This window comes from Streptomyces sp. NPDC048671, assembly GCF_055587045.1.
The window spans coordinates 57672-115342 of sequence record NZ_JBVJHB010000019.1 but is presented as its reverse complement, the minus strand read 5'-3'; the positions used below and the strand labels follow the sequence as shown (position 1 = coordinate 115342).

Genomic DNA, 57671 nt, shown 5'->3' with positions numbered 1-57671 from the left:
TTGGGCTCCAGGCAGAGCCAGCGGGCCAGCAGGACCTTCTGCTGGTTGCCGCCGGAGAGCTCGCCGACCTTCTGCTCGGGGCTCGCCGCCTTGATCCGCAGCCGCTTCATGAAGATGTCGACGACGCGGTCCTGCTTGGCACGGGAGACGACACCGGCGCGGGAGAGGCGTGGCATCGCGGCCAGCACGATGTTCTCGCGCACCGAGAGGCCGGGGACGATGCCCTCGGCCTTGCGGTCCTCGGGCAGCAGGCTGATGCCGGCCCGGATGGCGCCGGCGGAGGTGAGCCCGCGCAGGGTGCGTCCGCCGATCCCGATCTCACCGGAGTCCAGGTTCAGCGCACCGGCCAGGGCCTTCGCGGTCTCGCTGCGGCCGGAGCCGAGGAGTCCACCGAGGCCGAGCACCTCACCGGCGTACAAGGACAGCGATATGTCGTGGAGCTGGTGGTTGCGGGAGAGGCCGGTCGCGGTGAGCACCGGGGTGCGCGAGGCGTCGTGGCCCTCGGAGCCGAAGCCGGTGAGTCCGGTGCGGCGGACCTCGGCCATGTCGCGGCCGAGCATCATCGAGACGAGCTGCATGCGGTCGAGGTCGGCGAGGTCGCCGGTGTGGATGTGGCGGCCGTCGCGCAGCACTGTGACGCGGTCGCAGATCCGGTAGAGCTCATCCATGCGGTGGCTGACGTAGAGCACCGCGATCCCGCGTGCGCGCAGGTCCTCGATGACCCGGAAGAGGGTCTCGACCTCGCGCGGCTCCAGCGATGAGGTGGGTTCGTCCATGATGACGACCTGGGCGTTGACCGAGACGGCGCGGGCGAGGGCGACCATCTGCTGGGTGCCGATGCCCAGGGTGTGCAGGGGCCGCTTCGGGTCGACGCGTACGCCGAAGCCGTCGAGCAGTTCGGTGGTCTCGCGGTGCATACGGCCGAAGTCGATCAGGCCGAAACGGTTCTTCGGCTCACGCCCGAGGAAGATGTTGCGCGCCACGCTCATCAGCGGGACGAGGTTCACCTCCTGGTAGATCGTGGAGATACCGGCCTGCTGCGCCTCGAACGGCCGGGCGAAGGCGATCGGTTCTCCGGTCAGCCGCAGCTCGCCCTCGTCGGGCTGGTACACCCCGGTCAGCACCTTGATCAGGGTGGACTTGCCGGCTCCGTTCTCCCCCACCAGTGCGTGGGTCTCCCCGGCGCGCAGGGAGAAGGAGACGTCGTCGAGGGCGACGACGCCCGGGAACCGCTTGCTCACCGAGCGCGCTTCGAGGACGGCCCCGGCCTGCGCTGGGGTCTTCTTCCCGTCGGCGGTCTCCTTCTCGGAGGTGGCCGGCGCGGTGGATTCCCCGGCGCCGGCGGCCGGTGCGGTTGCCTCCTTCGCGTCGGCGGCCGGCTCCGGCGGCTGCGGTACTGCTTCGGGTGGTGCCATGGCTGTTCTTGGCCTTCCGCTCTTCCAAGGGTGTGGGCCCGGTGGCCGCCGTGACGGGTGGAAGCGTCACGGCGGCGGTGCGCCGCCGGGGACCGGTGCGGGCCGGGCGGGGCGCGTACGGATCGGTACGCGCCCGGATCCCCGGCCCGGCGGCTCCCGCACGGGCGTTACGGGCAGGTGGGGCCGGTCGCGGTCAGAACGCGCCGCCGAGCGAGGCCTTGGCGTTGGACTCGTCGTAGGCGCGGTCGGAGATGATGACGTTCTCCGGGATCTCCTCGCCGCCGTAGAACTTCTGGGCGGTCGCGAAGGCCAGCGGGCCGAAGCGCGGGTTCGACTCGATGACGGCGTTGTAGTCGCCGTTGACCAGGGCCTGGACGGCGTTGCGGGTGCCGTCGACGGAGACGATCTTGACGTCCTTGCCGGGCTTCTTGCCGGCGGCCTTCAGCGCGGTGACGGCGCCGAGACCCATCTCGTCGTTCTCCGCGTAGACGGCGGTGATGTCGGGCTTGGACTGGATGAGCTGCTCCATGACCTGCTGGCCCTTGTCGCGGGCGAACTCGCCGGTCTGCTGGGCGACGATCTTCAGGCCGGGCGCCTTGGCCTTGAGCTGGTCGACGAAGCCCTTGGTGCGGTCGGTGGTGACGTTGTTGCCCGAGGAGCCGAGGAGGATGGCGACCTTGCCCTTGCCGCCGGTCGACTTGATCATCGCGTCCGCCGCGCGCTTGCCCTGCTCGACGAAGTCGGAGCCGAGGAAGGCGACGTAGTCCTTGCACGCGGTGGAGTTGAGCTTGCGGTCGACGGTGAGGACCGGGACCTTCTTGGCGGCGGCCGCCTTCAGTGCCGGCTCCAGGCCGTCGGAGTTCAGCGGGGCGACGATGAGGAACTGGGCGCCCTGGGACAGCATGTCCTGGATGTCGCTGATCTGCTTGGACAGCTGCGACTGGGCGTTGGTGGTGAGCAGCTTCTTGACGCCGACCTTCTTGGCCTCGTCCTTGATGGACTGGGTCTCGGCGATCCGGAACGGGTTGGCCTCCTTCTCCGACTGGGAGAAGCCGACCACCGCGTCCTTCAGGTCCAGCTTCGGCGACCCATAGGTCTGCAGCGAGCAGCCGGAACCGGACGAGGTCTCGGGGGACTTGGCCGCCTGGGCGCCCTGACTGCTGTCAGCGCTCGCGTTGTCCGAGCCCTCCGACTTGGAGCAGCCGGAGGCGGCCAGCGTGGCGGTGGCGGCGAGGAGGCAGGCCACGGCGAGGGTACGGGTTCGGCGCTGGATCATCATGCGCGGGAGCTCCTTGGCGGGTTGACGGCACACCGGCGGGCGTGCGGTCGGTCATGGCTGGACGATGCATCGGCCGCTCGGCGGCTGATGCCACTGCATTCCTCACGAACCCCGCCAATGCTTCACGGGGGTGGGCCCCAGCTGCACGAACTGTGGTCGTGAGAGTCTGCGCGGCCTCTCGGCGGCTCGGTTTACAACGTTATATAGGCGACGTGGCACGGGCGGCAAGAGCGTTGTCGATGCGTTTCCAAAACGTGTCGGAGTCGGCCGTGACCGAACGGCGGCCCCGGCCCGCCGGATACCGCCGCACCCCTGGACAGCCGCCTGACGCCGTGCTGTCATACCGCCGGCAGTAATTTTTCCAACGTTGCAAGAACCTTGCCGCGCAGCCCCTCCGGCCGCGACGGCGCTCCTTGCCGTGCGCACCCCCGGCGTGCCCCGGACCGGTGCGTCACGGCAGCCCATGTCATGCGCCTTCCCCGAGCCGGATCCCCGCACGGCCGGCAGAGAGCAGGAGACCCCTCCATGCCCCTGAACCGCAGACAACTCATGGCAGGCGCGCTGGCCACGGCTGCCGCCACCACGGCGGCGACCGGCCGCTGGGCCACCACCGCGACCGCGGCCGAGCACCGGGCGAAACCGGCTCATGGCGGTCACTACTCCCCCAACGCCGCGCCCCTGCACCCGACGGCGTTCCTGAAACTGCCGCCGGGCGGGGTCACCGCACACGGCTGGCTGGCCGGACAGCTGAAACTCCAGCTGGACGGCCTCTGCGGGCGGTACGAGGAGTTCTCGCACTTCCTCGACTTCGGCGCCACCGGCTGGGTCCGCCCCGAACTGGGCGGCTGGGAGGAGGTCCCGTACTGGCTGCGCGGATACACCGACCTGGCGATCGTCACCGGTGACGCCAAGGCGCTGGCGACCGTCCGCCGCTGGTTCGACGCGATTCTCGCCACCCAGCAGTCCGACGGCTTCTTCGGCCCGAAGTCGCTGCGGACGTCGCTGAACGGCGGCCCGGACTTCTGGCCCTTCCTGCCACTGGTCCAGGCGCTGCGCTCCTGGCAGGAATACTCCGGCGACACGCGCGTCATCCCGTTCCTCAGCAAGTTCTTCCGCTACATGAACGCCCAGGGGCCGGGCGCCTTCAACACCAGCTGGATCGCGCTGCGCTGGGGCGACGGCCTGGACAGCGCGTTCTGGCTCTTCAACCGCACCGGTGACACCTTCCTGCTGGACCTCGCCGACAAGATCCACGCGAACGGCGCCGACTGGGGCGACAACCTGGTCGACCCGCACAACGTCAACATCGCGCAGGGCTTCCGCGAGCCCGCCCAGTACGCGCTGCGCAGCGGTTCGGCCCAGGACACCCGCAACACCTACGGGACGTACGGCAAGGCCATGGACCAGTACGGCCAGTTCCCGGGCGGCGGCTTCGCCGGGGACGAGAACGCGCGCCCCGGGCACGGCGACCCCCGGCAGGGCTTCGAGACCTGCGGGATCGTCGAGTTCATGGCCAGTCACCAGCTGCTCACCCGGATCACCGGCGATCCGCTGTGGGCCGACCGCTGTGAGGAGCTGGCGTTCAACTCGCTGCCGGCCTCGCTCGACCCCTCGGGCAGAGCGGTCCACTACATCACCAGCGCCAACAGCGTCGATCTGGACAACGTTGCCAAGAAGGACCGGCAGTTCCAGAACGGCTTCGCCATGCAGGCGTTCCTGCCCGGCGTCGACCAGTACCGCTGCTGCCCGCACAACTACGGCATGGGCTGGCCCTACTTCACCGAGGAGCTCTGGCTCGCCACCCCCGACGGGGGGCTCGTCGCCGCGATGTACGCCGCCTGCGAGGTCACCGCGAAGGTCGCCGACGGCACCGAGGTCACCTTCACCGAGGAGACCGGCTATCCGTTCACGGACACGGTCACGCTGCGCCTGAAGGCGCCCGAACGGCTGCGGTTCCCGCTGGTGCTGCGGGTGCCCGCCTGGTGCGACGCCCCGGAGATCGAGGTGAACGGGCACCGCGTGGACGCCCCCGCCGGTCCTGCCTTCACCCGCGTCGAGCGCACCTGGTCCGACGGCGACAAGGTGACCCTGCGCTTCCCGCAGACGACCACCGTCCGCACCTGGGGACAGAACCACGGCTCCGTCAGCGTGGACCGCGGCCCGCTCACGTACTCCCTGCGGATCGGTGAGGAGTACCGGCGCATCGGCGGCACCGACCGGTTCCCGGAGTACGAGGTGCATGCCACCGGTCCGTGGAACTACGGGCTCGTCCTGGACGGGAGGAAGCCGGCCGCCTCGCTGCGCCCCCACACGGTCCGCCGCCTCAAGGACGCCAACCCGTTCACCCTCGACGGCACCCCGCTGACCATGACCGCGCGGGCCCGCCGGATCCCGGAGTGGACCGCGGACGGCGAGCACGTCGTCGCCCCGCTCCAGGACAGTCCGGCCCGGAGCACGGAGCCGGTGGAGGAGGTCACGCTCGTCCCCATGGGGGCGGCACGGCTGCGCATCACCTCGTTCCCGACGGCCGGTCCCGGTGGCTCGCGCTGGCTGACCGACGGCTGGTACCACGTCCGCAACCGGCATTCCGGCAAGGTGCTGGGCGTGGACAACATGTCCACCGCCGACAGCGCCCACATCGTCCAGTTCGACGACAACGGCACCGACGACCACCTCTGGCAGCTCGTCTGACCGGCGGCGTTCCACGCACTCCTGTACCGCTCCCCGCGCACTACACCCGGCGGCCCGGACGCGACGCGAAGGCGTCACGTCCGGGCCGTCGGTCCGTCACGGCCGGTGCGCTACCGCGCCGCACCGGCCGGTGCGGCGTACGTGTGCAGCAGGGCGGGGCGCCCCTCGGCCGTCGTCCAGTCGCCGGAGCGGCTGGAGACGAGGCGCCATCCGGGTGGTCGTCGCGGCGGCGACGGATCTCGGGCTCTTCCGTCCCTCGATCCTCACACGACGCCCGGACCGGACGGGCTGCCGGGGCATGGCGCTGCCTGCCGCCACAGCTGTGGCGGCAAGCAGCGGGTCACCGTGCCGGAGGGTCTACGGCTGTTCGGCGCCGTGCAGCTTGCTCACCTCGTCCGCGGTGAGGGCCTTGTCGTACACCCTGACCTGGTCGACGGAGCCGTTCCAGAAGTCGCCCTTCTCGCCCGCGTACTGCGCACGGCCCACGGAGAGCGGGCCGGTGCTGACGTCCGCGGAGCCGGCCGGAGCGGTGGCGGCGAGGCTGCCGTCGACGTACAGCTTCAGCTCGTCGCCGTCGCGCACGCCCACCAGGTGGTACCACGTGCCGGTCTCGGGCGTCATCTCCGCCCGCGCCCGCTTCCCGCCCGGCGTGCTGAACGCGAACGCGCCCTGTCCGTACTGGAGATAGAACGGGTTCTCCGTGCGGCGGCCGTCCTGGCTGACCACCGTCGCGTAGTTGCCGGGCAGCGCGTCGAGCGAGGCCCAGGCCGAGACGGTGTAGTCGCCGGTGGTGTCGACGACCGGACCCGCCGTCTGGGCGTACTGTCCCTCGCCGTTGAACTTCAGCGCGGAGCCGTGGACGCCGGGCGTCCAGGTGGTGCCGGCGGAGAGGGTGAGCGGGAGGCGGTTGGGTCCCTGGTCGCTCGCCTTGGTGCCCTTGCCCTCGTCGAGGTTCCAGGCGGCGCCGCCCTTCACCTCGTCGCGGTGGCCGGCGGCCGCGCCGGCCGCGATGACCTGCTCGTTGATCTTCCGGACCTTCTTGGCATCGACCTTGATCTCGCGCCGGTCGTAGGTGTAAAGGCCGTTCAGCTCGTTCTCCAGGTCGCTGACCTGGGTGTACACCGAGCCGGACAGTTCGGCGCCGGCGGCCGCCAGGTAGTACGTACGCGTGTTGTCGACGTACTTGGCCGTGAGGGCGTCCTTGTCGGCGACCCCGCTGTAGATCGCCGCGGGGGCACCCGGCCACATGTGGCCGGCGGTACGGAGCGTGAAGCCGCCGTGCTCACCGTCCATCGCCGCCCGGTCGTCCGGGAACGGTGCGTCGTTGTTGACGTAGTCGTGGTGGTCGATGATGTCGCCCTTGCCCGAGTCACCCTTGGAAGAGCAGCAGTTGACACCGCTGTGCGCGTTGACGACGCGGGAGGGGTCGGCGGCCTTGACCGCGTCGGTGATCTTGCCGGTCTCGGTGCGGTCCCACTCGCCCCAGCCCTCGTTGAAGACGATCCAGCCGCCGATCGAGGGCGAGTTGTGGAGCTGCTCCATCATCTGCTCGCCCTGCGAGAGGAAGGCCTGCTGCCCCTTCTCGCCGGTGATGTCGGCGGAGACGAAGTCCTGCCAGACCAGCAGGCCGAGCTGGTCCGCGTGGTAGTACCAGCGCGCCGACTCCACCTTGATGTGCTTGCGCACCGCGTTGAAGCCGAGCTTCTTCTGCGCCTTCAGGTCGAAGGTCAGCGCGGCGTCGCTCGGCTGGGTGTAGAGACCGTCGGGCCAGAAGCCCTGGTCCAGCATGGCGAGGGAGAAGAACGGCTTCCCGTTGAGCACCAGCTTCTGGTAGCCGCCGACCTTCTGGATGCCGAGGGAGCGCATGCCGAAGTAGCTGTCGACGGTGTCCTTGGAACGGCCGTCGGTGAGGGTGACCTCAAGGTCGTACAGGTAGGGGTCGTCCGGGGTCCAGAGGTGCTGCTTCTTGACGGGCAGGCTCAGCGCGTGGTTCGCCGGGCCGGTGACCGTGCCGACGACCTTGCCCTTCTTGTCCCGGGCGACGGCCTTGATCCGCGCACCGGCCGAGGCGTCGGCGGAGTTGACCGTCAGGGCCAGGCGGCCCTTGTCGATGTCGGGGGTGGTCGTCAGGGTGTCCACCGAGGCGGGGGCGACCGGCTCCATCCAGACGGTCTGCCAGATACCGGAGGACGGTGTGTAGACGATGCCGCCGGGGTTGCGGGACTGCTTGCCCTTCGGCTGGTCGTCACCGGTGGTGTCGGTGACCGCGACGACGATCTCCTGCGGGCCGCTGCCCTTGACCGCGTCGGTGATGTCGGCGCTGAAGGAGGTGTAGCCGCCGGTGTGCTCGGCGACCTGCTTGCCGTTGACCCAGACGCGGGCCTGGTAGTCGACGGCGCCGAAGTTGAGCTTCAGCCGGTTGCCGTCCTTGCCCTGCTTGCCCTTGCTCCCGCCCTGGTCCACGGACCACTTCTTCGGCACGGTGACGAGCTTGCGGTAGAACATGTGGTCTTCGTGGCGTTCGAGACCGGAGAGCTGCGACTCGACGGGGAACGGCACGGTGATCCGCTCACCGAGCTTCTTCCCGAACACGGGCTGCTCGCCCGCCGCGGCTCCGGCGAACTCCCACGGGCCGTTGAGGTTCTGCCACTGGTCGCGGACCTGCTGCGGCCGGGGGTACTCGGGCAGCGGGTGGTTGCGGTCGAGCTTGTCGCCCCAGGTCGTGGTCAGCCGGTGCGTGGACAGGTTCCTGGCCGTCCGGCTGATCTCGGGGACGGCCTTGCCGCCTGCTGTCAGGCCGCCCTTGCCGTCGTACGCGACGCGGACCTGCTGGCCCTTCTGGACGGGCGCGGCCAGGGTGACGGTCAGCGTCTTGGAGTTGCCGGACGCGCGGGCGACGGACTTCACCGGGATCGGCGAGGTGTCCGCCTCGATCCTGAGGTGGTCCTTCACCTTGGAGAGCGTGCCGACCTTGTCGTCGAACACCGCCTGGAGCCGCTTTCCGTCGCCCGCGACGCTCAGCGCGACCGGGTAGACCTCGAAGCCGGCCGGCGGGGTGAAGGCCGACTCGGGCACTATCTGCTTCGGGAGCTTCGCGCTGGACCAGCGCAGGAACATGTTGGCGCCGCCGGTGTCCTGGAACATCTCCAGCTTGAACTCGTGCGGCTCGCCGGCCTTCAGCGCGACCGGCTCGCTGGTCTGCTCGTTGTCCCAGTCGGGCTCCCAGTGGTCGATGACCACCTTGCCGTCGATGAAGAGCCGGAAGCCGTTGTCGCCGCTCGCGGAGAAGGTGTAGTCGCCGGTCTCGGGCGCCTGGATGCTGCCGGTCCAGCGTGCGGTGGTGTTCTCCGTCCGGCCGGTCGTGGACTCGAACGTGCCCGTGAGGCCCGGGAAGTTGATCTCCGGGTCGAGGGCGACTCCGCCGAGCTTGTCGAAGTCCCTCGCGCCGGGCGCGGACATGCTGAAGTACTCGCCCTTCAGCCCGTGCACGGCGGTGGCCGGATTGTCGGCCCCCGTCACGGAGGCGGCAGCGGCGGCAGGAGCCGGGGCGGCAGCGGCGGCGGGGACCAGGGTGGCCCCGACGGGTATCAGCAGCGCGGCGGCGCAGGCCACCGTTCTGAACAGAGCGCGGGATCGGGGCGTTTGTCGTCTCAAGGCGTCGTCCTGTCGAGAGAGCTGAAGTGCCTCAAACCTGTGAGGCACAGCACATAATCGAACATTGAGCCACAGCACCAAACGCAAAACAACAGTCGTGCACAGAGAATTTTCAACGATAGAAAAATTGGGCGGCCCAGGGCCGCCCAACATGGCGGCGGGCCCCCGCGATCGGTCGCGGGGGCCCGCCGTCCGGTGACCGCGCGCTACCGCGGCAGCCCCGAGGGGCTCGTGGCCCAGGAAGTGTTCGCCTTCGCGGAGAGGCGGAAGGCCAGCGTGCCGCCCCTCGCGAGCAGGCTCGCGTCCGTCCACGAGCGGTCGCTCCGCCTGCCGTTGACCGTCACCGCGTCGATGTACGCGTGCGTGGCCTCGGCGGCCGGGGCGGTGATCGTGATGTCCCTGCCGTGCGGGCGGTCGATGACGGCCCTCGGGAACAGCGGGGCACCCAGCAGCATGGCGCCGCCGCCCGGGGACTGCGGGTACAGTCCCAGCGCGGAGAAGACGTACCAGGCGGACATGGTGCCCAGGTCGTCGTTACCGGGCAGACCGCTCGGGCCCGTGCCGTAGACCGTGTTCAGGATCTCGCGGACGGTCGCCTGGGTCTTCCACGGCTGCCCGAGCGCGTTGTAGAGCCAAGGGGCGTGGATTCCAGGCTCGTTGGTCGGGTCGTAGCGCACGGAGTCGCCGCCCTTCACCGACCAGGAGCCGTCCGCCTTGTGGAAGAAGCCGTCGAGGCGCTGCGCCGCGACGTCCCGGCCGCCCATCGCATCGGCCAGCCCCTGGACGTCCTGCGGAACCATCCAGGTGTACGTGGCGCTGGTGCCCTGCGCGAAGCCGAGTTCGCTGCCCGGAGCGAACGGGGAGACCCAGGAGCCGTCGAGGTCGCGCGCCTGGATGTAGCCGTTGGTCCCGGCCCCGTCGGTGGCCGCCGCGTTGAACACGTTGCGCCACCAGCCGCCGCGCTCCTTGAACGCCTCGGCCTCCTTGTCGCGGCCGAGCAGTGCGGCCCAGCGGCCGAGCGCGTCGTCGGCGACCGCGTCCTCCAGGGTCTCGGCGGCGCCGCCCCAGCAGTGGCAGACGTCCTGCGGGGCGTAGTGGGACTCCAGGTACTGGGCCAGATTGGGCCGCTGGCCGGTGCACTGGCCCGGACAGCCGGCGTCCGAGAGACCGTCGTCGACGGGGACGGTCGCCTGGCGTGCCAGCGACTCGTAGGCGCCCTCGTAGTCGAAGTTCCGTACCCCCATGGCGTAGAACGTGGCGAGGGTGGCCGCGGTGGGGTCACCGGTCATGACGTGGGTGGCGCCGTTGATGTGCACCCAGCGGTCCCACACGCCGCCGTTCTGCCGGGCGAAGTTGTAGAGCGACTGGGCGAAGTCCCCGGCGATCTCCGGTTTGAGCAGGGCCAGCAGCTGTATCTGCGCCCGGTACTGGTCCCAGCCGGAGAAGTTGCTGTACTGCGCGCCCTGTCCACGCTCCACCCGGTGCGGTGCGCCGTCCATGCCCGGGTAGCGGCCGTCGGTGTCGCTGATCACGTTGGGCTGCATCAGGGAGTGGTACAGCGCGGTGTAGAAGGTGGTGCGCTGCGCCTCGGTGCCGCCGCCCGTGCGTACGGAGTTCAGCTCCCGGTCCCAGGTCCGGCTCGCGGCGGCCGCCACGTCGTCCACCCCGGCGTGCGGGGCGATCTCGGTGCGCAGGTTGGCCTCGGCGCCGGCCTGGCTGACGTAGGAGATGCCGATCCGCATGTGGACATCGTTGTCGGAGGCGGTGTCGAAGCCGACCCAGCCACCCGATCCGCGGCCGGCCCGGTCCGCTCCGGTGGCGTAGCCCTCGCCGCCGCTGCCGGTGGTCGAGCCCGGAGCGAGTGTGCCGTCCTTCCAGGTGCCGGTGGTGGAGAAGGCGCGGTCGAAGGAGGCGGTGAAGTAGAGCCGGTAGTAGCTCTTGCGGTTGTTGGTACCGCCGTTGGCCCGCCGTCCGCAGAACGCGCCGGTGAGGACCGAGCCGGTGACCTTGCGGTGCGCGGGGTCGATCTCGACCTGGGCGTCCTCGCTGCCGTTGAGCGAGTTCGAGACCCGGAAGAGGAGATTGGCGGGTTTCCCGGCCGGGAAGGCGAAGTCGGCCACACCCGCGCGACGGCTCACGGCGAGGTCGGCCTTGGCTCCGGAGTCCAGGCCGACGGTGTAGCGGCCCGGGACGGCGCGCTCGTCGTCGTGCGAGAAGTCCGCGGCGTAGACGGCGTCCTTGGTGTCGGCCGACGGAGACGAGGTGACGTCCCCGACGAACGGCATGATCGGGATGTCACCGGCCGCGCCCGGGTCGCACCCGGCGCCGTTGACGTGGGTGAGGCTCAGCCCGCGCAGCCGGGTGGTGTCGTACTGGTACCCGTTCGCGGCGCCGGTGCCCGTCTGGTCGCCCTTGGTGCTCGTGGGCGACCAGGCGATCATGCCGTTAGGGAGGGTGGCGCCGGGAAAGGTGTTGCCGCCGTTGGCGCTGCCGATCAGCGGGTCCACATAGGCGGTGGGGCGGGCGGTGGGGGTCGCGGCCTCGGCGGCCGGGGGCAGGACTGCGGCGGCGAGCGCGCCGGTGACGAGCACGGCGGCTGTTCGCGCGGCGAGGCGCCGGGCCGCGGGCAACGGTCTGGTGGGCATGTCGCGGTACCTTCCAGGGAGTTCGGACAACGTTGTCTTCGTCCGGGGTCCGGCCGTGGACAACGTTGATCGATTCGCGGCCGAGCGTAGATCCCCCCGGCGCCGGGGGGAATGCCTCGGCCGTCATCCCTGGTGAATGTGCGGTGAACGGACGCCGCGGCCACCCCTCCCCGTACGTGCCCGACGCGCGCCGGGAACACGGAGAGGGCGGATGGCCGCGGGTGCGGTCAGATCGCGTAGCCGTACTGCTCGGGGGCGCCCACCGTGCCGCTCAGCTCGCGCGCCGCGTACCGCGCCCACGACGGGCTGCGCAGCAGTTCGCGGCCGAGGAGGACGGCGTCCGCGCGGCCCTCGGTGAGGATCTTCTCGGCCTGCTGGGGATCGGTGATCAGGCCCACGGCCGCGACGGGCAGACCGGTCTCCCGCTTCACGCGCTCGGCGAAGGGGACCTGGTAGCCGGGCCCGGTCGCGATGCGGGCGCGGGGGGCGTTCCCGCCGGTGGAGACGTCCAGCAGGTCCACTCCGTGGTCCCGGAGTTCGCCGGCCAGCCGCACGGTCTCGTCGGCGGTCCAGCCCTCGCGCTCGTCCTCGGCGTTCTCGGTGAGCCAGTCCGTCGCGGAGACGCGGAAGAGGACGGGCAGATCCTCGGGCCACACCTCCCGTACGGCGTCGACGACCTGGAGTGCGAACCGGACGCGGTTCTCGTAGCTGCCGCCGTACGCGTCGGTGCGCTTGTTGCTGTGCGGGGAGAGGAACTGCCCGATGAGGTAGCCGTGCGCACCGTGCACCTCCGCCACCTCGAAGCCCGCGTCGAGCGCGCGGCGCGCGGCCTCGCGGAAGTCGGCGACGACGCCCTGGATCTCGTCGGCGGTCAGCTCGTGCGGCACGGGGTGGCCGGTGTCGAACGGCAGCGGGCTGGGCGCGACGGGGGTCCAGCCGTACGCGTCGGGGCCGACCGGGCCGCCGCCGGTCCAGGGGGCGGCGGTCGATCCTTTGCGCCCGGCGTGCGCCAGCTGGATTCCGACGGCCGAGCCCTGCGCCTTGACGAAGTCGGTGATCCGGCGGAACGCCGCGACCTGCGTGTCGTTCCAGATGCCGAGGTCGGCCGGGCTGATCCGGCCCTCGGGGCTGACGGCCGTCGCCTCGGTGAGGATGAGCCCGGTGCCACCGGTGGCGCGGGCCGCGAGATGGGCGAAGTGCCAGTCGGTGGGCACGCCCGCTTCGGGCCCCACCGGCTGGGCGCTGTACTGGCACATCGGTGCCATCCACACCCGGTTGGGCACGACAAGCGACCTCAGGGTGATGGGCTCGAAAAGGGCACTCACGACGGACTCCGTTTCGCCGGGTACGGAAGGATCGCTAGTACGATACCTCCCGTACTACGACGCCCGTCAAATTACGATGCCTCCCGTACAAGAGCCACGGACCCCGCCCCGTCCCCGTCCCCTCAGGTCAGCGGGTGGGACGTCCGGCCGGACTCCTCGTCGATCTCGTCGTGGGCCTTGGTCAGCAGCTTCATCGCCAGTTCGTTCAGCGCGCGGGCACCCGCGATCTCCTCGCCCACCCGGGGCTGTCCGGAGTCCGAGGGGTGCCGGCTGGCATAGCCGTGCGCGCGTACCTCGCTCCCGTCGGAGAGCCGCACCAGAGCGGCGGCGCGGGTGCGGTGGGTGTCCTCCTCGAATTCCAGCTCGATGTGCCATCCGACAACGGTCTGCGTCATGCTGCTCACCTCCGGAGCCTCTGCCTCCAGGGTGCGCCCCTTCGGCCGGCGATGCGCGGCGGATCAGTGCGCCTGACGCCCGCGGCGGCGCAGTGTGATGCGGGCGTCCGCGTCGTACAGCTGGTTCCAGCTGCGTCCGGCGCCCGACTTCCAGGTGACGTGGACGGTGGCCCCGTCCGTCCTGACCCCGTCCACCGTCATCGCACGGTCGCCGTCGCGTACGTCTCCGCGGCGCAGCTCGTCCGCCCTGACCGTGACGGGGTCCGCCGAGCGCGCGCTCTCGACCTCGTCCGCCGCGAGGCCGAGTGCGGCGGCCAGTTCGCGGGCCCGGTCGGGGGTGCAGATCAGCGAGAGCTCTCCCGACGGTGTGCCGAGCCTGATCTCGACCCCCGCGCCGACCGGGGTCACCTCCAGGTGTCCGGCCGGCGCACCGCTGTCCTCGTTCGCGCTGTTCATTCGCTCTGGCCCTCCAGAATTTGAGCACACGCACACCGGCGGCGGCGATGTGGTGCACCGTACTGGTGATGTCGACGTTGCCCGAGGTGTGACGGGCCCACCGCCGGAGAGCTGTCGAAAGTTTCGTGGACCTCCCCGCACGTCCAGCGGGGAGGTCCACGAACAGGGGGTACGGGCCCGCGGGCGAGGCCGGTCAGTACGCGGCGGGCTCGACCGAGGTGCCGCAGACGAGCCGCCGCCGATGGTCGACGGTCCGCTCGGGCCCGGTGAGCCGCAGCCGCACCGTCCGGCGCACGCCGGTGGCCGCACTGGACGTGGCGAGCCGCAGTTCGAGCTCGCCGGGCTCGACGACGCGGCGGCCGCCGATGCCGGTGAAAGACGCCAGGTCCGCGTGGAAGCGGAACCGGACCCTGGCTGCCGCCCCGGCGGCGAGCGGCACCCGTGCGTAGCCGATCAGCCGGGCCTGGGGGCGCGTCGTCTGGGCGACCGGGTCGTGGACGTACAGCTGCACCACCTCGGCGCCCTCGCGGTCACCGGTGTTGCGGACCGTGAGTTCGATGTCGGCCGAGCCGTCGGTGGGGATCTCGGCCGGGGCCGGACCGCCCGGCTCCCAGTCGAAGGAGGTGTAGGACATGCCGTGCCCGAAGGGGTAGAGCGGCGTCGGGTCCAGATTGCTGACCCCGCTCGCCAGCCCCAGCGGCGGCTGCAGATACGTCCACGGCTGACCGCCCGGACCCTTCGGTACGCCGACCGGCAGCCGGCCGGAGGGATTGACCCGGCCGGAGAGCACCCCGGCCAGCGCCGGACCGCCCTCCTCGCCGGGGAAGAAGGCCTGCACGACGGCGGCCGCCCGGTCCGCCCATCGCCCCAGCGCGTACGGGCGGCCGGTCAGCAGCACCAGGATCACCGGGGTGCCGCCGGCCAGCAGGGCGTCCAGCAGCTCGCCCTGGACACCGGGCAGCGAGAGGTCGGCCGCGTCGCAGCCCTCACCGGAGGTGCCGCGGCCGAAGAGACCGGCCCGGTCACCGAGGACGGCGACACACACATCGGCGTTCCCGGCCAGCCGGACGGCATCCGCAAACCCGGACGTGTCCGTACCGTCCACCTCGCAGCCCGCGGCGAATTCGACGCCCGCGCCCGGGAATTCACCGCGCAGCGACTCCAGCACGGTCGGCACGTCGATCCCCATCGCGGTCTCGGGGTGCGAGACGCCGACATGGCTGGGGAAGGAGTAGCAGCCGAGCATGGCCAGCGCGTCGTCGGCGCGCGGTCCGACCACCGCGATCCGGCCGGTGCCGCGCAGCGGCAGCGCGCCACCGGGGTTGGCGAGCAGCACACAGGCCTGCTCGGCCAGTTCCCGGGCCACTGCCCGGTTCTCCGGCGGGTCGAGGTCGACGGTGTCCCGGGCCCGCTCGGGGTCCGCGCCGCGCAGGGCGGTGGGAAGCGGCGACCAGTCGGGGTCGAGCAGGCCGAGTTCGCACTTCTGCAGCAGTACGCGGTGCAGGGCCCGGTCGACGAGTTCCTCGGCCACGGTTCCGTCCCGTACGGCGGCGACGAGGGCGTCGCCGTAGCTGCGGACGGTGGGCAGTTCCACGTCGACCCCGGCGCCCAGGGCGAGCCGGGCGGCGTCCGCGCGGTCGGCGGCGACCTTGTGGAGGGTCTCCAGGAAGCCGATGCCGAAGTAGTCGGCGACTACGGTCCCGGTGAACCCCCAGGTGTCCCGGAGCAGTTCGGTGAGCAGGACGGGGTCGGCCGCCGAGGGCACTCCGTCGACCTCCGCGTAGGAGGACATCACCGAGCGGGCACCGCCCTCGCGCAGCGCCATCTCGAAGGGCGGGAGGGTCACATCGGCCATTTCGCGGGCCCCGGCCCTGACCGGCGCGAGATTGCGGGCTCCGGCGGATGCCGCGTACCCGGCGAAGTGCTTGAGGGTGGCGACGATGCCGGCGGACTCCAGTCCGCGGACGTACGCCGCGCCGATGGTCCCGACGAGGTAGGGGTCCTCGCCGATGGTCTCCTCGACGCGGCCCCAGCGCAGGTCGCGCGCCACGTCCAGGACGGGCGCCAGCCCCTGGTGGACACCGACGGAGCGCATGTCGCGGCCGATCCGGTGGGCCATCTCGGTGACCAGTTCCGGGTTCCAGGCCGCGCCCCACGACAGCGGCACGGGGTAGGCGGTGGCGCCCCAGGCGGTGAAGCCGGCCAGGCACTCCTCGTGCGCGAGGGCCGGGATGCCGAACCGTCCGGCCCCGGCGATCCGGCGCTGGGCGCGGGCCAGGGCGAGCGCCCCGACCCCGGCGTCCACGGGGGCGGTGCCGAAGGGCCGGGTGAGCTGGCCGAGGCCGCGGGTGGTGAGCTCGTCCCAGTCGACCGGGTCGACCATGTCGTTCTGGTGCGGTGCGACCCCGTCGCCGTCGGCGTCGGCGCCCACCCAGATTCCGTACAGCTGGGCGGCCTTCTCCTCCAGGGTCATCCGGGGGACCAGGTCGGCCACCCGTGCCTGCGGGGTGAGCGAGGGGTCGCGCCAGGGACCGTCGGCGGCCGGGGCCGCCTCGGTGCGGCGGGCGTGCGGGACAGCGGGGATTGCCATGGGGGCAGGGGTTCCTCTCTTGAGTGCGGTGGTGCGGGGCGGCGTGGGTGCGTTACTTGCCGCCCACCCCCATCAGTCCGTTGACCAGCGCCCTGCGCGCCACGAGGTACACGGCGAAGATGGGCACGACGGAGAGCACGATCGCCGCCAGTACGGCGGGGATGTTCACTCCGAACTGGGACATGAAGTTGAAGAGACCGAGCGTCAGGACGCGCTGCTCCTCCGACTGGGTGAGGATCAGCGGGAAGAGGAATCCGTTCCAGGCCTGCAGCGCCGAGAAGATCGCCACGGTGCTGATGCCGGCCTTGGACATCGGGATGGCGAGCTGCCACAGCATGCGCAGGGGTGTGGCGCCGTCGAGCGCCATCGCCTCGTACATCTCCTCGGAGACGTCCCGCATGGTGCCGCTCAGGACCAGCACGGCCACCGGCATCGCGAAGGCCGCGGTCGGCAGGATGATCGCGGGCAGGGTGTCGTAGAGGCCCATCTTGCCGATCAGCAGGTACAGCGGCACGATCACGGCCTGCGCCGGGATGGCCACGCCGAGCAGGAAGGTCCGGAAGGCGAGCGAGGAGAGCCGGCTGCGGGTGCGCACCGCGACATAGGCGACGGGCACCGAGAGGACCAGCACGATCGCCACGGTGGAGGCGGCGACGATCGCGGTGTTGCCCAGCAGTGTGAAGAAGCCGCTGTGCAGCACGGTGTTGTAGTTGTCCAGCGTCGGGTCGGCCGGGAACGCCAGCGGATCGCCGCTCAGCGCCTCGTCCTGGTGCATCAGCGACGAGGAGACCAGCGTGTACAGCGGTACGACGACGATGACGAGCCAGACCAGCGAGCCGAGGCCGGCCAGCGGGTTACCCCACTTCCTGCGCCGGCGGGCGGCCCTGCCCCCGGCCCGGAACGCGGGCGCCGTGGGCGGCGCCGCCCGACGAGTGTCGACTGACATGGCGTCACATACCTTCCCGCGTCGACCGCATGGTGCCGAAGCCGCTGAAGCGCACCAGAATCAGTGACAGACCGGTGGCGACGACCACCAGGGCCGTGGCGATGGCCGCGGCGTAGCCGAGGTCGTAGGTCTGGAAGCCGGTGCGGTACATCAGGTAGGGCAGGATCGTGGTGTCCGTGCCCGGACCGCCCTTGGTCATGATCAGCACGGTGTCGAAGTACGTCAGCGAGCCGACGATCATCAGGACCGACGAGGTCGTGATGGTGTTGCGCAGCTGCGGCAGGGTGATGTGGAAGAACTGCCGCAGCATCCCGGCGCCGTCGATGGCGGCCGCCTGGTAGAGCACCTCCGGGATCTGCCGGGCGCCGCCCTGGTAGATCAGGGTGTGGAACGGCATGAACTGCCAGCCGCCGACGAAGGCCACGGTGAGCAGGGCGCCGGTGGACGTGCCCATGATGTTGGGGTCGATGCCGAACCAGGGGCCGATCTGCTTGATCACACCGAAGTTGGGGTCGAGCAGCGCGTGGAAGAGCATGGCGATGGCGGTGGTGGAGAGCAGCAGCGGGATGAAGAAGATCGCGGAGAGGAACGTCCGGCTGCGCTGCCTGCCGGCCGCCCAGACGCCCAGCAGCAGCGCCACCGGGGTCTGGAAGGCCCAGCTGACGGTGGTGAGCACCAGGCTCAGCCAGGCGGCCTGACGGAACTCGTGGTCCTTGAACAGCCGGGTCCAGTTGTCCATGCCGACCGGGGCCGGGGAGTTCAGCCCGTCCCAGTTGCAGAAGGACAGGTAGACGGCGATCGCCAGCGGGACGATCGCGAAGACGCCGAAGAAGAGGATGCCGGGCAGGGCCCAGCCGACCGGCGGGCGGCCGACGTTGCCGGCGGCCGCCTTCCTTCCTCCACGCACCTTGGTGTACGGAGAGACGTGGGACATCGTTACTTGACGGCCTTCATCGCGGCGACGAACTGCTCGGGGGTCGACTTTCCGGCGAACAGCTTGCTGATCTCGGTGAGCAGCGGGTTGGCTATCCGCGACTCCAGTGCCTGGTCCCAGGAGAGCGTGAAGCTCGGTGCCTTCTGGACCATCGTGTACTGGTCGTGCGCGAACTGCGGGTTGGGCGAGGAGTCCAGCATCGAGGCGGCGTTCGACGTGGTCGGGATGTCGCCGTTGTCGACCAGGGCCTTGCTGTAGGACTTGGCGGACATGGTCTTCAGGAACGCTATGGCCGCGTCCTTGTGCTTGGTCCGGGTGTTGACGGACCAGTAGTTGGTGGGGTTGCCGACCACGTCCGCGGCGTCACCCACGCCGCCGGCCACGGTCGGGAAGGTGCTCCAGCCGAGGTCCTTCTTCGCGAACGCGGGTGCCTTGCCGAGCTGGGTCGAGTACTCCCACGAACCCATCAGGTGCATGGCGGCCTTGCCCTTGTTGAGCAGGGTGGGGGCGCCCCCGTAGCCGTAGTCGACGGAGTTGAAGTTCTTGCCGAACGCGCCGCCGTCGACGAGTTCCTTGACCGTCTTCGCCGCCTTGAGGACGGCGGGGTCGCCCCAGCCGGAGCTGTCGCCTGCCTGGATCCCGCGGAAGACCTCGGGGCCGCCGATCCGGTCGAGGAGGTACTCCATCCACATCAGCTCGGGCCATTTGTCGGAGCCGCCGAGGGCGAACGGTGTGATGCCCTTGCCCTTGAAGGTGGTGATGGCCTTCTGCATGTCCTCCCAGGTCCTGGGGGGCTGGAGCTTGTTCCGCGCGAAGAGGGTCTTGTTGTAGAAGAGCATCACGGGCTGCATGCCGCGCATCGGGATGCCGTACATCTTCCCGTCGAGGCTGCCCGCGGCGAGGATCGACGGAAGGAAGCCGTCCTTGAGCGTGGTGTCGTTCTTGATCGTCGACGTGAGGTCGACCACCTGGCCGGCCTCCACGTACGGCTTGATGGAGCCGCCGCCCCAGTTGTAGAAGATGTCGGGGGCGCTCGGGGAGCCCATGGCGCTGCGGAGCTTGTTGACGTATTCGGTGCCGGGTACGGAGACGAGCTTGACCTTGACGTCGGAGGTCTTGTTGAACTCCTTGACCGCCGCTTCCTGGATCTTCGCGGCGTCGTCCCCGTAGACGTAGGCGGTGAGGGTTCCGCCGCCGCCCCCGCCGCCCCCGCCGGCGCCGTCCGATCCGCATCCGGCCAGCAGGCCGGCCATGACCATGGCGGCACCGGCCGCGGTCCATCTCGCCGTACGTGTGCACTGAGTGAAAATACCCGACCGCATGACCGCACCTCTGTCGAATGTTTCGGTGAGACTTACGAATGTTGCCGGAACGGTACGGTCGGGTTTCGGGTGCGTCAAGGGGCCGGGGAGCGGTATTTACTCCCTCCTGACCCAGCCGCCCGCCGGGGCCGCAGGGAGCTACGATCCCCTTATGAGCCCCGCAAACGTCCAGTCACATCAGGAGAATGCGCCTGCCGGCGAATCGTCGGAAGGCACCGCCACGCTGGCGGAAATCGCCCGAGCGGCCGGAGTCTCGGCTCCGACAGTTTCGAAGGTGCTGAACGGGCGCGCCGATGTCGCCCCGGGTACCCGCACCAAGGTGGAGGAGCTGCTGCTGCTGCACGGCTACCGCCGCAGACGCGGCTCCACCACCCAGTCCCGGCTAATCGATCTGGTCTTCCACGAGCTGGACAGCGCCTGGGCCATGGAGGTCGTGCGCGGGGTGGAGAACGTCGCCAGGGAGGAAGGGCTGAGCCTGGTCCTCTCGGAGAGCGCGGGCCGGCTCACCCCTGGGCAGACCTGGGTGGACGGGGTGCTGGCCCGCCGGCCGGTCGGGGTGATCCTGGTGCTCTCGGACCTCAGCGCCGCCCAGCGCGCCCAGCTGACCAGCCGCAGCATCCCCTACGCGGTCGTCGACCCGGCGGGCGATCCCGGCGACGACGTGCCCTCGGTCGGGACGACGAACTGGCAGGGCGGGCTGGCCGCCACCCGCCATCTCACCGCGCTCGGGCACCGGCGGATCGGGGTCATCAGCGGCCCGTCCCGGATGATGTGCAGCCGGGCCCGGGTGGACGGCTACCGCGCCGCCCTGGAGACCGCAGGCCTGCCGATCGATCCCGCGCTGATCCGCGAGGGCGAGTTCCAGCACGAGGCGGGATACACCGCGGGCCTCGATCTGCTGCGGCAGGCCGACCGGCCGACCGCGGTCTTCGCCGGGAACGACCTACAGGCGCTCGGCGTGTACGAGGCGGCGCGGGAGCTGGGCCTGCGCATCCCCGAGGACCTCAGCGTCGTCGGCTTCGACGACCTGCCGCTCACCCGGTGGATCGGACCGCCGCTGACCACGGTGCGCCAGCCGCTCATAGAGATGGCCGAGACCGCGGCCCGCCTGGTGATCGACCTGGGCCGGGGCCGGCAGCCGGCGACGACCCGGGTCGACCTGGCCACCAATCTGGTGGTGCGCAGCAGCACGGCCGCGCCCCGCCGCTGACGGAGGCCGTCGCGGGGCGGGGGCCGTCGCTTCGGCCCGGCCGGGGGCACGCCACCGTCACCGTCACCGTCACCGTCACCGTCACCGTCACCGACGGCAACGACGCGTCGGCTCACACTTCCCCTCGCACACCGCACCGCACCGCACCGGGCACGGCAGCGGAAGCGGCGGTGTCCCGCGCTCTCCTGCGCGCCGCTGTCAGTGGCCGGGTGCAGACTGACCGGTATCCGGCACAACGGCGTTTCGGGAGGTTCGGTCATGACCGATGTTCTGCTCACCGTGGGTACCCGCAAGGGACTCTTCATCGGCCGCAGGCACGATGGTGCGTGGAAGTTCGACGGTCCGCATTTCAATGCGCAGGCGATCTACTCGGTCGCCATCGACACCCGCGCGGAGGTCCCCCGGCTGCTGGTCGGCGGCGACAGCGCGCACTGGGGGCCTTCCGTCTTCCACTCCGACGACCTGGGCGCCACCTGGGTCGAGCCCAGACGGCCGGCCGTGAAGTTCCCGGAGTTCACCGGAGCGTCGCTGGAGCGGGTCTGGCAGTTGCACCCGGCGGGCCCGGAGGCCCCCGACGTGGTGTACGCGGGCACCGAGCCGGCCGCGCTGTTCCGGTCACGGGACAACGGCGAGTCGTTCGAGCTGGTCCGCCCGCTCTGGGAGCATCCGACGCGTTCGAAATGGGTGCCGGGCGGGGGCGGCGAGGGGCTGCACACGGTCCTGACCGACGAACGGGACGCGCGGGCGGTGACGGTCGCGGTCTCCACCGCCGGGGTGTTCAGGACCGCGGACGGCGGTGAGAGCTGGACCCCGGCCAACAAGGGGGTGTCGGCCGTCTTCCTGCCGGACCCGAACCCGGAGTTCGGCCAGTGCGTGCACAAGGTCAGCCGGGACGCGGTCGATCCCGACCGGCTCTACCTCCAGAACCACTGGGGCGTCTTCCGCAGCGACGACGCCGGGAGCAACTGGACGGACATCGGCGAGGGGCTGCCCTCCGACTTCGGCTTCGCCGTGGCCGCGCATCCGCACCGGGCGGACACGGCGTACGTCTTCCCCATCAACGCCGACGCCGACCGGGTACCGGCCGAGCACCGCTGCCGGGTCTTCCGGACCCGCGACGCCGGCGACAGCTGGGAGCCCCTGTCCGCGGGACTCCCAGAGGGGGCTCATTACGGCACGGTGCTGCGCGACGCGCTCTGTACGGACGACGCCGATCCGGCGGGGGTCTACTTCGGCAACCGCAACGGCGAGGTCTACGCGAGCGCGGACGACGGCGACAGCTGGCAGCAGCTCATCTCGCACCTGCCGGATGTCCTGTGCGTCCGGGCGGCGGCCACGGGCGGTTGATCCATACCGTCGTATCAGCAGTAGAGTGCCGCCCGTGGCAGCACGACCTCTGAAAGAAATCATCGAGCCCGGCTGGGCGCAGGCCCTTGAGCCCGTGGCCGAACGCATCGCGGCGATGGGCGGCTTCCTGCGCGAGGAGATCGCCGCGGGACGCACCTATCTGCCCTCGGGCGCGAACGTCCTGCGGGCGTTCCAGCAACCCTTCGACCAGGTACGGGTCCTGATCGTCGGTCAGGACCCCTACCCGACACCGGGGCACGCGGTGGGGCTGAGCTTCTCCGTCGCGCCCGACGTCCAACCGGTGCCCGGCAGCCTGGAGAACATCTTCCGGGAACTCCACTCGGACCTGGGGCTTCCACGCCCCTCCAACGGTGATCTGACGCCGTGGGCCGAGCAGGGTGTACTGCTGCTCAACAGGGCCCTGACCACCGCGCCCCGCCGGCCCGCCGCGCATCGCGGCAAGGGCTGGGAGGAGGTGACCCAGCAGGCGATCTCGGCGCTGGTCGCGCGGGGCACCCCGCTGGTGTCGGTCCTGTGGGGCCGCGACGCCCGCAATCTGCGCCCGTCGCTGGGGGATTTCCCGGCGATCGAGTCCTCGCACCCCTCCCCCATGTCGGCGGACCGCGGGTTCTTCGGTTCCCGGCCGTTCAGCCGGACCAACGAGCTGCTGGAGCGTCAGGGCGCCCAGCCGGTCGACTGGCGACTGCCGTGACGGCTGAACCCGACGGGGACGGCCCGGCGGCGGCCGGCGCCCCCGGACGGCCGGACCACGCCGGGGAGTACGTCCGCGGCGAGTATGTCCTCGGGGTGGACTCGGGTGGTTCCGGACTGCGGGTGGCCCTGGGCGCCGTGGGCTCGGACGCCCCCCTGGCCACGGCGGCCTGTGCCGGACCGGTGCGGACCGGGCCCTCCGGTATCGACGCCGCTCACCTGCTGGAGCAACTGCTGCCCACCGCCGGGGAACTGCTCGCGCGGCACGGCGACGGAGGCCGGATCGCCGCCGCGGCGATCGGCGCTGCCGGTATGGCCACCCTCGGCGACCAGCTGCGGTCCGAACTGCCCGCCGCCCTGGCGGACGCGCTCGGTGTGCGACGGCTGGCGCTCGCCGCCGACGCCGTGACCGCGTACGCCGGAGCGGTCGGCCAGCGGCCCGGCGCGGTGGTCGCGGGCGGCACCGGCCTGATCGCCCTCGGCACGGATCTGACGCGGTGGCGGCGGGCCGACGGCTGGGGCCATCTGCTGGGCGACAGCGGTGGCGGTGCCTGGATCGGCCGGGCCGGTCTCGATGCGGCGATGCGCGCCCACGACGGGCGGCGCGGCGGATCCCCGGCACTGCTCGCCCGGCTGGAGGCGGTGTTCGGCCCGGCGCCCGAACTGCCCGGCCTGCTCTATCCGCGTACCGACCGGCCCGCGGTCCTGGCCTCGTTCGCTCCCGAGGTGGCCGCCTGCGCGGCACACGACCCCGTCGCCGAAGGCATTCTCCGCGACGCCGCCGGACATATCGCGCAGGCGGCCGCCGCCGTGTGCCCGAAGGCCGGAGCGGACGGCGAGGAGTACGAAGTGGCGCTGACGGGTGGCTTGTTCCGGATGGGCGACCCGTTGCTCGTACCGCTGCGCGAGGAGCTGTCCCGGCAGCTGCCGCAGGCACGGGCGGTCCCCGGTTCGGGTGATCCGCTGATCGGCTCCCTGCGCATCGCGCAGGCGCTGGCCACCGGCGGTCTGCTCCTGCCGCACCATCCGACACTGCTCTGCATTCCGTTGTCCGGACCGGATTGACGGCCCGACGGAGGGGTGACAGAGCAGGGCAGTTGACCGGTAAGCGACTCATCGGATAAATGCGGACAGACAACGCTCGACCGGACCCTCCCCGCGCAGCGGGGTACCCAAAACCAGTAGCATGCGGCGCCATGAGCACCCCCACTGGGCCCGCTTCCGGCCTGCCTGTACGAATGCCGCGACCTCGCCAGTCCGGACGGCACCGCCGCCCGGAGCCCGTGGTCGCACCTGAGGGCGCTGCCGCGCTCGTTCTCGCCGTTCCCGGTACCCCCTCTTCGGCCAGCCGCAGTCTGGCCGAAGAGGTGATCAGTATTGCCCGCTCCGAGCTGCCCGGTCTGAACGCCCTGATCGGTTACCTCGACGGTGACGATGCCGAGTACCCGACTCTTGCCTCCGCGCTCGCGCACTCCGCCGCCGAGCGCATCGCGCGCTTCGAACAGGCGACGGCCGCCGGTCGTGAGGTCACTGCGCCCGAGGGTCCGGCCGCCGTCGTGGTGCCGCTGCTCGCGGGACCGGACAACGCCCTTGTGCAGCGGATACGCCAATCGATCACGGAGAGCCAGGCACCGGCCGAGCTGACCGATGTCCTCGGCCCGCACCCGCTCCTCGCCGAGGCGCTGCACGTCCGCCTCTCCGAGGCCGGTCTCGCCCGTGCGGACCGGGCGAGGCTCTTCACGGTGGCCACGGCCGCCGACGGAATCGTGCTGGCCACGGTGGGCGGCGAGGAGGCCGTGCAGGCCGCCGGGATCACCGGCATGCTGCTGGCCGCGCGGCTCGCGGTGCCGGTGATGGCCGCCGCACTCGATGTCGAGGGTTCGGTCGCGTCGATCGCCGCGCAGCTCAAGGACTCCGGCTCGCTCCAGCTGGCGGTCGCGCCGTACCTGGTGGGTCCCGAGGTGGCCGAGGGGCTGCTGGACTCCGCCGTCAAGGAGGCGGGCTGCGCGGCGGCCGAGCCGCTCGGCGCCTACCCGGCGATCGGCAAGCTGGTGATGTCGATGTACACCTCGGCGCTCGGCATCGCTCCCCCGGTGGCGCAGGGGGCACAGGCGCTCTGAATCCGTTCCGGGTGCGTTCTGCGTCGTGGGGGGGGGGGGGGGGGGGGGGGGGGGGGGGGGGGCGGGCCGCCCCGGGGGGCGGGGGGGCCGGGGGGGGGGGGGGGGGGGGGGGGGGGGGGGGGCCGGGGGGCCGCCCCCCCCCCCCCCCCCGGGGCCCCGCCCCGTGACGGACGCGGGTGGCGCCCCGTTCGGTTCGCCACCTGCGCGTACGGACCCCTCAGGCTCGGTTCGCCATCCGCGCGTACGAACCCCTCAGGCGAAGATCACGCAGGAGGCCGCAGGAGCCTCCAGGGAGCCTTCCTGGGCCGGGATACCGGTCTCCGGGTCCACGGCGAACCAGGCGACGTTCCCGGACCGCTCATTGGCCGCGTAGAGCCGTCGCCCGGCCGGGTCGAGGGCGAGGTCGCGCGGCCAGTGCCCGCCGCAGCCCACCGTGGTGACCAGGGACGCCTTCTCGCCCGTGGCGTCGAGGCCGATCACCGAGATGCTGTCGTGCCCCCGGTTGGCCACCCAGAGGAACCGGCCGTCGTGCGAGACGACGACCTCGGACGCGTAGCTCGCCGCGGCGGTGTCCCCGGTCGCCTCCGCGGGCAGTACCGACGTCTCGTCGACCGTTTCGAGCACCCCTGCCACGGCGTCCCACCGGCACACGGTGACCGTGGGTTCGAGCTCGTTCAGCACATAGGCGTGCGCGCCGTCGGGGTGGAAGGCGAGATGGCGCGGACCGGTGCCGGGCCGCAGCACCGTCTCACCGTGCGGACGCAGCTCCCCGGTGTCCGGGTCGAGTGCGCAGACCCGTACCGAGTCGGTTCCGAGGTCGACGCTCAGCACCCAGTTCCCCGAGGGGTCGGGGAGGACCTGGTGGGCGTGCGGGCCTTCCTGGCGGCCGGCGTCCGGCCCGCTTCCCTCGTGCTTGAGCACGCTGACGACGGGGCCGAGTGAGCCGTCCGCACGGACGGGCAGCACGGTGACGCTGCCGGAGCCGTAGTTGGCGGTGAGCAGCCGGCCTCCCGCGAGTGCGAGGTGCGTGGGGCTGTCGCCGTCCACCGGCCGCATTTCGCCGAGCGGCCGCGGCACGTCGTGGGTGATGTCGAGGGCCGCGGCCGCGCCCGGCTCGGTCTCGCTGACCGCGTACAGGACCGCGCCGCCGGGGCCGCTGCCCCGGCCCAGCACCAGGTACGAGGGGTCGGGAACGGCATCCGTCGCGCCGAGGACGGTGAGCGCCCCGGTGTCCTGGTCCACGGCGGCGGCGGTGACTCCCCGCCCGCCCGCCGAGGTGAACGACCCGATGAATGCCCGTCCGGCACCGTTGCTGCTGACCACCGCACTGCCTTTCTCCGCCGAGTGACCACGACAGTGGGGACCGTCGCGATCTTCCGCGGCGACCGTAGCAGTGCGCCAGTTGGTCCGGACCAAAGGGTGCGGGGTCAGACCGCGGCGAGCGGGGCCCCGGGCGGGCCGTGCAGCGGCGTGGCCAGTTCGGCGAGCGCGCGCTCCAGGCCGTGCAGATGGGCGAGGGCGGGTTCCGCCGCGGTGGCGTGCGCCGGGAGTCCGGCGGCGAGCGGGGCACGGGCCTGCCGCCCGGGAGCCGTCAGCGCTTCCACCGCACTCTCGACACGCCAGCAGGCCGCGGCGAGCCGGGCGTCGTGCGAGGCCTCCGGGTCGGCGGCGACGGACGCCAGACCGCGCACCTCGCGTGCGCAGTCGTCGAGCAACGCGAGCACATGCCGCGCCCGCCGCTTGCGGTCCTTCATCGGGTTGAGCGGATGCACCAGCGGCGCCAGCGACAAACGCACCCGGCCGAGGATCGCCTCCAGTTCGGCAACGCTCCGGGGCGGGTCGGCGTCCTCGCTCCCTGCGAGCCGGGCGGCGGCCTCCGCCGTACACGTGCGCACGCACCGCAGCGCCCGCTCCACCCACGCCTCGGTCACCGAGTGCGTGGTCACCGGCAGCACGAACAGCACCGCCAGTACGGCACCGAGCGCCCCGACCGTCGTCTCAGTCACCCGCAGCATCAGCAGACCCGCGTCAAGCACGCCGAGCAGCCCGTACAGCATGCTCGCCATCACGGTCACGGCCAGCATCATCCAGGTGTAGGAGACAGCAGCGGTATAGAAGATTCCGAAGACGCTCAGCGCCACGACCACCGCGGCCGCGACCGGCTCGTGGTGCAGCGGCACGGCCACGGCGAAGCCCAGGGCGATCCCGAGGACCGTCCCCAGGGATCGCCGGAACCCGCGCACGACGGTCTCGCCCCGCGAGGTCGTGGCCACGAACACCCACCAGGTGGCGCCGACCGCCCAGTACCAACGCTGATCGGAGAGCACCTGCCCCACCGCGAGCGCGAGCCCTGCCCCCAACGTCGCCTGCACGGCCTGCCGCGTCGTGATCCGCCCGAGCCCCGATGCCCCGGCAGGGAGGGTGACAGCCACGGGTACCGCGAGCCGCCGCTCGTAACACCACGCCCCGAACCGCACCACCGACGACGCGATGAGCGACAGCAGCACGGCCGCGTACAGCTCGGGCAGTTGGCCGGGCACGGTGTGCAGGAACTGGGCCGAGAAATAGGCCATGAAGCCGAACACGCCCAGCGAGTGCCCGCGAGGCCCCCACCGCCGCGCGTACACCCCCGCCCCCACAACGGCGAGAAACGCCAGGTCCCGCGCGACGGGCACATCGTGCAGCACGGCGGCGAGCGTGAGCACCGGGAGACCGACGGCGGGGAGGAGGGCGGTCGTGATCGCCTGCCCACGCACCGTCGGATCGGTCACCGTGAACAGCGCGAGCAGCGCGGCCAGGCCACCGGTGATGGACGCCGCCAGCGACTGCCCGGCCGCTCCGCACAGCACGACGGCGAGCCCGATGCCGAGCACAGCCCGGGACGCGAACCGCAGCCGGATCCGTCCCGGATCGCGTGCGACGAACGCCCTCTTCAGCAAGTCGCCCCGCCCCTTTCGCGCATGGAACCAGCGCAGACATGAGAAAGGCGCCGCAGAGATCCCCGGGGGACCCGCAGCGCCATTGATAGATCCATCTCAGCACCTGGAGGGCTAATGGTTCAACTCAGACCCAACCCTATGGACCAATGGCACAGGATCATTTCACCTTGCCCGGCCACAGCCGAGCCAACGGACCAACCCGCCCTGGCACCGGCGTCGGTCACCCGGTCGGCAGCCAGTCGCCGAGGGCTGCTGCCAGCTCCTCGCATCGGATGAAGACGTGTCCGTCCATGCCGATGGCCTGCGCTGCGCGCACGTTCTCGTCGCGGTCGTCGATGAAGAGGAAGTCGGCGGGGGTGGCGTGCGGGGCGTCGAACAACACGATGGGGCGGTCTGTGGACATGGCGATGGTTCCTTGTCGCGGCGACGGGTTCTTCCTCCCCGGCTCCGGCGGCCGGGGAGGTGGGGGCCCGTGCGGCACGGGGTCGAGGCGCCTCGCACCAGAGACGCGGGCAGGGCGGCCGGTCGCTCGGCCGCTCCGCGCGGATCCCGTGCCGCACAGGCGGTCACTGGCCGCTGGGTGCCATCTCGCTTCGGCGGGTGCGGTCGGATCCGGTGCGCAGGACTCCGGCGGCCACAGCGGTGGTCACACACAGCAGGGTCAGCAGGAGGAAGGCGTGGTTCAGGGCGGCGATGTGGGACAGCCAGCCGATGACGGCGGGGCCGGCGAGCATGCCGACATAGCCGAGCCCGGCGACGCGGGAGACATTGGCGCCGGCGGCGGCGGGGTCGGCGTGCCCGGCCGCACTGAACAGTTGAGGGACAGAGCCCGACAGACCCAGGCCGAACAGTGCCCAGCCGGCGAACGCGGTCCACATCCACGGGCCGAGGGCCACGAGCGTGATGCCGACGGCGGCCATGGCGGCGCCGTAGCGCAGGATCGCCATCGAGCCGAACCGGGAGACGAGGCGGTCGGCGAGCAGCCGGCCGACGGTCATCGCCGCCGCGAAGGTGCCGTAAGCGAAGGCGGCCGTGCTGGCGGACGCGCCGAGGACGTCCTTCAGGTGCAGGGCGCTCCAGTCGTTGGCGGCGCCCTCGCACAGCATGACCATCAGCGCCAGGACGGCGAGGAGCCGGATGCTCCCTGTGGCGCTGCGGCGCGTGTCGGCCGGTGATGCCCCGGTCTCCTGCGGGGAGCCGATGTCGGCAGCGGCGGGGGCGGTCGGCAACAGGGCGCGTGCCGACGCCAGGGCGATCACGACGCCCACGGCTCCTGTGGCGGCCATGCCCGTGGCCGGGTTCAGGCCGGCGCTCGCGGCACCCGCTCCGAGGAGCGCGGCCAGGACGCCGCCGACTGAGAACGTGGCGTGGAAGCCCGACATGACGGGTCGGCCGTAGGCCTTCTCCACGTACACGGCGTGGGCGTTCATGCTCACGTCCAGGCAGCCGTTGCAGAAGCCGAAGACCAGCAGGGCGCCCGCCAGCGTCCAGGGATCCCGGGCGAGGCCGGGCAGCACCAGCGCCGCGCCGCACAGCGCGCCACCGGCTGGGATCACGACGCGTGCGCCGAGGCGGTCGGTCAGACGCCCGGCCACGTGCATCCCGGTGAAGGCCCCGAGCCCGAGCAGCACCAGCAGACCGCCCAGCGCCGCGTGGCTGATGCCCACGCGCTCCTCGATGGCGGGAATGTGCACCACCCAGGCGCCCATCAGCGTGCCGCACAGCACGAAGTAGACATAGGTCGCCACGCGGGCGGTTCGAAGTGAATGCTCCATGCCGCCCACGATAACGAACATTATCTATGTGCGTAACCAACATTAATGACCATCTGGAATGTTCGTTTTTCGGTGGTGTTCAATCGCGGTATGAGCAACGCACACAGGCACGGGCTGATCGGGAAGGCCGTCAGGGACTCGGGCGGCGCCACGGTCCAAGAGCTCGCGGAGCTGACCGGGGCCTCGGAGATGACCATCCGGCGCGACCTCGACACCCTGGCCGCCCAGGGCGTACTCGAACGGGTCCGCGGCGGGGCACGCACCCTGCTGCTGCGGGGCGAGGAACCGCCCTTCGCCCTGCGCGTTCACGAGTCGGTCGACGCCAAGCGCCGGATCGCAGCCGAGATCTCCGCGCTCGTCGCCGACGGCGAGAGCGTCCTGCTGGACAGCGGGACCACCTGCCTGGAGGTCGCCCGCCTGCTGCGCGAGCGGCCCGTCACCGTGATGCCCCTGTCCCTTCAGGCCATCCATCTGTTCAGCGAGAAACCCGGCCCGGCCACGCTGGTGGTGCCCGGCGGCCAGCCCCGCGCCGCCGAGGGAGCCCTCACCGGCCCCCTCACGCTCGCCTCTCTGGCAGCCCTGCGCTTCGACACCGCCGTCATCGGCTGCTGCGGGCTGAGCGCGGCCGACGGCCTGACCGCGTACAACCTCGACGACGCCGCGGTGAAGAAGGCGGGCATCGCCGCGGCCCGTCGCACCATCGTCGCCGCGGACGGCGGCAAGCTCGGCCGCGCCGCCTACGCCTGCGTCGGCCCCTCCACTCTCCTGCACACCCTCGTCACCGACACCACCGCACCCGCCGACGAGGTGACCGCACTGGAAGGCGCCGGCACCATCGTCAAAACCGCCTGAACAGCCCGCTGCGAGGAGCTCGTACCCGCAGCGCACTGTCCATACCGGCTCTCCCGTGTAGACGAACACGTACAGGCAGGTGAAGGCGAGCAGGGGCAACATGCCCCGCACCCCCACGCGCCGCTCGGCCGGCACCCCGGCCGCCTTCTCGACCTGCGCTCCGGACGGGGCCGAGCGGGCGCGCACGAAGCCCATCGGGAGGATCTGTGCCAGGGTGCACACCCCGGTGGCCACGAACATCGCGCGCGGTCCGGCGGCGGTGGCCAGCAGCGAGCCCCCCACCGGGCCCACGATCCACCCGGCCGTCAGCGCCATGCGCACGACCGAGACGACCCCGTCGCCCACCGGGCTGGCGGTTGCCCGCAGGTCGTCGTGGACCGCGGCGAACAGCTGCGACCCGGCGCCGCCGGCGAAGGCCAGGATCACGGCACTGATCACGAACGGCATCCGCACCCGGTCGGCCGCAGCCATGGCGCACCAGCCGAGGGACCCGGCCACGGCGCACAGCCGGAACAGCCCGAGCCGTCTGCCGGTGCGGTCCGACCGGGCGCCGACGAGATACCCGGCGACCGGGGCGGTGATACTCGTGAGGGGCCGGTACTGATCCGGCCGCGAACCCGCAAGTGAGAGCGTCAGCGTTCGGCTTTCCTCAGGGCTGCCGCGAGTGAGGCAATGGCCGCGGGGTTACGCGGGCTCTCGACGAGGTCCACGTAGTCGAGGACGACGATCCGGTCGTTCTTGATGGCCGAGACGTTGGCCAGCGGAGGATACGACTTGAGGAACTTCCGCTTCTGCTCCGCGCTGGTGTCTCCGTAGTTGTTGATGACGATCACCTCGGGGTCCCGCTCGACGACCGTTTCCCAGCCCACCGTCGTCCAGGTGTCCTTGAGGTCCTTCATGACGTGGTCGCCGCCGGCCCTGGTGATGATGTCGTGCGGTCCGGCGTAGGCACCCGAGGTCAGGGGCTTGTCACGGCCGTCGTCGTAGAGGAACACCCTCGGCCGGTCGGTGCCCTTCAGGGCAGTCGCCTGTGCTTGGGCCACTTGCTTCTCGAACCGTGTGATGAGGGCGCCGGCGCGCTTTTCGACGTCGAAGATCTTCCCCAGGTTCCGGAGATCGGTGTAGAGCGCTTCGAGCGGCGGCATCACCCCGCGCGCCTTCGCTTGCCCGTTGCGGCACGACTCGCTCAACAGGTACGAGTCGATGCCCACCTTCTTCAGGGCTGCCGGGGTGAATCCGTCTCCCTCGTTGAAGCCGTAGCTCCAGCCCGCGAAGACGAGATCGGCGCGTGCGTCGAGGACGAGTTCCTTGTTGATCGTCTCCTTGGACAGCCAGGTGGTCTTCTTGTAGCCGCCCTTCCAGGGGACGGACGTCAGATCGCCCTTGTCGTCGGGCATCACATAGCCCGCCATGTGGTCCTCCAGTCCGAGGGCGAACATGATCTCGGTGATGCCGACGTCGTTGGTCACCACGCGTTGCGGTGCTTTGCCGTAGGTCTTCTTCTCACCGCAGTTCTCGACGGTCACCGGGTAGTGGCCCCCGGCCGCATGTGCGTTCTCTCCGTCTTTTCCGTCCTGCGGGGCGATCTCCGCGCCGCAGCCGCTGAGGGCCATGGCGGCAGTGAGTACGAGGCCGAGTGCGGCGGGGCGTATCAGGTTGGGCATGGTGGCAGTGGTTCCTTAGGAGGGGGAACGGACGGAGTGGAGACGGTCGAAGATCAGCTGTACCGCGCCGGTCTCCGGGTGGGGCACTCGGTGCGCCCGTACTCCGAAGACCTCAGCCAGCAGCTCGGGGGTCAGTACGTCGTGCGGAGCGCCTGACGCGACGATCCGGCCGCTGTCGATGACATGGAGGAGGTCGCAGTGGAGTGCGGCGAGGTTGAGGTCGTGCAACGCGGTGAGCACGGTCAGCCCGCTGGCGCGAACCAGGGCCAGCACCTCCAACTGCTGCGCGATGTCAAGGTGGTTGGTGGGCTCGTCAAGCACGAGCACGCGTGGCTGCTGGGTCATGGCGCGGGCGATCAGGACCCGTTGCTTCTCGCCGCCGGACAGGGTCAGGAAGCCGCGGTCGGCCAGGTGGCCGGCCCCGACCTCCGCCAGCGCCGCCTCGCAGATCTGCCGGTCCTCCTCGGACGCCCGTGCTGCCGGCCCCTGGTGCGGCATCCTTCCCATCGCCACGGTCTCGGCGACGGTGAAGTCGAACTCGTACGTCGCCTCCTGGGGAAGCGCGGCCAGTCGGCGGGCACCTTCCCGCGGGCTCATGGCGTACAGGTCCTCGCCACCGATCCGAACCGTTCCGGCGGACGGGCGCAGAGCCCGGTAGACGCAGCGCAACAGGGTGGACTTCCCGCTGCCGTTGGGCCCCACCAGGCCGACGAGCTGAGCGTCGCCCGCTCGCAGCGTGATCTCCTCCACCAGGCGCGCACCGGCGATCTCGACCGTGAGCTCATCGATGTCGATCTGCATCATGCGCCCCCGAAGGTGTAGGAGCGGCGGCGCATCAGCAGGACGAAGCACGGCACGCCGATCATCGCGGTCAGCACGCCGACCGGCAGTTCGGCCGGCGCGAGCAGCACGCGCGAGAGGATGTCCACCCAGATCAGCAGGACGGCCCCCGCGAGCGGTGCGACGGCCAGCAGCCGGCGGTGATCCGCGCCGACCACCATCCTCGCGGCGTGCGGGATCATCAGGCCGACGAACCCGATCGCGCCGCTCACCGCGACCAGCGCCCCCGTGACCGCTGCGGAGACCAGGAACAGCTCCTTGCGCAGTCTCCCGGCGTCCACGCCCAGAGCGGCCGCGGTCTCGTCGCCCATGGCAAGGGCGTTGAGGCGGCGGGCCGACCACGCGAGGTGGGCGAGACCACCGATCGTGGCGCCTGCGGCGATCGGTACGGAGGACCAGGTGGCACCCCCGAGGCTGCCGAGCATCCACATCATGGCGGAGCGGGCAGCCTCGCCCCGCTCGGCGGCGAACACCATGAATGTCGTGATGGCCGAGAAGCCGTAGTACATCGCTGTGCCGGTCAGGACCAGTCGCAGGGGGGTCAGGCCGCGTGCGGTGCGGGCTATCGCGTACACGAGCATCATCGCGAGGAGTGCGGAGAGGAAGGCTGCCGTGGACAGGGCCCAGATGCCGAGCGCGCTGAAGACTCCGAAGATGAGTACGGCGTTGGCACCGACGGCCGCGCCGGAGGAGATGCCGAGGACGAACGGGTCGGCCAGGGCGTTGCGGACCATGGCCTGCACGGCGACACCGATGGCCGACAGGCCGGCCCCGACGACCGCGGCCAGCACGGCTCGCGGAAAGCGCAGCTCCCACACGATGGTGTACCCGGGGACTCGGTCAGGAGCGATGGACCCTCCGGTCAGGCCGGCCCACAGGTCGCGCAGCACCTCTCCCCAGGAGATCCCTGAGGCCCCGATTCCCGCACCGCAGACGACGGAGAGCAGCAGCAGGACGGACAGAGTCGTCAGCAGGAGGGGCAGGGAGACCCGCCGGGGAGGGGCGGGCCCGCCACCGGCCCGGGACGTGCGCGAGGGCGGGACAGGTATGCGTTCGAGGGAGGTGACCACGGGCGGATCGCTTTCGCCTCAGGCCGTGCACCTACGCAACCGAAGGAGCAGCCCGGACGCGAAGCGCCCAACGCAACGCCTCTCGCAGTCCACGGCGAATTGACAGGAGCTATCACCGCCGCGGGTAATCGGGCTTGCGGAGCACAGGACGGGCTCCACCTACCGTTGCGGGTCAGCGCCGGAATTCGACCGGACTTCCCCCGCGGGGCGTTTGCAGCTTAGCCGGTACGGGATGACGCCCTCCACGGAGGAACCCACCGGGCATACCGGCGCGCAGTCGCCCCAATCGGGGCAGTCGAGGGATTTGGTCCGGTTGGCCGCCGGGCCGTCGTCGTCCTCGATGGGGTCCTCGTCCCCGAAGAAGCTGACGGCGGTCCGCAGTACGTCCATGGGGTGGCAGGTCTCGGGCAGGCGGGTCAGGAGTTCCCCGGTGGTGCGGTCCAAGGGCCGAAGGGCGCGTTCGCGGGCCCGGAATTCGGCGAGCTGTGCGGCATCGGGGAGTTCCCCGTACCAGAGCAGGTAGGCGACCTCCTCGAAGGAACGGCGGGCGGCGAGGGCCTGGACCGGGTAGCCGCGACAGGTGAGGGAGTTGGTCTCCTGAATGACGGTGGAGATCACGGTGGTGTCGACGACGGCGAGGCCGCGGTGTATGTCCGGGAGGACCGAACAGCCTTGCCGGGCAGCCGATTTCCGCGCGACACCCCCCTCGGCGGGGCCCGGCAGCGGCCCGCTCGGGACGGTATGGACACGACTGGTTGACATGGCTACGCTCACCCTTGGTCTAGACCGCAGAACTCTCCGGACATCACCCCACATCTCCAGGAGCTACGTATGCGCAGAAGGATCACCTCCTTACTGGCCGGGCTCGGCCTGGCCGGCGCGGCGCTGTTCGCCACCTCCGGCAGCGCCCAGAGCCACGGCTACACCGACTCCCCCATCAGCCGCCAGCAGCTCTGCGGGATCGGCACCGTCAAGCACTGCGGGCAGATCCAGTGGGAGCCCCCGAGCGTCGAGGGCCCCAAGGGCTTCCCCACCCGCGGACCGGCCGACGGCCACATCTGCTCGGGCGGCATCGGCCGGTTCTCCGAACTCGACGACCCGCGCGGCGGCGCCTGGCCCGCCACCCAGGTCACCGCCGGTCAGAACTACACCTTCAACTGGCGGATCGAGGCACGGCACGCCACGACCGACTTCCGCTACTACATCACCAAGGACGGCTACGACCCGACCCAGCCGCTCACCCGTGCCGACCTGGAACCGCAGCCGTTCCTCACCGTCCCCTTCGGCGGCCGGCTGCCCGGCTCGACCGTGAGCCACTCGGGCGTGCTGCCGCAGAAGTCCGGCAAGCACCTGATCCTCGGCGTCTGGACGATCTCTGACACCGAGAACGCCTTCTACGCCTGCTCCGACGTGCAGTTCTGACGTCCTGCCGCCGCTCCTGACCGACCCGCCCCGCCCTGGGCCGGTACGGGGCGGCGGCTCCGGAGGTTCGCCGGTGCGCCATTGGTACAGTCGCTGCCCCGACCGACGTACCAGGAAGAGGCCGGCCGACCCATGGCGGTGGACGCGCTCGACACCCGCATTCTGCGGCTGCTCATCGAACAGCCGCACACCAGCGTGCGCGAGTACGCACGGATCCTCTCGATCGCGCGAGGCACCCTCCAGGCCCGCATCGACCGGCTGGAACGGGACGGTGTGATCACCGGCAGCGGACCGTTCCTCTCACCCGCCGCGCTCGGCCACCCGGTACTCGCCTTTGTGCACCTGGAGGTCACGCAGGGGCATCTCGACGATGTGGGCGAGGCGCTCGCCGCCGTGCCGGAGATCGTCGAGGCCTTCTCGACCACGGGCGACGGCGACCTGCTGACCCGGGTGGTGGCCCGGAACAACGGGCATCTGGAGGATGTGATCCAGCGGCTGATCCAGCTGCCGGGCGTGGTCAGGACCCGGACCGAGGTGGCCCTGCGCGAGCGGGTGCCGCACCGGCTGCTGCCCCTGGTGGAATCGGTGGGCCGGGCGGCGGCGGGCGGCCCGGGGTGAACAGCGGCTGAGAGCACGCTCGCCATGGACTCATCACGTGCACAGGCCCCTTGCCGCGCCGGGCGCCTCCGCCGCTCGGGCGGCGGGCATGCGCTGTATCGCGGTCCCCTACGTCCCGGCGACGGTGGCGATCCGGTGTTCGCGGCGGCGGATCTGCTCTTCCCCGGCGGTCAGGGCGAGTTCAGCGCGCAGTCCGCTTGCGCGTGGCTGTTCCCCTGATCCGTGCCGACGCCGCCCGACGGTCGTCCGGAGGCCGTGCGCCGGATATCCTGATCTTGCTGCGTGTCCCCCACCCCGTCAGTTCCCGATGAGGTCGCAGTCGAAGCGGTCCTCGGCCCGAGACATTGGATAGGTGTGCGCAGGTGCTGGTTGCTGGTCGGTACCGATTGATATCCGCCATCGGTCGTGGCGGGATGGGTGAGGTCTGGCGGGCCGCGGACGAGGTCCTCGGCCGGTCCGTCGCCGTGAAGCTGCTGCTGGGGGAGCACGCCGACGAGTCGGCCACCGCGCGCTTCCGGCTGGAGGCCCAGACCGCCGCCCGGCTGAGCCATCCGCATCTGGTGGCCGTGTTCGACTTCGGGTCCTGGGAGGACCGGCTCTTCCTCGTGATGGAGCTCGTCGAGGGCAGGAGCCTCGCCGATCTGCTGCTGGCTCAGGAACGGCTGGACCCGGAACAGGTCGCCCGCATCGCGGGCCAGGCCGCCGCCGGACTGGCCGCGGCCCACCGCCAGGGCATAGTCCACCGGGACATCAAGCCCGGAAACCTGATGCTGGACGCGGAGGGTGCCGTCAAGATCGGCGACTTCGGCATCGCCCAGTTCGTCGACGACCCCTCCGCCGCGCTCACCACCACGGGCCATATCGTCGGCACCAGCCTCTACCTCGCACCGGAGCGGGCCCTGGGCCGGACGGCCGACGCCGCGTCCGACATGTACTCCCTCGGCTGCGTGATCTACCAACTGCTGCTGGGCCAGCCGCCGTTCCGCTCGGACACCCCGACCGCCACCCTCTACCAGCACGTGGACACGCCTCCCGTGCCGCTGCGGCAGCGCGGGGTGGAGATGTCCGCCGCCTTCGACTCGTATCTGCTGGGGCTGCTCGCGAAGCAGCCCGAGGACCGGCCGACGGCCCAGCAGGTCGCCGACTGGTTCAACAGCGAGGCCTGGCGGGGGCAGGCGGAGCCGCTGCCGATGTACCGGCCCGCTCCCCCGCGCGCACCGGCCGCGCCCTACGCGCCGGTGTCCGCACCGCCCTCCCCGACCCAGCACCGGTCGGGGGCCGGGTCCGGTGAGGACTCCGGTGCTCCGACGACCTACCGGCTGCCCCAGGCGGCCGGCGGCCACGGGCGGCGCGCGGCGGGCCGGTCCAGGAACGCCCGGCGGCGCACCACGCGCGAGGCGATAAGACGCCGCCCGAGAGTGGCCAGCGCCATCGCGGGCACCGTCGCCTTCCTCGCCGCCGTGTACCTGGGGATGAGCCTGTTCTCCCCCGACTCCAGTTCGGCCACCACCCCGGACGACCTCACTTCGACGAGCGGTGCGGAATCACCGGCCCCCGACGGGGGCCGGTAGCCCCGTCCGTTACCAGCGGCCGTGAACCGCCGCGCGGATCCTGCGGTCGTAGAGGTCGCGTACCGCGTCGAGCGTCTTCTGCGGCAGCGGCGCCAACGCGGCCGCGGACGCGTTGGCGCGGGCCTGCTCCACCGAACGCGCGCCGGGGATCACACTGGTGACGCCCGGCTGCTGAATGATCCAGCGCAGAGCGGTCTGCGCCGGAGTCGCCCCCTGGGGAGCGAGTGCGGCGAATTCGGCCGCCGCGGCGACCCCGGTCGCGTAATCGACTCCGGAGAAGGTCTCGCCCTGGTCGAACGCCTCTCCGTGCCGGTTGTACGTGCGGTGGTCCTCCGGGGCGAAGACGGTGTTCTCGGTGTACTTGCCGGAGAGCAGCCCGGAGGCGAGCGGCACACGCGCGATGATGCCGACCCCGGCGGCGCGCGCCGCCTCAAGCACCTCGTCCAGCGGCTTGAGGCGGAAGGGGTTGAGGATGATCTGGACGCTCGCGACGCCGGGGCGGGCGATGGCCGTCAGGGCCTCGGCGCACGTCTCGACACTCACCCCGTAGGCGGCGATCCGCTCCTCGGCGACCAGTGTGTCGAGGGCGTCGTAGACCGCGTCCGAGGAGTAGACGGCGGTGGGCGGGCAGTGCAGCTGTACGAGGTCGAGGGTGTCGACACCGAGGTTGGACCGCGAGCGGTCGTTCCAGGTGCGGAAGTTGTCCAGGACGTAGTTCTCCGGCACCTGTTCGACGCGCCGGCCCATCTTCGTCGCGACGAGGACCCGTGCGTCCGGGCGCTCCTTCAGATAGCGGCCGATGAGTTGTTCGCTGCGGCCGTCCCCGTACACGTCCGCGGTGTCGAAGAAGGTGACGCCGGACTCGACGGCCGCGTCGAGCACGCCGAAGGCATCCGCCTCCCGCACCTCGCCCCAGTCCCCGCCGAGCTGCCATGTGCCCTGTCCGACGACCGATACGTCCCGTCCGGTCCTGCCCAGTTCGCGCTGCTCCATGAGGATCATGCTACGTCGGTACGGAGTCCGGCGGGATCCCCGCGGCCGCACCGGCCTCCGCCGGTGCGGCCGCGGGGACGTGGACGGCCTCCGGGAGCCGGTCACGACCTGGTGGCTTCCGTCCGTCCGCCATGGCGGCCGCCGACTTGGATCAGCCGGCGTCCGGGCCGAGTTCCGTGAGCTGCCGCAGCTCGTCCCCGGTGAGCCGCAGGGCGGCCGCCGCCACGTTCTCGGCGAGGTGACCGGGGTCGCCGGTGCCCGGGATGGCCAGTACGTGCGGGCCGCGCTGGAGCGTCCAGGCCAGCCGGACCTGGGCCGACGAGGCGTCATGGGCGTGGGCGACGGCCGACACCGCCTCGCTCTCGGCGGCCGCGGCCGCCCCGGACTCGCGGCCCTCACCGGCGATGGCGTAGAACGGCACGAACGCGATGCCCTGCTCCCCGCAGATCCGGAGCACTTCGTCGGAGTCCGGACGGCGGGTGGCTATGCCGTACGGGTTCTGCACACAGACGACCGGCGCGATGGGCAGGGCCTCGGCGATCTGGTCGGCTCCGACGTTGGAGAGCCCGAGGTGACGGATGAGCCCCTCCTTCCGCAGCTCGGCCAGCGCGCCGAACCTGTCGGCGATCGGGACGGGCCCGTTCACGCGCAGGTTCACCACGTCGAGATGGTCGCGGCCGAGCTGGCGGAGGTTCTCCTCGACCTGGCCGCGCAGATCCTCGGGCCGGGCCCACTCCAGCCAGTCGCCCGACGGCCCCCGGTGGGGGCCGACCTTGGTGGTGATGACCAGGTCGTCCGGGTAGGGGCCGAGCGCCCGGTTGATCAGCTCGTTGGCCGAGCGCATCGGTGAGAAGTAGAAGGCCGCCGTGTCGATGTGGTTCACACCGAGGTCAATGGCGCGGCGCAGCACGGCGATGGCCCGGTCCCGGTCGTGCGGGGTGCGGTCGGTGGTGAGCGCCGCGCCGTTCTGGGTCAGACGCATGGCGCCGAAGCCCATGCGGTTGACGGTCAGGTCGCCCAGCCGCCAGGTACCGGCGGCGGCTGCGGTGGTTGTTCCCGAAGTCATGGCTGTCGTCTTCCTCGTTGGTGGCGGACCGGAGTCGGCCACGTGATGGAGCATCAGAGGGGCTTGCGTAATTGGCCGACAGGTGATACAGTTACGGTGGATATTTTGGTTGCCTGATCTTGTAATGCGGGTGCATATTAGACCCCGCTCCGCGGATCTGTCCACTCTCTCTCGCGACCCTCCGGCGCCCGATACCTCCGTGCCGTCGACGCTCGCGAGCCGCCCAGCCACCACACCATCCCCGCCGCACACCCCTCACCGTTCCCGTGTGCCCGCTGTGCGATCCCACCGGGGCGACTTGACCAGACTTGCCAACTCCCTCCGGAGCGAACCCAGTTCGTTGACGAGGCCAGGGCGACGTGTGAGTGTTCGGTCGCTCGATCACGGACACCACCTGGGCGGACGGCCGAAGGCAGCCGCGTGGGCGGGTGCGTCTCCCCACGCCGCTGCCCGTGATCGAGGTCCCCACGAACCGAGGAGCCTCGATGAAACGCAGACCGATGACGGCCGGGACAACCCTGGCCGTCCTCGCCGGAATGCTGGTCGCCACGAGCGGCCAGTCAGCTTCCGCGGAACCGTCTCCCCCCACTCCCACCCCTCTCGCGGCTGCCGTGTCGGCCGCCGACCGGGCGGCGGCCAGCGGCCTCGACGCCCTGGCGAAGGGGCCCGAGGAGCGCTACGAACGGCAGAACGTGACCCCCTGGGTCAACGGGCTCTACTCGATCGCGTACCAGCGCACCTACCGCGGGCTGCCGGTGGTCGGCGGCGACGCCGTCGTGGTGGCGGACTCCAAGGGGCGGGTCCGCGGCGCGCAGTCGGCGGTCTCCCGGCGCATCAACGTGCCGACCACCGTGACCGTCTCGGCCGAAAAGGCCGAAGCCGCCGCGCGCAAGAAGCTCACCTCGGTGAAGCGGGTGGACAGTCACCGGCTGGTCGTCCGGGCCACCGGCAAGAAGTCCCGGCTGGCCTGGGAGACGGTGCTGACCGGCCGTACCGCGAAGGCCCCCAGCCATCTGCATGTCTTCGTCGACGCGGGCACCGGCACGGTGCTCGACAGCTATGACGACGTCAAGGCCGGCACCGGCAACAGCCAGTGGAACGGGCCCTCCCCGCTGTCCATCAACACCACTTCATCGGGTGGCAGTTACTCCCTTCGCGACCCCGGCAGGCCGGGGCTGAGCTGCGCCGACTACAGCACGGGCGGGGTCTTCACCAAGTCCTCCGACTCCTGGGGCACCGGCAGCGCCTCCAGCAAGGAGACCGGCTGCGTCGACGTCATGTGGGCGGCCCAGCACGAGTGGGACATGCTGCGTGACTGGCTGGGGCGCAACGGTCACGACGGCAACGGCCGCAGCTGGCCGGTCAAGGTCGGGCTGAACGACGTGAACGCCTACTGGGACGGTTCCACCGTCTCCATCGGCCACAACAACGCCAACCAGTGGATCGGGGCCATGGACGTCGTGGGCCACGAGTTCGGCCACGGCATCGACCAGTACACGCCCGGCGGCGCCAACAACGAGTCCGGTCTCGGCGAGGCCACCGGCGACATCATGGGGGCGCTCACCGAGGCGTACACCAACGAGCCGGCCCCGTACGACGACCCGGACTACACCGTCGGCGAGAAGATCAACCTCGTGGGCAGCGGGCCGATCCGGATCATGTACAACCCGGGACAGATCGGCGACCCGAACTGCTACAGCTCCTCCATACCCAGCACCGAGGAGCACGCGGCGGCCGGTCCGCTCAACCACTGGTTCTACCTGCTGGCCGAGGGATCGAGCCCCGGCGGCGGCAAGCCGTCCAGCCCGACGTGCAACAGCTCCTCGGTCACCGGCGTGGGCATCCAGAGCGCCGGCAAGGTCTTCTACGGCGGCATGCTGCTCAAGACCAGCGGCATGACGTACAAGCGCTACCGCACGGCCACGCTCACCTCGGCCAAGACGCTCGACGCCACCTGCGTGCTGTTCAACCGGACGAAGGCGGCCTGGGACGCCGTCAGCGTCCCCGCCCAGAGCGGCGACCCGAGCTGCACCCCGAGCGGCAACAACGACTTCTCGATGTCCCTGGACCCGTCCGCCGGCTCGGTGAAGCCGGGCAACTCGGTGACGGCCACGGTCAGGACGACCGTCAGCTCCGGCAGCGCGCAGACGGTGAACCTGTCCGCGAGCGGTCAGCCGAGCGGTGTGAGCGTCTCCTTCAGCCCGTCCGCCGTGCAGTCCGGTGCGACCTCGGCCATGACCGTCTCGACGACGTCGGCCGCGGCGCCCGGGACCTACACGCTCACCGTGAAGGGCGCCGGCACCCAGGACCACACCGCCCAGTACACACTGACCGTCAATGACGGCGGCGGCACTCCGGGCGGCACGCCCCCGGACATCAGCATCGCCAATGTGCAGTCCCATCTGTCGCAGCTCAGCACCATCGCCTCGCAGAACGGCGGCAGCCGCCGGGCCGGCAGCGCCGGCCACACCGCCTCGCTCGCCTATGTGAAGGGCAAGCTCCAGGCCGCCGGTTACACCGTCAGCGAGCAGACCTGCGGCAGCTGCACCTACGCGGGCAAGAACCTGATCGCGGACTGGCCGGGCGGCCCGACGGACCGGACCGTGATGTTCGGAGCCCACCTGGACAGCGTCAGCGCCGGCCCCGGCATCAATGACAACGGCTCCGGCTCGGCCACCCTGCTGGAGAACGCCCTCGCGCTGGCCCAGCAGAACCCGACGATGACCAAGCACGTGCGCTTCGCCTGGTGGAACGGCGAGGAGCAGGGCCTTCAGGGCTCCGCGTACTACGTCGGGCAGCTCACCTCCGCCCAGCGCGCCGCCATCACCGCGTACTACAACTTCGACATGGTCGCCTCCACCAACGGCGGCTACTTCATCAACAACCTCAACTCGGCCGCCTCGGCCCCGATGAAGGAGTACTGGGCCTCACTCGGCCTCGCTCCGGAGGAGAACGTGGAGGGCCAGGGCCGCTCCGACGACTACTCCTTCCAGCAGGGCGGTATCGCCACCTCGGGTTACGCGACCGGCGCGAGCGACACCAAGACCTCCGCCCAGGCCGCCAAGTGGGGTGGTACGGCGGGCCGTTCGTACGACCCGTGCTACCACCAGTCGTGCGACACCACCAGCAACATCAACGCGACCGCCCTCGACCGCAGCGCCGACGGAGTCGCCTACACGCTGTGGAAGACGGCCGTCGGCACTACGGCACCGGCCGATGACTTCTCCGTCTCGGTGAACCCGGTCTCCGGCAACGTCCAGCCGGGTGCCTCCGCCACCGCGACCGTGTCCACGGCCACCACCAGCGGTTCCGGACAGAGTGTCCGGCTGACGGCCTCCGGTGCGCCGAGCGGGGTCACCGTCTCCTTCGCACCGGCGACCGTGCAGTCGGGGTCCTCCTCGACGATGACCGTCTCGGCGGGGGCGCAGGCCACCGCGGGCACCTACACGCTCACGGTGACCGGAACGGGCACCGCCACCCACACCACCACCTACTCGCTGGTCGTCGGTGGCGGCGGCAACTGCCAGGCGCGGCAGGTCGTCGCCAACGGCGGCTTCGAGAACGGCACGGCGCCGTGGACCCAGACGAACGGGGTCATCAACAACCGGACCTCGGAGAAGCCCGCGCACACCGGCTCCTACCAGGCCTGGTTCGGCGGCTGGGGCAGCACCCACAGCGACAGCGCCTCGCAGTCACTGACCGTTCCGGCGGGCTGCTCGACGTACAAGCTGTCGTTCTTCCTGCGCACCGACACCGCCGAATCGGCGGGAGGCGCGAGCGCCTACGACACGTTCACCGTCAAACTGGGGTCTCGGACGCTGGCCACGTACTCGAATCTCGACGCGAGCAGCGGTTACGTCCAGCAGAGCTTCGACGTCGGGTCCGCCGCGGGGCAGACGGTGACGCTGGGGTTCACCAGTAAGGAGGACGCTTACCTCCAGACCAGCTTCGTCGTGGACGATGTGGCGCTCGACGTGAGCTGATCCGGCATCACGGGGGGGGCAGGGGCGGGGCGTGGTCCACACGCCCCGCCCCTGGCGTTTCAGCGGACCGCCGCGGCCAGCCTGCGGACGAAGTCCTCGGTCTCGGGCCGGCCGCCGCCGCGGGCGGCCAGTCTGCCGTGCAGCCCGCGCAGTTCCTGGCCGAGCAGGGTCGACGGGTTCACCTCGGTGGTGTCGAGCACCGGAGCGGCCACGGCCTGCGCCGCCGACAGGTCGCCCGCGCAGGCGTGGGCGTCGGCCATCCGGGCCAGGAACAGCCTCCGGGCCGAGTGCATCCCGGGAGGCAGCAGTCCGAGCGCGGTGCGGGCCGCATCGACCGCGCGCAGGGCGAGCCGGCGGTCGCCGGTGGCCGCCGCGAGATCGCGCAGCGCGCCCGCCGCGCCCGACTCCACCCGCAGGCGCACCGAGGCCACGGAGAGCCAGGGCGCCTCCGTCTCGTCCCGCTCCTCGACCCGGTCCAGCTGGGACCGGGCGCGGTCGATGTGCCTCAGGGTCTGCGGGACGTCCCCCCGGACCGCGTGGCCGCGCGCCTGGTACAGATCGCTCATGGCGCCCGCCCAGGGCCGGCCCGCCGCGGCCTGCCGGATGGCCCCGCCGTACGCCAGCGCGGACGGCCCGTCGCCCTCCAGCCGGGCCAGGGTGCTCATATCGCTCAGTGCCGCGACCTCGGTCCCCACGTGACCGGCCATGGCGGACCAGAGCAGCGACCGGTCGAGCCAGGCCATCGCGGTGCCGTTGCGGCCCCACAGCAGCCGCAGGCAGCCGGCCGACTGCGCGTACTCGGCCGCCAGCGGGGCCAGTTGGCGCTGGTAGGGGGCGGCGGGCAGCGCCATCCACCGGAGCATGGCGTGCAAGGTGCGCTCGACGACCGCGGTCGCTCCCGGCCAGGCGCGTTCCTCGTCGGCGCGCAGGCAGGCGGCGAGCAGGGCGGTGAGCGCGTGCACGGTCTCGGTGTCCAGCGCGGGGTGGGACGAGGTGTCCGGGCCCAGGGCGCAGAAGGCGGCGTGCAGTTCGACGACATCGGCCAGCGCGGGTACGGCGCAGCCGTCCCGGCCGTGCGCCGGGCAGGCGAGCCCGTACGCGGGAAGGCCGGCGGGCAGTACCGTTCCGGGCGGCAGCATCGCGAGGAGGGCGCCGCCCGCGGGCTCGCCGGGCAGCGGGCCGCGGCGGGCCGGGGTGTCCGCGGGAGGCGGGCCGCCGTCCGCACGGCCGGTGGTCAGCGCGGCCTCCCGCGCCTCGGCCGCCTCGCAGGCCGCCAGCAGGTCGCCGCCCGCCGTCAGCAGGTCGTCCAGCCTGCGGGCCAGGGGCAGCGGCGTCCGGCGGCTGCCGTGTTCGAGTTTGCTGATGGCGGTGTGGTCGTAGCCGACCCGGGCCCCCACCTGGGCCTGCGTCAGCCCCGCCCGTCTGCGCCACCGGCGCAACCGGACCCCGAAGGATCTCCATGCCTCCGCGCCACCGGGGCCGGACGGCGCGGGGCCCACGTCCCCGGTCACCGGAACCACCGTCGCGCCTGGTCAAGGGCGCCGCGCGTGCCACGCTCACGGCTCATGTCCCGGAGGATAGCGAGCACTCGTACCCGCTGTCCCCGGGACGGCGGCAAGATGTCCGGTAACAGGCGCGGTGGCCTCCGGTGCCCAGATCCTCCGGCCCGCAGCCGGTGCCTCCGGACGGCGTCAGGTTGCGGGGGCAACGGCACGTTCCGCCTCCGTCACTCCATGCGTACGCACCATCATCACCTGAATCGACGCCGCGTCAAGCCTGTGGCCACGGAGGTTTGAAGGCGTACGGAACTCGGTCAATCGTGAGTTGTCCGGCATCAACTCTTGTTCTCAACGGCGCCCGACCAAGCGGGTGTTGCACACCTATTGACGTGTAGGGAACCAAGGGAGAAGTATCCCCATCGGTCGGAGAGAGCGCTCTCCGACTGCGTGTCGTGTACCCGTACCGCGACTCAGGAGACTTCCCCATGTATGCACCCCCCGTGTTCCACAGACCCGCGGCCTCGACCGGAAGAAGACGCACCGGCGTGCTGGCCGCCGTCGCCGGTCTCGTCGTCTCGCTCCTGGCCTTCGTCCCGTCCGCCCCGGCGAGCGCCGCACCCTCGCTGCTCTCCCAGGGCAAGACGGTCACCGCCTCCAGCCAGGAGAACTACGGCACCCCCGCCACCTCCGCCGTGGACGGCGACAACGGCACCCGCTGGTCGAGCGCCGCCTCCGACCCCCAGTGGATCGAGGTCGACCTGGGCTCCGCCGCCTCGGTCAGCCAGATCGCGCTGAGGTGGGAGACCGCCTACGCCAAGAGCTACAGGATCGAGTTCTCCACGGACGACAGCACCTGGAGCACCGCCTACTCGACCACCACCGGCCCCGGCGGGAACGAGACCCTGAACGTCTCCGGCACCGCCCGCTACGTCCGGCTGACCGGCACCGCGCGAGCCACCCAGTACGGCTACTCGCTCTGGGAGTTCCAGGTCTTCGGCACCACCGGCGGCGACCCGGGCGGCCCGCAGGTCCCCGGCGGCGGTGACCTCGGCCCCAACGTCCTGGTCTTCGACCCCTCGACGCCCAACATCCAGGCCAAGGTCGACGAGATCTTCAAGCAGCAGGAGTCGGCGCAGTTCGGCACCGGCCGCTACGCGCTGATGTTCAAGCCGGGCACGTACAACAACCTCAACGCGCAGATCGGGTTCTACACCTCGATCGCCGGTCTCGGCCTCAAGCCGGACGACACCACGTTCAACGGTGATGTGACCGTCGACGCGGGCTGGTTCGACGGGAACGCCACGCAGAACTTCTGGCGCTCGGCGGAGAACCTGGCGCTCAACCCGGTGAACGGCACCGACCGCTGGGCCGTCTCGCAGGCCGCCCCGTTCCGCCGGATGCACGTCAAGGGCGGACTCAACCTCGCGCCGAACGGCTACGGCTGGGCGAGCGGCGGGTACATCGCCGACAGCAAGATCGACGGCCAGGTCGGCCCGTACTCGCAGCAGCAGTGGTACACCCGCGACAGCTCGGTCGGCAGCTGGGGCAACGGCGTCTGGAACATGACGTTCTCCGGCGTCGAGGGCGCCCCCGCCCAGAGCTTCCCGGAACCGCCGTACACCACCCTCGACAACACCCCGGTCTCCCGCGAGAAGCCGTTCCTGTACCTGGACGGCAACGACTACAAGGTGTTCGTCCCCGCCAAGCGCACCAACGCACGCGGTGTCTCGTGGAACGGCACCCCGCAGGGCGAGTCCATCCCGCTGAGCCAGTTCTACGTGGTCAAGCCGGGCGCCTCGGCCGAGACCATCAACGCGGCGGTGCAGCAGGGTCTGCACCTGCTGTTCACGCCCGGCATCTACCACGTGAACCAGACCATCAACATCGACCGCGCCAACACGGTCGTGCTGGGCCTGGGCCTCGCCACGATCATCCCGGACAACGGAGTCACGGCGATCAAGGTCGGTGACGTGGACGGCGTGAAGCTCGCCGGCCTGCTCGTCGACGCCGGTCCGCAGAACTCCCAGGTCCTGGTCCAGGTCGGCCCCGACGGCGCCTCGGCCGACCACTCGGCGAACCCGACCACCGTCCAGGACGTGTTCGTCCGGGTCGGCGGCGCGGGAGCCGGCAAGGCCACCACCGCCATGGTGATCAACAACGACGACACGATCATCGACCACACCTGGCTGTGGCGCGCGGACCACGGCGAGGGGATCGGCTGGGAGACCAACCGTTCCGACTACGGCCTCCAGGTCAACGGCGACGATGTCCTGGCGACCGGACTGTTCGTCGAGCACTTCAACAAGTACGACGTGCGCTGGTCGGGCGAGAGGGGCAAGACGATCTTCTTCCAGAACGAGAAGGCGTACGACGCCCCCAACCAGGCCGCCATCCAGAACGGTGACACCAAGGGGTACGCGGCCTACAAGGTCGACGACTCCGTGACCACCCACGAAGGGTGGGGTCTTGGCAGCTACTGCTACTTCAACGTGGACCCGACGATCCGCCAGGACCACGGCTTCGAGGCACCGGTGAAGCCCGGAGTGAAGTTCCACGACCTGCTCGTCGTCTCCCTCGGCGGCCAGGGCCAGTACGAACACGTCATCAACAACACCGGATCACCCACGTCGGGGACGGACACCATCCCGTCCCAGGTGGTCTCCTTCCCGTGACACCTCTCATGAGATGAGCGAACGGCGCGGGGTCCGGCAGCCACTGCCGGACCCCGCGTCGCCGCCGTTACGGCCCTATCCGGGTGGCGGCTCCGGCTCGTCGAGCGCCTGTTCGGACCAGATCACCTTGCCGCGTTCGGTGTAGCGGGTGCCCCAGCGCTCGGCGAACTGGGCGACCAGGAACAGCCCCCGCCCGCCCTCGTCGGTCGTCGCCGCGTAACGCAGATGCGGCGAGGTGCTGCTGCAGTCCGACACCTCGCAGATCAGGGCCCGGTCGTACAGCAGCCGCACGGTGATCGGCTCGGTGCCGTAGCGGATGGCGTTGGTGACCAGCTCGCTGAGGATCAGCTCGGTGACGAACCCCTCCTCGTCGAGACCGTGGTCGGCGAGCCACCGGGTGGCCTCCTTGCGGACACCCGAGACGGCCGAGGCGTCGGGGGCCACCTCCCACTGCACGCGCCGGGCCGGGTCCAGGGTGCGGGTGCGGGCCACCAGCAGGGCGACGTCGTCGCCCGGACGGTTGGGCAGCATGGCCTCCAGCACGTCGTCGCAGGTCTCCTCGGGCGTCCGGTCGCGGTCGGCCAGGGCCCGGCGCAGCTGCTCCAGGCCGTCGTCGATGTCCCGGTCGCGGCGCTCGATCAGCCCGTCCGTGTACATGACCAGACGGCTCCCCTCCGGCACCTCCAGCTCGACCGTCTCGAAGGGCATCCCGCCGATCCCGAGGGGCAGACCGGCCGGAATCTCGGGGAACTCGACGGTGCCGTCGGGCAGCACGAGGGCGGGCCCGGGGTGGCCGGCCCGAGCCACCGAGCAGCGCCCGGTGACCGCGTCGTAGATCGCGTACAGGCAGGTGGCCCCGGTGACCGCCACGCCGCCGTCGGTCTGCTCGTCCTGGTCGATCCGGACGACGAGTTCGTCGAGGTGGCCGAGGAGTTCGTCGGGCGGCAGGTCCAGCGTGGAGAAGTTGTGCACCGTGGTGCGCAGCCGGCCCATGGTGGCCGCGGCGTGCAGACCGTGTCCGACCACATCGCCGACGACCAGGGCGACGCGTGCGCCGGACAGCGGGATGACATCGAACCAGTCCCCGCCCACCCCGGCCTGCGCCGGCAGATAGCGGAAGGCGACGTCCAGGGCGTTCTGCTCGGGCACACCGCGCGGGAGCAGGCTGCGCTGCAGGGTCACGGCCATCTCGTGCTCGCGGGTGTAGCGGCGGGCGTTGTCGACGCTGACGGCCGCGCGGGCCACCAGTTCCTCCGCGAAGGACAGGTCATCGGCGCCGAAGGGTTCCTCGTTCTCCGCACGCCAGAAGTTGGCGATGCCGAGGATGACACCGCGCGCGTGCAGCGGTACGGAGAGCAGCGAGTGGAATCCGTGCTCCAGGATTCTCGCGGACTGCTCGGGGTCGGCCTGCCGCCACTGCTCGGACGTGGTCAGGTCGGGCACCATCCAGGTGTGGCCGGCGCTGCTGCCGATGGACTCGGGGCCGGTGGGCACGAACCCGATGACGCGGCCGAGCGGGTAGAGGGGGTGGTCCGTGCCGGTGCCGGAGACGGCGGTGCGGCGTACACGTATCACGTCGCCGGAGGGCGTCTCCGGTTCCGCTCCGCGCAGCACCGCGTCGGCGACGTCGACCGTCGCGCAGTCGGCGAATCCGGGGGCGGCGACCTCGGCGAGCTCCCGTGCGGTCGTCGCGACGTCGAGGGTGGTGCCGATCCGGGCTCCGGCGCGGTACAGGAGCGTCAGACGCTCCCGTACGGTCTCCGCCCGGCCGGTGACGGCGCGCAGCTCCGTGGTGTCCCGCAGGGTCGCCACGACGCCGGGTGGCCCGCCGCGGTCCCCCGTGGGACGGAGGTTGACTGCCAGCAGCCGGTTCCCGGCCGGCCGCACCTCGTCCGTGGCGACCCGGCCGGAGGCCAGCAGTTCGGCGGTACGCGGCTCCAGCCCCAGGTCCGTCACGGAACGGCCCTCCGCGTCGGCGGGCAGCCCGAGGAGTCTTCGGGCCTCGTCGTTGGCCAGCAGCAGCCGGTGTTCGGGGCCGATGATGAGGACCCCTTCGCGGACCGCGTGCAACACCGCGTCGTGGTGCTCGTACATCCGGGTCATCTCGGCCGGACCGAGGCCGCGCGTCTGACGTCCCAGCCGTCGGCTCACCAGGGCCGCACCGCCCGTCGTGAGGGCGAGAGCGGCCACCGCGGCGCCGATGGCGAACGGGACACTGGGGTTGGCCAGCTTGTTGACGGTCTCGACCTTGATGGACACGGACACCAGTCCGGCGGGCATGCCGTCGGGCCGTGGCACGGGCACCACCGAGACGACGGCGCGGCCGCGGCTGCCCGTGTAGGTCCGGGTGAACCCCTTCCCGTTCAGGGCCTCCCTGTACCGCGGATCGACCTTTGTCCCGATCCGCTGCAGGTCGGGGTCGGTGTAGCGGATTCCGTCGGTCCCGGTCACGACGATGGACTCGACTCCGGTCTCCATCCGGGTCTGTTCCGCGTACGGCTGGAGCACCGAGGTGGGCTCCGGGCCGTCCAGTGCGGCGACGATCCCCGGGGCGTGGGCGAACGCCTCCGCGACGCTCAGCGAGCGGGCTCGGGCCTCGTTCATGCTGTCGCGCCTGCCCTGCAACACCAGCGAGACGATCGCGGCGGCGATGAGCAGCACGACGATGCCAAGCATCAGGAAGAAGACCTGGCCGGCCACGGTGCGAAGGCTGAAAAGGGCGCGCAGCCGGTTCCCCGGTGAGGACTGTTTCACGTCCGAGCCGGAGGGCGCGGGCCGGTCACCACCCGGGCGTCCGCCATCGTGCCGATGCGGCCGCCGGGCGGAGCGGTGAAACCACGCCCGGAACCGACCTGTACCACACACATCTCTAGGTTTAACACGAATTGCCGGGGCCGGAATGCGGAGCGGGGCCTCCTGTGCGGGACCGGGCTGCCCGGTGGGGCCGGGTGGAGCCGTTCCGATCGGGTGACGCGGCTCCCGCCGGTGCGCGCCCGTGCCCCGGTGCCGGCGGCCGCCGGGCATGATCCGGAGATGGTGCCTGTGTTCCTGACCAAGGCGGTCGAGCTGCTGCTCGGCCGGGAGGGCCGTTCACTCCACCTCAAGGCGGTGGGCTGGGCGACGGTGCTCCTCGGTCTGACCCTGCTCGTCGGCTCCTGGGCGGTGCTCGTGGCGGAACAGCACGCCGGCCACGCCACCATCACCAGCTATCCCCGGGCGCTGTGGTGGTCGGCGGAGACCGCGACGACCGTCGGGTACGGCGACTTCTACCCGGTGACCCTGTGGGGCCGGATCGTCGCCGTCGTGGTGATGGGGGTGGGCATCACCACGTACGGAATGGTCACGGCGGCCCTCGCCACCTGGTTCGTGGGGCACGAGCAGAAACGCCGTCACCGGCTCGCCGCCGAGGCGGAGCGGACCGCGCGCCATGTCCGGGAGGAGACCGCCCAGGTCCTGCACGAGCGCTTCGACCGGATCGAGCGGCTGCTCGCCGACGCGGGCCACGGACCGCCGCGGTAGGCCGGGAGCGGTGGGCCGGGAGCGGTCACGGAACGCGATCACCGGCCCGCGGGGGTGTGAACGGCGTGGGTCCGGGCATAGGTCGGGTGACCGACAGGAGGTGGTGGCAGTGGGCCGCATCAGGGTTGTCAGACGTCCCCAGCTTCCGTCCCGGCCGCCGCCGCTCGATCTGCGCACTCCGTCGGGGCGTCCGCTGCCGTACTGACTCCGTCTTCGCCTCCGTCGCCATCGGGGCCGCACTCCGTGCGGCCCCGATCCGCGTTGCGGCGGCCGCGCCCGAGGAACCGAAAGCCCACACCTCGCACTCATGATCACCCTGCCGCCGAGCGTCGCGAACCGGCAGGATGTCGGTGCACACGGCCGCCTTCCCCGGGCGGCTCCGGCCGTCCCAGGAAAGGGCTCCCGATGCGGGAAGCGCACGCAGAACAGTCCCCGCCGGACGAGGAGCCCCACGGCCGCTCCGAGGAGGCCCAGGTGATCGTGGTGGGAGCGGGGCCGGCCGGCTCGTCCGCGGCCTTCCACCTCGCCCGAGCAGGCGTTGACGTGCTGCTTCTGGAGAAGTCGGACTTCCCCCGGGAGAAGGTGTGCGGGGACGGCCTCACGCCGCGTGCGGTGCACCAGCTCATCCGGATGGGCGTCGACATCGACGCACCGGGCTGGACGCGGTCGCGCGGGATGCGCTGGGTGACGGGCGACCGGCAGGTGCAGATCGACTGGCCCGCGCTGGGCGGCTACCCCGACTTCGGGCTCACCCGCAGCCGCCACGACTTCGACGACATCCTGGCCCGCCACGCCGTTGCCGCCGGGGCCCGGCTGCGCACCGGCGTCAAGGTGACGGAACCGGTGACCGACCGGGCCGGACGGATCACCGGCGTGAGCGCGGTGTCCGGGACGGCGGATCCGGTGGTGCACCGGGCGCCGGTCGTCATCGCCGCCGACGGCGCCTCCGCCCGGCTGGCTCTCGCGATGGGGCTGCAGCGGGACACGAAGCGCCAGATCGCGACGGCGGCCCGCCGCTACTACCGCAGCCCCGAGCGCTCCCGGGAGGAGTTCCTGGAGCTCTGGGCCGACCTCCGCTTCCCCAGGAGCGACCGCTTCCTGCCGGGGTACGGCTGGATCTTCCCGATGGGGGACGGCCGCGTCAACGTCGGGCTCGGCGCGATTCCCCACCGCCGCCACGGCAAGCCCGATCTGCGGGCCACCCTGGACCAGTGGCTGGCCCGCACACCGCCCGAGTGGGGGCTCCGTGAGGAGAACGCCGAGGGGCCCGTCCGCAGCGCCGCGCTGCCGCTGGGCCTCAACCGTCATCCGCTGTACACCCGGGGCCTCCTCCTGGTCGGCGACTCCGGAGGCATGATCAGCCCGTGGAACGGTGAGGGCATCGGCCAGGCGCTGGAGGCCGGGGAGGTCGCGGCCGAGAGTGCCGCGCTGGCCCTGGCCATGCCTTCGGGCCCGCGGCGGGAGCGGGCGCTGCACCATTACCCGGTCGAGATGAACCGGCGCTGGGGGCGCTACTACCGGCTCGGCAACACGGCCGCCGATCTCGTCTTCAGTCGGTCGGGGTTCCAGCCCGTCCTGAACCGGTACGTGATGGGCTCGCCGTTCCTGCTCAACACGCTGGCCCGGCTGCTCAGCAATCTGACGGACAACCCCTCGCGCGATGTGATCGACCATGTCCTCAACACCGCGGTACGCCTCGTTCCGGCGCCGAACGCCCGCCGGCGCTGAGAGGGCCGCCGGGCAGGCCCAGGCCCGAACCGGCCGGGACGCGGCCGGTCACCGACCGCGCCCGAGCCGTTCACGGGGTGCGAGCCGCCTCGCCGTCCGCGTCGTTCCAGCGGGCGGCGAGCAGCAGGGCGATGTCGTCGGGCCGGTCCGGTGCCTGTCTGGCCCGCCCGATCACGTGGTCCGCCGTATCGGCCAGCGGGGCCGGGCCGAATTCGGCGATCGTACGGCGCAGCCGCTCGATGCCCACGTCGATGTCCGTGCCCGACTGCTCGACCATGCCGTCGGTGTACAGGGCGAGCGCCGCGCCGGGGGCCAGGTGCAGTTCGCTGACGGGGTAGGACGCTTCGGGGTCGACACCGAGCACGACTCCGCCCGACAGGTCCAGGACCTCGGCCGTGCCGTCCGGGTGGCGCAGTACGGGCTGGGGGTGTCCGGCCCGCACGGCGTGCGCGATACCGGTGGCCGGGTCCAGGACGATGTAGCAGCAGCTGGCGAACTGGCCGGGGTCGAGGTCGATCAGGAGCCGGTTGGTACCACTCATCACCTCCTGCGGGTCGTGTCCGCTGAGCGCGAAGGCCCGTACCGCACTGCGCAGTTGGCCCATGGTCGCGGCGGCCGCGACACCGTGTCCCTGGACGTCCCCGATGACCAGGGCCAGCCGCTCGCCCGTCTCGATGACGTCGTACCAGTCGCCGCCGACGTCCATGCCCTGGGTGCCCGCGAGGTAGCGGCCGGCGGTGTCGACACCGTCGATGACGGGCAGCCGGTGCGGCAGCAGGACGTCCTGGAGTCCGCGGGCGAGGGCGGCCTCCGCGTCGTACCGCTGGGCCCGTTGCAGTGCCTGGGCGATGAGGCCGGCCAGCGCGGTCAGGATCGTGCGCTCCTCGGGGCTGAAGCCGCGCGGCTTGTCGAAGCCGAGGATGCACGAGCCGACGTGCTGCCCGGAGGCGATCAGCGGCAGGAAGGCTCGGGCGCCGACATCGGCGTCCATGGGGATGCCGGGGTAGGCGGCGCCCAGATGCTGCATGGACTCGAAGAAGATGGGGCGGCCCGAGGTGAGTGTCTCCACGCCGGGGATGCGGGCGTCCAGGCCGACGCCGTCGAACCCGTCCAGGAAGCCCTTGGGGAAGCCGGTCTCCCACTCCAGGTAGAGGCGGCCCTCCTTGAGCAGGTAGATCGCGAGCTGTCTGCCGCCGAAGGCGGGCAGCAGTTCCTCGGTGACCACGGCGGACACCTGCCGGGCCGTGACGGCCTCGGTCAGCGCGATCGCCAGCGCGACCGGCCGGTAGAGCGCGGCGGAGCGGTCCGCGGGGGAACCGAGGCCCAGTCCGGGTGAGGCCACGGACCCCGGCGTGTAGGAGGGCTCCTCGGTGGGGGTGAGTACGGCCGTCAGCCCTTCGTGGCCCGGGTACAGGGAGATCGCGAGCCAGGGGGGAGGGTTGCGCCGGGCGAGGAAGTGGACCGGGTCGTCGGAGATCATCGCGGCCCGGTAGTGGTCCTCGTAGGCCGCGTTCGCGGACCACGGGAGGACCTCCCAGAGCACCCGCCCGACCAGCTCGGACCTGGCATGGCCGAGGAGCTGCTCGGCCAGGTCGTTGAGGTAGGTGATCCGGCCGAAGCGGTCCAGCGAGAAGATCCCCCGCGGCAGCCGGTCGGCCGCCTCGGGGACGACCGGGCCGATGCCGAGGTCCACCAGGAAGCCGGTCAGATGGCTCGCCGCACCGACCTCGGGCCCGGCCCCGCTGTCCCGGCGGCCCGAGACCTCCAGCAGGTGCGAGCGGCCGTCGGGTCCGCGCAGCCGCATCCTGCGCACGACTGGCCCGCCCGAACCTGCCGCCTGGCGGGCCAGGGCCCACAGTCCGTAGACGTCCTCCGGAGCCAGTTGCGCGGCCAGCGAGCCGATCGTGCCCGGGAACTCGGCGGGTCCGGTGCCGAGGATCGCGCACAGCTCGTCGTCGGCGCCGACGACGCCGGTGGCCAGGTCCCAGTCGAAGCGGCCGATCCGTACGGGCGGCGAGCTGCCGGCGGGCAGTTGCACGGGGAGCGGTTCCTCGTCCCAGCTCGGTTTCGTGCCACCGGACTCCAGTTCCGTCAGTGCGGTGCCGAGCCGTTCGGCGACGCCCCGCAGCCTGCGCAGTTCGGCGGTTCCCACCGGCTTGCCGGGGGTCGCCGGGCACAGCACCGTCAGGACCCCGACCGGTTCGCCGCCGCTGAGGACCGGCATGTACAGGGAGCCGAACGGGAACGGCAGGCCCGCCATCAGCTGCGGGTAGCGGCGCATGGCCTCCTCGGCGTCGGAGAGGTGCACCGCCTGGCCCGTACGGAAGGCGTGGGCCACCGGGAACGGGCGGTTCACATGCATCCGCCACCAGGGACAGAAGAGCGGTCCGGGCAGCCCCGCCAGTACCGCCAGCCGCAGCAGCCCCGGCGTGAGGGAGCGCAGATAGACGCCGCCCGCCTGTCCGCCCGCGGCCTCGACCCCGCTCACGACGGCCTGGGCGAGCACCAGGGACAGTTCGTCCGGCGCCCGGCCGCCCTTGAGCCTCTCGGGCACACTGCCGCCCTCGCTGAGCGGAGTACCCCGGGCCGCGCCGTACCAGGTCACTCACCCAGCATGCTCCCGCCCAGCCGTGCTCCGCACGTCAGACGGAGAGACGCTTACGACCAGAAATGCACCCTTTACACTTGTATGCGAGTCTGAAAGGCGGCCCATCGTCCGACATCCGCACAGGAGGCACGATCATGGGCAAGAAGCAGAGCCGGCACAACCGTGGCGCCCGCAGCGGCGGCCATGAGCACCCCGCGGCCACCGCGGAGCCCAAGGAACAGACGAGCACAGCGCCCGAACCCGAAGGGGTGAAGGCGATCTCGGAGCAGGTCTCGCACAGGCGGGAGCGGAAGTTCGGCCACAACTGACCTCCGGCACCACCGCCGCCGCGATCGCAAGGGAGCGGCAGCCGCCATCGATGGCGGCTGCCGCTCCCGTGTGATCGCACGAAGGCCGGGCGATCACACGAAGGCCGGGGGCCGTCGGAACTTCCGGAGCACGCCCTACCGGTCGTCGGCAGGCGGTCGGTGGTCACCGAGCTGGTCATTGAGCTTCTGCTGGGCGGAGTCGACCTGGCCGCTGTACTTGCCGTGCGTCTTCTTGTCGACGAAGTCGCCACCCTTCTCGACTCCCTGACGGGCCTGGTCCGAGTGCCCCTTGATCAGGTCCTTGATCTTGTCGAGCATGCTCATGACTGTCCTCCTCATGGAACGCTGGCCTTCCCAGCATCCATGCGATGCCCCGGTGGCGCACCCCGGGGCGGAGAGGGCCGCGACGGGCGGCGAGCGGCCGGGATCCAGGGAAGTTACTCACAAGTATGTAGTGACTTCTTGCGCGAGCGCCAGTAGAACTCGTTCCCATTCGATCGAGAGTGAGGGACGTCACATGACGGACTCAAGCTTACCCGACAAGGGATCGAGCAGTGTCTCGCGTCGCAGATTCATCGCTAGAACAAGTTTCATTCTGGGGGCCGCAGCCCTCTCCGGTCAGGCCACCGCCGCCCGAGCGGCGAGCCGCACCGCGGCCACGGTGATCGGCAGCGGGGAGCACGTCCCGGTCCTGGTGATCGGCACCGGGTACGGCGGTTCCGTGGCCGCCCTGCGACTCGCCCGCGCGGGTGTCCACGTCCACATGGTCGAGATGGGCATGTCCTGGGACACTCCCGGGTCGGACGGCAAGATCTTCGCCAACACGACGAGCCCCGACGGCCGCTCGTACTGGCTCCGCACCAAGACCAAGCAGCCCCTCAGCAACTTCCTCGGCTTCCCCATCGACAGGTCGATCCCCCGCTACACCGGAATCCTGGACGCCGAGGACTTCAGCGGCATCACGGTCTACCAGGGGCGCGGCGTCGGCGGTGGCTCACTGGTCAACGGGGGTATGGCGGTCACCCCCAGGCGGGAGAACTTCGGCACCATCCTCCCCACGGTCAACACCGACGAGATGTACTCCACCTACTACCCGCGCGCCAACGCGGGCCTCGGCGTCGGCACCGTCGACCCGGCCTGGTTCGACAGCGTCGACTGCTACCAGTACGCCAGGGTCGGCCGTAAGCAGGCCCAGCGCTCCGGCTTCCCGTTCGTCTTCGTGCCGGACGTGTACGACTGGGACTACATGGAGAAGGAGGCCGCCGGCACCGTACCCAAGTCGGCACTGGACGGCGAGATCCTCTACGGCAACAACTACGGCAAGAAGTCGCTGCAGAAGACCTACCTCGCCCAGGGCATGGCGACCGGCAACGTCACCGTCTCGCCTCTGCACAAGGTGACTTCGGTGGCCCCGGCGTCGGCCGGGGGCTACACGGTCGTCATCGACCAGCTCCGCACCGACGGGAGCACCGAGGCCACCAAGACGGTGACCGCGGACAAGGTG

Annotated in this window: 39 protein-coding genes, 4 pseudogenes and 1 riboswitch (2 of these 44 cut by a window edge); of the genes and pseudogenes, 17 read left to right on the top strand and 26 right to left on the bottom strand. The window is 71.3% G+C overall.

The features are described 5' to 3' along the window. Positions 1 to 1415 carry the 5' portion of a sugar ABC transporter ATP-binding protein gene (locus tag ACZ6S6_RS32400; RefSeq protein ID WP_469708415.1) on the bottom strand. 289 nt of this gene lie to the left of the window's left edge, so only the first 1415 of its 1704 coding nucleotides appear in the window; the start codon lies at positions 1413 to 1415; its stop codon lies beyond the left edge, outside the window. 193 nt (positions 1416 to 1608) lie between these two features. Beyond that, positions 1609 to 2694 (bottom strand): ABC transporter substrate-binding protein, encoded by a 1086-nt coding sequence (locus ACZ6S6_RS32395; RefSeq protein WP_362966011.1) that lies wholly within the window; start codon positions 2692 to 2694, stop codon positions 1609 to 1611. Between the two features lie 525 nt (positions 2695 to 3219). On the opposite strand from ACZ6S6_RS32395, the pseudogene ACZ6S6_RS32390 reads away from it, so the two are divergent. Continuing rightward, positions 3220 to 5382 (top strand): annotated as a pseudogene (locus tag ACZ6S6_RS32390) (beta-L-arabinofuranosidase domain-containing protein); the annotation flags it as partial. A 360-nt stretch (positions 5383 to 5742) separates the two neighbouring features. Here ACZ6S6_RS32390 and ACZ6S6_RS32385 read toward each other — a convergent pair. From ACZ6S6_RS32385 to ACZ6S6_RS32345, 9 genes are all read right to left on the bottom strand, one after another. After that, positions 5743 to 9039 (bottom strand): LamG-like jellyroll fold domain-containing protein, encoded by a 3297-nt coding sequence (locus ACZ6S6_RS32385; RefSeq protein ID WP_469708413.1) that lies wholly within the window; start codon positions 9037 to 9039, stop codon positions 5743 to 5745. 206 nt (positions 9040 to 9245) lie between these two features. Beyond that, complete coding sequence (locus ACZ6S6_RS32380; RefSeq protein ID WP_469708411.1) at positions 9246 to 11684, bottom strand: GH92 family glycosyl hydrolase; 2439 nt, start codon at positions 11682 to 11684, stop codon at positions 9246 to 9248. 227 nt (positions 11685 to 11911) lie between these two features. Next, positions 11912 to 13009, bottom strand: a complete 1098-nt coding sequence (locus ACZ6S6_RS32375; RefSeq protein WP_469708409.1) for an NADH:flavin oxidoreductase/NADH oxidase — start codon at positions 13007 to 13009, stop codon at positions 11912 to 11914. A 122-nt stretch (positions 13010 to 13131) separates the two neighbouring features. Beyond that, the gene (locus ACZ6S6_RS32370; protein ID WP_362964692.1) at positions 13132 to 13404 is read right to left on the bottom strand and encodes a DUF1876 domain-containing protein; all 273 of its coding nucleotides are present in this window, start codon (positions 13402 to 13404) and stop codon (positions 13132 to 13134) included. Between the two features lie 63 nt (positions 13405 to 13467). Next, complete coding sequence (locus ACZ6S6_RS32365; RefSeq protein WP_469708407.1) at positions 13468 to 13860, bottom strand: hypothetical protein; 393 nt, start codon at positions 13858 to 13860, stop codon at positions 13468 to 13470. Positions 13861 to 14053: 193 nt separating this feature from the next. After that, a complete protein-coding gene (locus ACZ6S6_RS32360; RefSeq protein WP_469708405.1) occupies positions 14054 to 16450 on the bottom strand; it encodes a beta-xylosidase/alpha-l-arabinosidase in 2397 nt (798 codons plus the stop codon). Positions 16451 to 16502: 52 nt separating this feature from the next. Beyond that, positions 16503 to 17396, bottom strand: coding sequence for a carbohydrate ABC transporter permease (locus ACZ6S6_RS32355; protein WP_362964698.1), 894 nt, complete (start codon positions 17394 to 17396; stop codon positions 16503 to 16505). Between the two features lie 4 nt (positions 17397 to 17400). Further along, complete coding sequence (locus tag ACZ6S6_RS32350) at positions 17401 to 18330, bottom strand: carbohydrate ABC transporter permease (RefSeq protein WP_362964700.1); 930 nt, start codon at positions 18328 to 18330, stop codon at positions 17401 to 17403. Positions 18331 to 18332: 2 nt separating this feature from the next. After that, complete coding sequence (locus ACZ6S6_RS32345) at positions 18333 to 19589, bottom strand: extracellular solute-binding protein (protein ID WP_469708459.1); 1257 nt, start codon at positions 19587 to 19589, stop codon at positions 18333 to 18335. A gap of 214 nt (positions 19590 to 19803) precedes the next feature. On the opposite strand from ACZ6S6_RS32345, the gene ACZ6S6_RS32340 reads away from it, so the two are divergent. From ACZ6S6_RS32340 to ACZ6S6_RS32320, 5 genes are all read left to right on the top strand, one after another. Beyond that, a complete protein-coding gene (locus ACZ6S6_RS32340; protein WP_362964702.1) occupies positions 19804 to 20862 on the top strand; it encodes a LacI family DNA-binding transcriptional regulator in 1059 nt (352 codons plus the stop codon). Positions 20863 to 21120: 258 nt separating this feature from the next. Beyond that, the gene (locus ACZ6S6_RS32335) at positions 21121 to 22209 is read left to right on the top strand and encodes a WD40/YVTN/BNR-like repeat-containing protein (RefSeq protein WP_362964704.1); all 1089 of its coding nucleotides are present in this window, start codon (positions 21121 to 21123) and stop codon (positions 22207 to 22209) included. Positions 22210 to 22243: 34 nt separating this feature from the next. Then, entirely contained in the window at positions 22244 to 22921 is a 678-nt protein-coding gene (locus ACZ6S6_RS32330) for a uracil-DNA glycosylase (protein WP_469708403.1), read from the top strand. A 95-nt stretch (positions 22922 to 23016) separates the two neighbouring features. After that, on the top strand, positions 23017 to 23985 hold the full coding sequence (locus ACZ6S6_RS32325) for an N-acetylglucosamine kinase (protein ID WP_469708458.1): 969 nt from the start codon (positions 23017 to 23019) through the stop codon (positions 23983 to 23985). Positions 23986 to 24116: 131 nt separating this feature from the next. Then, positions 24117 to 25040: a sirohydrochlorin chelatase gene (locus ACZ6S6_RS32320; RefSeq protein WP_362964708.1), complete on the top strand. Its 924-nt coding sequence runs from the start codon at positions 24117 to 24119 to the stop codon at positions 25038 to 25040. Between the two features lie 252 nt (positions 25041 to 25292). On the opposite strand, the gene ACZ6S6_RS32315 is transcribed toward ACZ6S6_RS32320, so the two are convergent. The 4 genes from ACZ6S6_RS32315 to ACZ6S6_RS32300 all read right to left on the bottom strand — a co-directional run bounded on the left by ACZ6S6_RS32315 (position 25293) and on the right by ACZ6S6_RS32300 (position 29754). Beyond that, positions 25293 to 26363: a lactonase family protein gene (locus ACZ6S6_RS32315; protein WP_469708401.1), complete on the bottom strand. Its 1071-nt coding sequence runs from the start codon at positions 26361 to 26363 to the stop codon at positions 25293 to 25295. A 104-nt stretch (positions 26364 to 26467) separates the two neighbouring features. Beyond that, on the bottom strand, positions 26468 to 27979 hold the full coding sequence (locus ACZ6S6_RS32310; RefSeq protein ID WP_469708399.1) for an FUSC family protein: 1512 nt from the start codon (positions 27977 to 27979) through the stop codon (positions 26468 to 26470). Positions 27980 to 28199: 220 nt separating this feature from the next. Next, positions 28200 to 28382, bottom strand: a complete 183-nt coding sequence (locus tag ACZ6S6_RS32305) for a hypothetical protein (RefSeq protein WP_469708398.1) — start codon at positions 28380 to 28382, stop codon at positions 28200 to 28202. A gap of 163 nt (positions 28383 to 28545) precedes the next feature. Beyond that, positions 28546 to 29754 carry an MFS transporter gene (locus ACZ6S6_RS32300; RefSeq protein WP_469708396.1) on the bottom strand — a complete coding sequence of 403 codons (1209 nt, stop codon included), beginning with the start codon at positions 29752 to 29754 and terminating at the stop codon, positions 28546 to 28548. 90 nt (positions 29755 to 29844) lie between these two features. On the opposite strand from ACZ6S6_RS32300, the gene ACZ6S6_RS32295 reads away from it, so the two are divergent. Beyond that, entirely contained in the window at positions 29845 to 30606 is a 762-nt protein-coding gene (locus ACZ6S6_RS32295; protein ID WP_362964718.1) for a DeoR/GlpR family DNA-binding transcription regulator, read from the top strand. A 63-nt stretch (positions 30607 to 30669) separates the two neighbouring features. On the opposite strand, the pseudogene ACZ6S6_RS32290 reads toward ACZ6S6_RS32295, so the two are convergent. The 5 genes and pseudogenes from ACZ6S6_RS32290 to ACZ6S6_RS32270 form a co-directional block, all read right to left on the bottom strand. Beyond that, positions 30670 to 31188 (bottom strand): annotated as a pseudogene (locus ACZ6S6_RS32290) (MFS transporter); the annotation flags it as partial. 50 nt (positions 31189 to 31238) lie between these two features. Further along, positions 31239 to 32270 carry an ABC transporter substrate-binding protein gene (locus ACZ6S6_RS32285; protein WP_469708393.1) on the bottom strand — a complete coding sequence of 344 codons (1032 nt, stop codon included), beginning with the start codon at positions 32268 to 32270 and terminating at the stop codon, positions 31239 to 31241. A gap of 15 nt (positions 32271 to 32285) precedes the next feature. Continuing rightward, positions 32286 to 33071 carry an ABC transporter ATP-binding protein gene (locus ACZ6S6_RS32280; protein WP_362964760.1) on the bottom strand — a complete coding sequence of 262 codons (786 nt, stop codon included), beginning with the start codon at positions 33069 to 33071 and terminating at the stop codon, positions 32286 to 32288. Further along, the gene (locus ACZ6S6_RS32275) at positions 33071 to 34180 is read right to left on the bottom strand and encodes a FecCD family ABC transporter permease (RefSeq protein WP_362964722.1); all 1110 of its coding nucleotides are present in this window, start codon (positions 34178 to 34180) and stop codon (positions 33071 to 33073) included. The genes ACZ6S6_RS32280 and ACZ6S6_RS32275 overlap by 1 nt, the downstream gene beginning before the upstream one ends. Before the next feature lie 102 nt (positions 34181 to 34282). Further along, a riboswitch (cobalamin riboswitch) is annotated at positions 34283 to 34445 on the bottom strand. 32 nt (positions 34446 to 34477) lie between these two features. Then, positions 34478 to 34831: pseudogene (locus tag ACZ6S6_RS32270) on the bottom strand (citrate/2-methylcitrate synthase); the annotation flags it as partial. A 180-nt stretch (positions 34832 to 35011) separates the two neighbouring features. On the opposite strand from ACZ6S6_RS32270, the gene ACZ6S6_RS32265 reads away from it, so the two are divergent. From ACZ6S6_RS32265 to ACZ6S6_RS32250, 4 genes and pseudogenes are all read left to right on the top strand, one after another. Then, positions 35012 to 35602, top strand: coding sequence for a lytic polysaccharide monooxygenase auxiliary activity family 9 protein (locus ACZ6S6_RS32265; protein WP_362964724.1), 591 nt, complete (start codon positions 35012 to 35014; stop codon positions 35600 to 35602). A 132-nt stretch (positions 35603 to 35734) separates the two neighbouring features. Beyond that, positions 35735 to 36220 (top strand): Lrp/AsnC family transcriptional regulator, encoded by a 486-nt coding sequence (locus tag ACZ6S6_RS32260; RefSeq protein WP_362964726.1) that lies wholly within the window; start codon positions 35735 to 35737, stop codon positions 36218 to 36220. A 52-nt stretch (positions 36221 to 36272) separates the two neighbouring features. Further along, positions 36273 to 36439: pseudogene (locus tag ACZ6S6_RS32255) on the top strand (HAD family phosphatase); the annotation flags it as partial. A 194-nt stretch (positions 36440 to 36633) separates the two neighbouring features. Continuing rightward, positions 36634 to 37791, top strand: a complete 1158-nt coding sequence (locus ACZ6S6_RS32250; RefSeq protein WP_469708390.1) for a serine/threonine-protein kinase — start codon at positions 36634 to 36636, stop codon at positions 37789 to 37791. A 9-nt stretch (positions 37792 to 37800) separates the two neighbouring features. Here ACZ6S6_RS32250 and ACZ6S6_RS32245 read toward each other — a convergent pair whose 3' ends face one another. Continuing rightward, the gene (locus tag ACZ6S6_RS32245) at positions 37801 to 38793 is read right to left on the bottom strand and encodes an aldo/keto reductase (protein ID WP_469708388.1); all 993 of its coding nucleotides are present in this window, start codon (positions 38791 to 38793) and stop codon (positions 37801 to 37803) included. A 142-nt stretch (positions 38794 to 38935) separates the two neighbouring features. Next, a complete protein-coding gene (locus ACZ6S6_RS32240) occupies positions 38936 to 39850 on the bottom strand; it encodes an aldo/keto reductase (RefSeq protein WP_469708386.1) in 915 nt (304 codons plus the stop codon). A gap of 500 nt (positions 39851 to 40350) precedes the next feature. On the opposite strand from ACZ6S6_RS32240, the gene ACZ6S6_RS32235 reads away from it, so the two are divergent. Continuing rightward, the gene (locus tag ACZ6S6_RS32235; protein WP_469708455.1) at positions 40351 to 43833 is read left to right on the top strand and encodes a M28 family peptidase; all 3483 of its coding nucleotides are present in this window, start codon (positions 40351 to 40353) and stop codon (positions 43831 to 43833) included. A gap of 59 nt (positions 43834 to 43892) precedes the next feature. Here the strand turns inward: ACZ6S6_RS32235 and ACZ6S6_RS32230 are convergent, their stop codons facing one another. Next, positions 43893 to 45344: a helix-turn-helix domain-containing protein gene (locus ACZ6S6_RS32230; protein ID WP_469708384.1), complete on the bottom strand. Its 1452-nt coding sequence runs from the start codon at positions 45342 to 45344 to the stop codon at positions 43893 to 43895. A gap of 473 nt (positions 45345 to 45817) precedes the next feature. Here ACZ6S6_RS32230 and ACZ6S6_RS32225 point away from each other — a divergent pair, with 473 nt between their 5' ends. Continuing rightward, on the top strand, positions 45818 to 48004 hold the full coding sequence (locus ACZ6S6_RS32225; protein WP_362964736.1) for a discoidin domain-containing protein: 2187 nt from the start codon (positions 45818 to 45820) through the stop codon (positions 48002 to 48004). Positions 48005 to 48079: 75 nt separating this feature from the next. Here the strand turns inward: ACZ6S6_RS32225 and ACZ6S6_RS32220 are convergent, their stop codons facing one another. Continuing rightward, positions 48080 to 50680, bottom strand: a complete 2601-nt coding sequence (locus ACZ6S6_RS32220) for a SpoIIE family protein phosphatase (protein ID WP_362964764.1) — start codon at positions 50678 to 50680, stop codon at positions 48080 to 48082. 357 nt (positions 50681 to 51037) lie between these two features. Here ACZ6S6_RS32220 and ACZ6S6_RS32215 point away from each other — a divergent pair, with 357 nt between their 5' ends. Next, positions 51038 to 51523 (top strand): potassium channel family protein, encoded by a 486-nt coding sequence (locus ACZ6S6_RS32215; protein ID WP_362964738.1) that lies wholly within the window; start codon positions 51038 to 51040, stop codon positions 51521 to 51523. 405 nt (positions 51524 to 51928) lie between these two features. Next, positions 51929 to 53251 carry a geranylgeranyl reductase family protein gene (locus tag ACZ6S6_RS32210; RefSeq protein WP_362964740.1) on the top strand — a complete coding sequence of 441 codons (1323 nt, stop codon included), beginning with the start codon at positions 51929 to 51931 and terminating at the stop codon, positions 53249 to 53251. Positions 53252 to 53321: 70 nt separating this feature from the next. On the opposite strand, the gene ACZ6S6_RS32205 is transcribed toward ACZ6S6_RS32210, so the two are convergent. Then, the gene (locus tag ACZ6S6_RS32205) at positions 53322 to 55856 is read right to left on the bottom strand and encodes a SpoIIE family protein phosphatase (protein WP_469708381.1); all 2535 of its coding nucleotides are present in this window, start codon (positions 55854 to 55856) and stop codon (positions 53322 to 53324) included. A gap of 137 nt (positions 55857 to 55993) precedes the next feature. Between ACZ6S6_RS32205 and ACZ6S6_RS32200 the strand changes: the two genes are divergently transcribed. Further along, positions 55994 to 56167 (top strand): hypothetical protein, encoded by a 174-nt coding sequence (locus ACZ6S6_RS32200; RefSeq protein ID WP_362964742.1) that lies wholly within the window; start codon positions 55994 to 55996, stop codon positions 56165 to 56167. A 135-nt stretch (positions 56168 to 56302) separates the two neighbouring features. Here ACZ6S6_RS32200 and ACZ6S6_RS32195 read toward each other — a convergent pair whose 3' ends face one another. Further along, positions 56303 to 56491, bottom strand: coding sequence for an antitoxin (locus ACZ6S6_RS32195; protein ID WP_469708379.1), 189 nt, complete (start codon positions 56489 to 56491; stop codon positions 56303 to 56305). Positions 56492 to 56684: 193 nt separating this feature from the next. Between ACZ6S6_RS32195 and ACZ6S6_RS32190 the strand changes: the two genes are divergently transcribed. Continuing rightward, positions 56685 to 57671, top strand: the 5' portion of a protein-coding gene (locus ACZ6S6_RS32190) for a GMC oxidoreductase (protein WP_469708378.1). 657 nt of this gene lie beyond the right edge of the window; 987 of the gene's 1644 nt are visible here — the first part of the coding sequence; it begins with the start codon at positions 56685 to 56687; the stop codon falls past the right edge of the window.

Bases quoted from the DNA above. Each gene is read 5' to 3' on its own strand.
- ACZ6S6_RS32285 (WP_469708393.1), bottom strand. From the start codon at position 32,270: ATGCCCAACCTGATACGCCCCGCCGCACTCGGCCTCGTACTCACTGCC.
- ACZ6S6_RS32250 (WP_469708390.1), top strand. From the start codon at position 36,634: ATGGGTGAGGTCTGGCGGGCCGCGGACGAGGTCCTCGGCCGGTCCGTC.
- ACZ6S6_RS32245 (WP_469708388.1), bottom strand. From the start codon at position 38,793: ATGATCCTCATGGAGCAGCGCGAACTGGGCAGGACCGGACGGGACGTA.
- ACZ6S6_RS32240 (WP_469708386.1), bottom strand. From the start codon at position 39,850: ATGACTTCGGGAACAACCACCGCAGCCGCCGCCGGTACCTGGCGGCTG.
- ACZ6S6_RS32225 (WP_362964736.1), top strand. From the start codon at position 45,818: ATGTATGCACCCCCCGTGTTCCACAGACCCGCGGCCTCGACCGGAAGA.
- ACZ6S6_RS32295 (WP_362964718.1), top strand. From the start codon at position 29,845: ATGAGCAACGCACACAGGCACGGGCTGATCGGGAAGGCCGTCAGGGAC.
- ACZ6S6_RS32280 (WP_362964760.1), bottom strand. From the start codon at position 33,071: ATGCAGATCGACATCGATGAGCTCACGGTCGAGATCGCCGGTGCGCGC.
- ACZ6S6_RS32370 (WP_362964692.1), bottom strand. From the start codon at position 13,404: ATGACGCAGACCGTTGTCGGATGGCACATCGAGCTGGAATTCGAGGAG.
- ACZ6S6_RS32265 (WP_362964724.1), top strand. From the start codon at position 35,012: ATGCGCAGAAGGATCACCTCCTTACTGGCCGGGCTCGGCCTGGCCGGC.
- ACZ6S6_RS32210 (WP_362964740.1), top strand. From the start codon at position 51,929: ATGCGGGAAGCGCACGCAGAACAGTCCCCGCCGGACGAGGAGCCCCAC.
- ACZ6S6_RS32365 (WP_469708407.1), bottom strand. From the start codon at position 13,860: ATGAACAGCGCGAACGAGGACAGCGGTGCGCCGGCCGGACACCTGGAG.
- ACZ6S6_RS32220 (WP_362964764.1), bottom strand. From the start codon at position 50,680: ATGCTTGGCATCGTCGTGCTGCTCATCGCCGCCGCGATCGTCTCGCTG.
- ACZ6S6_RS32345 (WP_469708459.1), bottom strand. From the start codon at position 19,589: ATGGTCATGGCCGGCCTGCTGGCCGGATGCGGATCGGACGGCGCCGGC.
- ACZ6S6_RS32395 (WP_362966011.1), bottom strand. From the start codon at position 2,694: ATGATGATCCAGCGCCGAACCCGTACCCTCGCCGTGGCCTGCCTCCTC.
- ACZ6S6_RS32260 (WP_362964726.1), top strand. From the start codon at position 35,735: ATGGCGGTGGACGCGCTCGACACCCGCATTCTGCGGCTGCTCATCGAA.
- ACZ6S6_RS32215 (WP_362964738.1), top strand. From the start codon at position 51,038: ATGGTGCCTGTGTTCCTGACCAAGGCGGTCGAGCTGCTGCTCGGCCGG.
- ACZ6S6_RS32360 (WP_469708405.1), bottom strand. From the start codon at position 16,450: ATGGCAATCCCCGCTGTCCCGCACGCCCGCCGCACCGAGGCGGCCCCG.
- ACZ6S6_RS32380 (WP_469708411.1), bottom strand. From the start codon at position 11,684: ATGCCCACCAGACCGTTGCCCGCGGCCCGGCGCCTCGCCGCGCGAACA.
- ACZ6S6_RS32200 (WP_362964742.1), top strand. From the start codon at position 55,994: ATGGGCAAGAAGCAGAGCCGGCACAACCGTGGCGCCCGCAGCGGCGGC.
- ACZ6S6_RS32300 (WP_469708396.1), bottom strand. From the start codon at position 29,754: ATGGAGCATTCACTTCGAACCGCCCGCGTGGCGACCTATGTCTACTTC.
- ACZ6S6_RS32355 (WP_362964698.1), bottom strand. From the start codon at position 17,396: ATGTCAGTCGACACTCGTCGGGCGGCGCCGCCCACGGCGCCCGCGTTC.
- ACZ6S6_RS32195 (WP_469708379.1), bottom strand. From the start codon at position 56,491: ATGAGCATGCTCGACAAGATCAAGGACCTGATCAAGGGGCACTCGGAC.
- ACZ6S6_RS32320 (WP_362964708.1), top strand. From the start codon at position 24,117: ATGAGCACCCCCACTGGGCCCGCTTCCGGCCTGCCTGTACGAATGCCG.
- ACZ6S6_RS32350 (WP_362964700.1), bottom strand. From the start codon at position 18,330: ATGTCCCACGTCTCTCCGTACACCAAGGTGCGTGGAGGAAGGAAGGCG.
- ACZ6S6_RS32335 (WP_362964704.1), top strand. From the start codon at position 21,121: ATGACCGATGTTCTGCTCACCGTGGGTACCCGCAAGGGACTCTTCATC.
- ACZ6S6_RS32235 (WP_469708455.1), top strand. From the start codon at position 40,351: ATGACGGCCGGGACAACCCTGGCCGTCCTCGCCGGAATGCTGGTCGCC.
- ACZ6S6_RS32305 (WP_469708398.1), bottom strand. From the start codon at position 28,382: ATGTCCACAGACCGCCCCATCGTGTTGTTCGACGCCCCGCACGCCACC.
- ACZ6S6_RS32340 (WP_362964702.1), top strand. From the start codon at position 19,804: ATGAGCCCCGCAAACGTCCAGTCACATCAGGAGAATGCGCCTGCCGGC.